Raw genomic sequence first — 57,671 nt, forward strand, 5'->3', positions numbered from 1 at the left:
TTTGTGTGAGAACTTAAAGATTAACCGTTCGCTATTTTTTTTGCCAGAAATTTATATCCAATGTTCAACACGCCCTAACCTGAACAATCCTGCCAAGATTCTTGCTAATTATCAAAAAATTACTTTAACTGCTGCCCGTGACTTGGTATCTTGCTCTCCTTCTTTGCGTTACTACGACGTATCTTTGCCATATTATTAAGCTAATGAGTGATTGTTAAGTCACTTTGCTGTATTAGCGCCTTCTTTATTTGTGTTGAACTTTATGAAACCGACCCTTGAGGTGAGCGCAAATACTCGCCGCACTCAGTATTTCCAAGTATTTTTAATGGGCGTCAGCGCCTTTATTATGAATACCACCGAATTTGTCCCCGTTGCCCTATTAAGTGACATTGCTCAAGATTTTTCCATCACTACAGCAGAAACTGGCTGGATGTTGACACTGTATGCGTGGATTGTCGCGGCCATGTCATTGCCATTGATGCTGCTCACCAGCCGATTTGAGCGTAAAAGCTTACTTTTGGGCTTGTTTGTGGTTTTTATTGCCAGTCATGTATTGTCCGTATTTGCTTGGAGCTTTGATGTATTGCTGATTAGCCGTGTTGGTATTGCGCTATCACACGCGATATTTTGGTCCATCACCGCAGCGATTGCGATACGCGTAGCACCAGAAGGCAAAAAAGCACTGGCACTTAGTGTACTTGCGACCGGTACTTCATTGGCGATGGTGCTAGGCGTGCCACTAGGGCGCTTAGTCGGTCAATGGTTTGGTTGGCGGGCGACCTTTGGCGGTATTGGCGTGATTGCTTTTATCGTCTTTATCCTACAAGCAAGGCTATTGCCAACGCTACCAAGTATGTTTGAAGGCTCGTTTAGAAAAATTCCAGAATTGCTCAAAAACCCCTTATTGGTCTGTTTGTATCTACTCATTTTACTGGTCTTTACCGCGCACTATACCGCTTATTCTTATATCGAACCCTTTATGCGACAGGTTGGCGCTATTAGTGAAAACGCCGCGACGGTTGTCTTGCTATTATTTGGGGTGGCAGGGATTGCCGGCAGTGTGATATTCAGTCGCTGGGGTGATCGTTTTAATACCAGATTGATGCTGATATCGATCATATTAATGCTGATATCTATGCTGGTGCTATTGTTTGCCGTGACCTCTATCTGGGCGCTGAGTTTCATTGCGTTACTGTGGGGCGCGGCGCTGATGCTGCTGATTATCTCTATGCAAGCCAAAGTCATTATGGTTGATGTCACTGCCCAAGACATGCTGATGTCGATGTTCTCAGGGATTATTAACTTAGGGATTGGTGCCGGTGCGCTATTCGGTGGTTATGCAGTGACGCATATTTCCATATCAAGCGTCGGCTATGTTGGCGCCGCTATCGCTGGTGTGTCGCTGCTGTTGATGTTATTTATGATAAAGCGCTTTCCCGAATTAAGCAGAAGACTTGGTTAATTAGAAGGCTTGGATAGCTAAAAACTTGATAATAAATAAGCCTATAAAAAATGCCAGCCACTTAAATGTGCTGGCATTTTGCTGTTTGGTTTATTTAAAAAGTAAGCCGTTTATTTAATAATCTACTTTACCGCGTAACGCTTTGGTTTTGCCGCGCTGGGTTTTTTCATCAACGCGTTTACGTTTGGCATTTCTACTCGGTTTGGTCGGCCTGCGAGTTTTATTGACATGAGTAACTTGAATAATAAAGCTTTGCAGCCGCTCAAGCGCATCAATTCGATTACGTTCTTGGGTACGAAACTGCTGCGCCTTAATAATAAGTACGCCTTCTTTGGTCATTCGGCTGTCTTTACTGTCCAATAAGCGCTGCTTGATCACATCGCTTAAGCTTGACGCGGGAATATCAAAACGCAGATGAATCGCAGAAGAGACTTTATTGACGTTTTGCCCGCCTGCCCCTTGCGCACGTATAGCGCTAATGTCTACTTCGCTGTCATTCAGGCTAATGGTATTGCTGATAAAAATCATAAAACACTTTTATAAATGATTGATAGATAAGGTTAATGATAAAGCATTCCCAGTTAACGCGCTACTTGCCCGCTTAATAGAGGTCAAAACGCCATATTTCTTAACCTCTATAATCCGCAATTTATCGGGTAAACCTTATCAATGTTATCGTTTGGCGTTGCTGTGTCGACCCTCTGTCTATAAAGCGTAAGCCTACGCAGTGACTTTATTTTAAGGTGGTAGGATGACGTTAAGCAGATACGATATTAAACGAACACCGTATTAAACAGACACGGTATTGTTAAACCAAAGCGTTAACGAGCCGATTTTAGTCAAAGGAATAGCGTTGTATGACGAACAATCATAAGAAATCTAATCATAAAAAATCTAACACTTCTCCCAAAAAACACAACCTTGCCGCTGATGAAAGCATTCAAGTCAGGGGCGCACGGGTGCATAATCTCAAAAATGTCAATGTAGATTTACCGCGTAATGCGTTGGTTGTTTTTACCGGCATATCAGGCTCAGGCAAGTCGTCACTGGCATTTGGCACCTTGTTTGCTGAGTCGCAACGCCGCTACCTTGATTCGGTATCGCCTTATGCGCGGCGCTTGATTGACCAAGTTGGCGAGCCTGATGTCGATTCGATAGAAGGCTTACCGCCCGCCGTCGCCCTGCAACAGCAGCGCGGTACGCCGTCGGTACGTTCATCGGTTGGTAGCGTGACGACGATTTCAAATGGTCTGCGCATGCTGTACTCGCGAGCGGGTGAATACCCTGTTGGGCAAGACATGCTATATGCCGATGCCTTTTCGCCAAATACGCCAGAAGGTGCTTGTCCTACTTGCTCAGGTATTGGTCGCGTGTTTGAGGTCACAGAAGATTTGCTTGTGCCTGACAAGACAAAAACCATTCGAGAACGCGCCATTGCTGCTTGGCCACCAGCATGGCAAGGGCAAAATCTGAGCCGGATATTGACCACACTGGGCTACGATATCGACAAACCTTGGGATACCTTGTCCAAGGAAACCCGCGATTGGATTTTATTTACCGATGAGACCCCAGAAGTGCCCGTTTACCCAGAGTACAATCTCGAGCAAGTACGCGAGGCGATTAAAAAAGGCGAAAAACCCAATTATAAAGGCACCTATGCCAGCGCAAAAAATTTCGTCTTACATTCTTTTGCTACGACCCAAAGTTCACGTACCAAAAAACGCGTGGCGCAGTTCATGCAAATTTCAGAATGCCCAAGCTGCCATGGCAAAAAGTTAAAGCAAGAATCGCTGTCGGTTAAATTTGCAGGGCTTGATATTGGTGAATTGTCACAATTAACCTTGACTGAACTGGCGCTTAAACTTCACGACGCTGCCAATAAAAAACTCAGCGATGATATGCCCGATCGTGAAAAAGCCATCGTCGCCAAGCGTATTGCTAGCGATGTTTTATCGCGTGTAGAGGCGTTAACCAGACTTGGGCTAGGTTACTTATCGCTTGAGCGCACCACGCCTACCTTATCGCCCGGTGAGCTACAGCGCCTAAGACTTGGCACCCAAATTCGCTCTAAGCTATTTGGCGTGGTTTATGTACTCGATGAACCGTCCGCTGGCCTGCATCCTGCCGATACTCAGGCGCTATTATGTGCTCTAGATGAACTGGTAGCGGCGGGTAATTCATTATTCATTGTCGAGCATGATGTCAGCGTCATTCGCCACGCCGATTGGATCGTCAATGTCGGACCAAAAGCGGGCAGTCATGGCGGTGAAATCATCTATAGCGGCCCTGTTGCAGGCTTGCGTGATATCTCTGATTCCTATACTGGACAATATCTCTTTAGTAAAGACACAGCAACTCAAAAGTTAAAAACCGAGCAACCAAGACGACCTACTCATTGGCTAAAACTTGCTAATATCGAGCGTAATAATTTACAAGGGCTAGATGTGGCATTTCCTTTAGGGGTATTAACCACAGTAACGGGCGTTTCAGGTTCGGGAAAATCGAGTTTGGTCAGTCAAGCGTTTGTTGAACTGGTCTACAATGCGCTTGGGCAAAAAACTGTGATTGAAGCGCCCACCGATGAAGCGGCTTTACTGGAGCAAGAACAAGAAACGCCAATAGGTGGAGAGATAGTCAGTGGTATGGAATATATAAAACGCTTAGTCACCGTTGACCAAAAAGCCATCGGGCGCACACCGCGCTCAAATCTGGCCACTTATACTGGACTGTTTGACCATGTGCGCAAATTATTTGCCACCACCAAAGAAGCAAAAGCAAGGCACTATGATGCCGGACGTTTTTCATTTAACGTAAAAAAAGGACGTTGCCCAAATTGCGAAGGCGTCGGTTTTGTCAGCGTTGAGCTGCTATTTCTGCCGAGTGTTTACTCGCCTTGCCAAGTGTGCCACGGTCAGCGCTACAATGATGAAACCTTAGAAATTACTTATCAAGGTAAAAACATCGCTGAAGTGCTTGATTTAACAGTCGAAGCGGCGGCTGAATTTTTCATTGATAATGCCCCAATCATGCGCGCCTTAGATGCCTTGCTAAAAGTTGGGCTTGGCTATCTAAGACTTGGGCAACCAGCGACCGAGTTATCTGGTGGCGAAGCACAGCGTATCAAGCTTGCTACCGAACTGCAGCGTACCCAGCGCGGCGATACGCTGTATGTGCTCGATGAACCAACGACTGGCCTCCATCCTTCTGATGTCGCGCTGCTGATGGCACAGTTAAACGGGCTGGTCGCAACTGGTAATACGGTGATTATGGTTGAGCACGATATGCAAGTTGCTAGCAACAGCGATTGGATTATCGATATGGGCCCCGGTGCTGGCGATGAAGGTGGGCTTATTATCGCAGAAGGCACGCCTAAAGAGGTGGCTAAGTCAAAAGAGAGTCGTACCGCGCCTTTTTTATTGACTTAGTCTTGATATAGAATATAAAAATAACTTAATAAGAACATCGGTATAAAAAAACCGCATCACTATTAAAGTCATGCGGTTTTCTATTTTTAAATATCGGTTTTTTAAACATGCATTGCTAACTAAGCAAGCATACCGCCATCGACGACCACGGTCGCACCCGTGGTATAACTTGAGGCATCAGAGACTAGGTACAATACCGTGCCAGCCATCTCGTCAGGGTTAGCCACACGCCCTAACGGAATGGCATGTAACGCCATTTTTAAGACTTTATCATTGGTGGTTAAGGCCGAGGCAAACTTGGTATCGGTCAGACCCGGCAATAACGCATTAACGCGAATGTTTAATGGACCACATTCTTTGGCAAAGGCTTTGGTCATGCTAATCACCGCAGCTTTAGTGATTGAGTAGATACCTTGCTTGTCACCTGCGACCAAGCCATTGACCGATGCCGTATTTAAAATAACACCGCCGCCCTGCTCGCGCATCATCTTACCGGCAGCCGTCGACATAAAGAAATAACCGCGAATATTGACTTCAACGGTCTTATCAAAAGCCGCTAGATCCGTATCTAAGATATGCCCATAATAAGGGTTTGCCGCGGCGTTATTGACCAAGATATCAATTTGACCAAATTCGCTTTTGATATGCTCAAAAACTGCCTCAATCTGATCCATATCGCCCACATGACAAGCAAAGGCGCTGGCTTTGTGACCATCAGCGACAATGCTATCCGCGACCGCTTGGCAAGCATCAATCTTACGGCTAGAGACAATCACATGCGCGCCTCTAGATGCCAATAAACGGGCGATAGACTCACCAATACCGCGGCTCGCACCTGTCACTAAAGCAATCTTACCTGTTAAATCAAATAAATCTTTCATCATTATTCCTTATATTTTTGAATATTTTAATAAATACTTTTGATGTTAAGCCAACATGCCGCCATCAAGGGTAAAGGCATGACCATTCATAAAGCTACTTTCATCGCTCGCCAGCCACGCAATGGCGCCAGACACTTCATCAACGTCACCCAATCGCCGCATTGGACTGGCTTTTATGGTGGCTTGCTGGGCGCGCTCGTCCATTTTTGCCATGGTATTACGCACCATCGGCGTATCGATAAAGCTCGGGCAAACGGCATTAAAGCGGATATTAACGCGCGCATATTCATGAGCAGCAGATTTGGTCAGCCCCATGACGCCATGTTTCGCAGCGCTATAAGCTGTCAGCAGTGGCGCTGAACGTAAACCGGCAATCGAGGCCACATTAATGACATGACCACCGCCATTAGGTGCCATACATGCAACCGCAGCGCGCATACAATGCCAGACGCCTTTTAGATTAACCGCAATATTACGGTCAAAATCATCGTCACTTAGCTCATGCATCGGTGCCGGTTTATGGTCGATACCGGCATTATTTATCACCACATCAAGACCGCCAAGCGTTTCCATAGCAAAAGCAAATAGCGCTCGCACTTCATCGCCGTTAGTCACATCGACCTTTTTAAAAACAATGCTATTACCAGCATCTTGCCCTTGCTGAGCAACAGTAGCGCCCATCTCTTCCGCCAAATCGCCAATGACAACTTTCGCATCGCGACTGGCTAACAATAACGCACTTGCCGCACCGATACCAGACGCGCCGCCGGTGATTAAAATACGTTTACCAGTGACGTCTGATGCAATTCCATTTGTATTCAATGTCATAATTTATCCCTCTACCTTAAGTACCAGTTTACCGAAGTTCTCACCTTTAAAGAGCATCATCAGGGTATCTGGGAACGTCTCGATGCCTTCAACGATATGGTCTTTTACTTTAATGTCGCCTGACCCAATCCAGCCAGCAATATCTTTCATCGCCGTCGGATACTCTTTGATATTATCAAAGACGACGATGCCTTCCATACGTGCACGATTGACCAATAATGACAGATAATTTGATGGCCCTTTGACCTCTGTGGTGTTGTTATATTGGCTAATCGCACCGCAAATTACGATACGGGCATGCAGATTAATTTGCGTCAGCACATCATTTAAAATATCGCCACCGACATTGTCAAAAAAGACATCGACGCCGTTTGGACAGGCCTGCTTTAAGCCTTTTTTCACATTTTCGTTTTTATAATCTATAGCAGCATCAAAACCTAGCTCATCGACTAAGAACTTACATTTTTCACTACCACCAGCGATACCAACAACGCGGCAGCCTTTGAGTTTGGCAATTTGCCCAACTAAGCTACCAACCGCGCCCGCAGCGCCAGAAATAACCACAGTCTCGCCAGCTTTTGGTGCGCCGGTTTTTAATAAGCCAAAATAGCCCGTCATACCCGGCATACCGAGCACGCCCAAGTAATAAGACAATGGCGCAAGGCTTGGATCGACTTTATGTAGACCTGTACCATCGCTGACTGCATACGACTGCACGCCGTTATGACCTACGACATAATCGCCAACAGCAAACTTCTCATGCTTACTTTCAATAACTTTACCCACCGTTCCTGCACGCATTACCTCGCCAATCTGTACGGGCGGTATATAAGATTTTGCATCGTTTAGCCAACCACGCATTGCAGGATCCATCGAAATATATTCAATTTTTATCAGCAGCTCACCATCTGAGATAGTCGGCAGTTCTGTCTCGGTATATTCCCACGTATCAGCGTCTGGTGCGCCCACAGGTCTTGCTTTTAAGCGCCACTGCTTATTGATCTGTTTGTTATCAGCTGTCATTATTTATTCCTTTAACGTTGTATTTATTATTCATACCAAACACGATGTAAAATTGATTAAAACCATTCTACTTGCATATCGGTACAGACCGCATTGTCATTATTTAATAGCTCAATATCGCGCTTGATTAACGGCAATTCCCAATCAATAAAGTATTTTGCTGCTTGGATTTTTCCATGATAGAAGTTTTGCTTATCGACGTCGGCCGTATTATTTAATAATTGCTCAGCTTTGCTGGCTTGGCGAATCCAAATCCAACTGACCACGATGGAGGCAAAGATATTCATCAAGGCCTGCGCATTACCCGTCAGCGTCATGGCTTTTTCCGTTTGTAGAATTTTGCTTAAATGCACGAGCACTTCATGTAAATGACCCATATAAGGCATCAACTTACCTGCCAGTTTTGCGCTCTCTGGCGTACTAATGCTTTCTAAGTCTTGGGTGATTTCACGCTTGATAATTTGAATACCCAGACCACCTTTTTGCCACAACTTACGAAATGACAAATCTAATGCCTGTACGCCATTTGTGCCTTCATGAATAGGATTGAGACGGTTATCACGCCAAAACTGCTCGGCCTGATATTCACGTGTATAGCCTGCGCCGCCCAATACTTGGATACCTAAATCATTGGCTTTTGGACCGTATTCAGACGGCCATGCTTTTAGTACTGGCGTCAGCAGGTCTAGCAACTCTGTCAATTCATTTTTTAACGTGGCATCTTCACAGGTATTGATACGGTCAATCAGATTTGAGCCATATAGACAGAGTGAAATACCGCCCTCGCTATAGGCTTTTTGCGCCAGCAGCATGCGCTTAACGTCACCATGCTGAATGATTGCCGTTGCCGCATCTTCAGGCTTATTATTCGGTGCGATTCTGCCCTGCGTTCTGTCTTTGGCATAATCGAGCGAATACTGATAACCGCGATAGCCAATCATCGCTGCACCAAAGCCAACTGCGATACGCGCTTCGTTCATCATTTTGAACATATAGCGCAGGCCAAAATGCTCTTCACCGATAAGATAGCCGTGACAATCGCCTGCATCACCAAAACTTAACGCCGTAGAAGTTGCGCCGCGATAGCCAAGTTTATGAATAAGTCCAGTTAAATGGACGTCATTACGCTCGCCGACTGATAAATCATCGTTTAAACGATACTTGGGTACGGCAAATAACGAAATACCTTTGACGCCAGCGGGTCCACCCGGCACTTTGGCTAATACCAAATGCACGATATTGTCAGACAGTTCGTGATCGCCTGCTGAGATATAAATCTTGCTGCCTTTGATACGGTATGATCCGTCTTCTTGTTTCACGGCAGTGGTTTTGATATCGGCAAGCGACGAGCCTGCATGTGGTTCTGTTAATGCCATGGTGCCAGTGAATTCACCGGTTAGCATACGCGGCATAAAGGCATTTTTAATCTCATCACTGGCGAAATGAGAAATGACATTAATCGCCGCCGTGGTTAAAAACGGATAAGCGGTCGTTGATGGATTAGCCGCCATAAAGTAGCCTGCCACAGCGGTCATGACGGTTTCGGGTAATTGCATGCCGCCATCGTCAAAACTATAACGACCCGCGATAAAGCCCGACTCGCGAAAGGCATCAAAAGCAACCTTTACGTCGTCTATCATGCTGACTTTTTTGCCGTCAAACTGGGGCTCGTTTTTATCCGCGACATGGTTGTGCGGTAAGAATAGCTGAGTGGCGATTTTATTGGCGGTGCCCAATACCGCATCAAAAGTTTCGCGGCTGTGTTCTGCAAACTTTGCATGCTCGGTTAAATGCTCAACCCCCAATACATCGTAGAGTTGAAACGGTAATTCAAAGTCATTGATCAGTGTATCTGCGGCCATAGTCATTTCCCTATTATGATAATGATAAATAAGCGGTGATGGACAAGTGATGCATTGATATTAATCTAATTTAACGCCTTACCGTATTGTCATTTATGACATAATTATGGTCAAATACGACAAAACTCATGTGTTAAATTAGAAAAACCTCGTCAAGAAACGTCATTTTTAATAAGTATTTTGAAAGGAAATTACGTAGCCATGCCCTACTTCAAACCCTTTAACGTCATCATTGTCGGTTTCGATGGCGTGCTTGGCAGCGCTTTGACAGGCGCATTAGATTTATTTTCTTTTACCGGAGTGAGTTGGCAGCGGTTTTTGAATGAAGAAGTAGAACCAAGGTTTAACGTACAAATTGCCAGTCTTGGCGGCGTTGATATCAGATGTAGCAACCGCTTAATCATGCAAGCGCATAGCGATATTCAGGAAGTCACAGAGTGCGACTTACTATTAATTCCAACCATTGGCGATTCCATCGATAAAGTCTTGAGCCAAAATAACGCTCTAATTCCGCATTTGCAGCGACTGGCAAATACCAAAGCCGATATCGCTAGTAACTGTAGCGGCGCGTTCTTTTTAGCAAAAGCAGGCTTGCTCGATGGCAAAGTAGCTACCACCCATTGGGGTTATGCCAGTAAGTTTAAGGCAGATTTTCCACTGGTTGATTTGCAAGAAAACCAATTTGTCACTCAATCAAAAAGCCAGTCAAAAGAACAATCGGGCAATATATTTTGTGCGGCAGGCGGTAGCGCCTTTTATGACTTGGGATTATTGTTAATCGAGCGTTATTGCGGGCGTGAAATTTCTACCCAAGTGGCAAAAACTCAGATTATTGATAGTAAACGCGGTAATCAAAACAGCTATACTAATGTGACATTGCATAAACCGCATGCAGACCAGCTGGTTCAGCAAGTACAAGAGTTTATTGAGGAAAACTTCAAACAACCCATTCAAGTTAGCGGTTTGGCAGCGATGGTCAATATCACCCCGCGCACACTGAATAGACGCTTTCAATCCTGCGTGGCGATGCGCCCGATTGAGTATATTCAAGCAGTGCGCATTGAGCAGGCAAAGCGTTTATTAGAATTGAGCGATGTGACGATTAAATCACTCGCGGAGCAAGTTGGCTACGATGATATCTCCTCATTTACGCGGCTGTTTAAACGCGCGACTGAGCTGACCCCAAAAGAATATCAGGATAAATTTTCACGACTGGCGATTTAACTTGATAGTAGACTTTTTAGAAGTCATACGTGGCTGCAATAAATTTATCACAGCAACAATTTTTATATCATTCATTGGATATAAAAACGATACAGCGAGATGAAACGTTGTTTTTCGCAGCCTCTGTCGGCGTAGGCACAGCACGCAAGAAAAACAACGTTTCATTGAGCGACTTGATAGCTACGTATCTGATTTATTTGGATTTGACTATAGGCTTAAACTTTTTTGCCACAAGCCTTCGACATGAATGGCATCTGCTTTAATCGTTGGGTAACCGCTAAATGCCAATTGATAGCCGCCCGCAGTATTTGTGCTTATCTGACACTTCGTGCCCAGTGGAAAGCTGTGTTTTTGGGCAATATGACCAAAGCGCATGCCGCTATAAATCGGCAATCCTGTTAGCTGATGCAATTGACGAATCACGGTGGCGACATCATAACGCTTATCATAACTGTCCTCACCACTACCCGATAACGCTCCAAACACGATGGCTTGCTGACCTTTAAACACCCTTGCCAAATACAAATCATATAGCATGCGCTCGATGCGGTAAGCTTGCTCGCCGACGTCTTCTAAAAATACGATACCATCTTTGATCCGTGGTAAGTACTCACTCCCTGCCAGTGCCGATACTACGCTGAGATTGCCGCCCCAAATGGTGCCGGTTAGCGTTTTAGGTTCAGTGTTTGTCAAAATACTGGGTAAATTTACACTGGTTAAAGACGCATCTGCTATATTAATCGTCAAATTAGAATTGGTTAATGCTTCTACGAATTGGCGACAGCTGACTTGATCCGGTTTGGTTTTGCCAAACTCGCTATAAAGCATTGGCGCTGCAAGCGAGCTCATACTGCCTTTTGCCAGTAGCGCACACTGGATCGCCGTCACATCGCTAAAGCCCGCCAGTATCGTACCGCGCTCCTTCATAATACGCCCAAGCGTTGACCAATCCACCATTGGTAATACTCGCACTGCACCGTAGCCTCCACGTACGCCAAGTAGCAGTTTAGGTGCTTTTATCGCACCCGTAGCGATGTTTTGCAAATCACTGGCACGCTGCGAATCCGTACCCGCAAAGCGCAAATACTGCCGTTTGGTAATTGCCGGATTATCCACTTTAAAACCCGCGCAGGCTAAACGCTCTAACGCCAACTCATTACGTTCGTCACTACCACCGACATTAGAGCTAGCAAAAAGCCGCGTTTCAATCGTTGGGACGATACATCTTGCTGGCGCTGGTTGTGCCTCACCTTTAAAAGACAAATGCTCATCTGAAAACGCTGTTGGTAAATCATCCTTGGTAAGCTGCGTACCGCTATCTTGCTCAATAGCATTTGTAGCCAACGCCCGAGTGATATTTTGCGTCGCTAGAAGCCCTGCTCCGGCACCAATACCAACGTGACATAAAAACTGGCGACGATTGAGCTCGGATGAAATCTTAGTCATGATGCTACCTTTTTTACCGTTAAATCGCTGCTTATCCTAGCAACCATTACTGAAACAAAGCGCGTATTATAACGCAGGTTGGGATACTATTTAGTACTCGAGCAGTATAGAACGCTTAAGTCATGAGCATTTGGCATTTTAATAGACAACAAAACGATACAGAGTTACTTACCGTCTTATTTGGCTACAGACCCGACTCTTGCTATAGTAAAAAGCGCTGAACAACAAACAATAATGATAGATACAAAAGGATTATAAAGATGGCTGAGCAAGAAAGTGCAAAAGAGAAAGACAATAAAAGTCTGATCGATAGTATTAAAATCATCTTAGGTAAAGAAGATAAGCTGAAGGATCAACTCGAAAAAGAAAAAGGTCTTGAGAGTTATGCTAAGGATTTGCTGTTGCTGATGAGCTTAGTCAAAGACTACTATAAAGGCAACTATCGCAATATCCCTTATAAAACCATTTCAGCAGCCGTGGTTGGACTGCTTTACGTGATCAACCCTATCGATATCATTCCTGACTTTATCCCCTTTATCGGTCATATCGATGACGTCTTGGTACTCAGATTTTGTCTGAAACTTGTAGAAAAGGATTTGGCAAAATACAAAAGCTGGAAAGATAAGCAAACAGAAGCTAAAGACGACAACTCAAAGCCTAACGATAAAAAACTTGAAGATAAAAGTAAAAGCTTAAAAAAAGCAGATAAATAACCTGATAAGCAATCCCATAAAAAACACGGTCAATGACGCCTGCACTGACCGTGTTTTTATAGGCTTAAAATAGAAAATTTTAAATATATTTAAGCACTCAGCCTTTTAATTTTTTATTAATCAGGCACATCATAGCTTGGCTTTTCTGGATTTAGACCAAACGAGTAGACAAAGGTGCCTATAAGGCTATTAATGATAATAAATGGCAAGTCAATAGCCACATGGCCGAGTAAATAGCGACCGATGAGCCATGACACAATCAGCATAATTACGAAAAATGCGCCGAGATAGCCCAAGATAGTGGGATGTTTGAGATGATAAGGCTGCTCAGGTTTTGGCTGTTTATCGAGGATATAGGTTCTTACTGCCCAACCGGCCGCGTAACAAAATCCGCCTAACACCACATAACTAAAAAAATTCATATTGCCCGACTCTGATTAGAGGGTTGTTTATCATAAATACTGCTTTATAAAGGCCAATTACATACTGTCATTGACGTTATCAATAACGATATTGGCGTGAGGATTGGCTAAAATATCGGTATTAACGTCATCACATTCGACGCGATAAATGGTATTGGCACCGCGATAAATGTAAGACAAGTACTCACTATCTAGTAGCGGATCGATATTGGCATAAACAGGCTTCACATGCGCCAACACCAGCACTCTGTCTGGACGACCAATCACCGCATCGACATTATCAGGGTCGATAGAAAAATACGTCGGGATATCACTTTTTGCAAGCACTTCTAACGGTTCAGCGTCATCCCAAACGCGCTTAGCGCTAGCAGGCTCTTTCATTTGCATGACCCAACCGCCGCCCTGTTGGCTAACTTTTATTTGCGCCGGCTCATCACGACTGACTGTGTAGCAGCCTGCAAATATGGATAAATCCGCTGGCGCCTCAGCTTTTTTGGCATCAGCTGGCGTATTACTGTCATTACAGGCACTCAAAAACAGCGCGCTACTTGCGACCAGAGCAACCATTAAGGGCGTTAATTCTTTATTCAAAACATTCGAGCTTACGGACATCATCGATTTATCCTGCATTGGTACATAAAAGCTTATATTGTGCTTATTGTGCTAAGGCATGTCCGCACAATCAAAGCTATTTTAACAGAAAACGGCAGCGTTACCGCTATGATATGTGCTTTTGCCCTTTTATGGTTTTTATTCCTAGCAGTCACTGATAGATAAGCGACCATAAACAAGCAAGATTTGCTATACTCAACCCTAAAATAGATGGTGCTAGCCTGTGCAAAAATAACGCTAGAAACCCTCTTTGCTCGATGTTTATTACTTATTAGGCTCATACTTTTTTATGTCAGAAAACTCTACTTCAGCGCGTTCATTTAATACGAGCAATCCGCTTGCTGCCAAAGCAAATACGACGGTTGCCTATACCGACGGCGCTTGTAAAGGCAATCCAGGTGCTGGCGGCTGGGGCGCGCACTTAATATTTAGCGATGGGCAGACGCAGGATTTGTATGGCGGTGAACAAGTAACCACCAATAATCGTATGGAGCTGATGGGTGCGATACAAGCATTGACCCATAGCCCGCGTGAGCAAATCCTTGAGATTTGGACAGACTCAAGCTATGTCAAAAAAGGCATCACCGAATGGATTGAAGGCTGGAAAAAACGCGGCTGGAAAACGGCCAGCAAAAAACCGGTCGCCAATCAAGACCTTTGGCAGCAATTAGATGCGCTATGCCAGCAGCGCGATGTCGCTTGGCACTGGGTGAAAGGTCACGCCGGACACGCGGGCAATGAAAAAGCTGACGAGCTAGCAAACTTGGGCGTGACGTCTAGCAGTGAAGATTTGAAAACCGCTAGCTTGCAAGATTCTGCTAAAAAAAAAGACCGACTGATGACTGATAACAAGCAGAGTCCGAGCAATGATTGGTTAAAATTTGACCCATTAGGCTTTGATATGATGGATGATGAGCTTGATGAGTCGCTATTAGATGGTCAAAATCTTACTGACGATATGGTAAATACAATAACAAATACAATGGCAAACACAGATATGTTAGTGGAAGAGAATCACAATCCGTACAATGCTAGCGAACCCATGAGACACACCGATATGCCAGATATAAATACCAATATGGATACTGAAGTAGAAACTAAAACGGAAGCTCGCATAGACACGGACACACCGACATTCGATGGTGACACTAGCCGAGCCAATCCGCATTTTATACCCCTGCTACCCAAACCTATCCACCGCCATGAATCTGACCGCCAGCTCATTATGGATACGGAGACCACCGGTCTTGATCCCATGAAGGGCGACCGCATTATTGAGGTCGGTATCGTAGAGTTAGTCGGGCGTAAATTTACCGGCGAGAAACTGCACGTCTACATCAATCCGCAGCGCGGAATGGATGAGGAGGTGATTCGTATTCACGGAATCTCTGAAGCGTTTTTAACCGATAAACCGACCTTTGATCAAGTGGCTCAAGCGCTTTATGACTTTATGGACGGTGCCGAAATCATCGCTCATAACGCTACCTTTGATATGAACTTCTTAAATATGGAGTTTGCCAAAGTTGGCATGCACGACTTTGCCGAGCGCGTACGAGTGACCGACTCTTTGATGATGGCAAAACAGCAATATCCGGGGCAAAAAAATACCCTAGATGCTCTGGTTCGTCGCTTAGATGTCGGTAAACAAGACCGTACTTTCCACGGCGCATTACTTGACTCGGAGATTTTGGCGGAAGTTTATCTGGCGATGACCGGTGGGCAAGTCACGCTGGCGATTGAGGAAGATACCCAAGCCGATGGCGGACATACTGCCCATGCAAACTTTGCCGATTTGGCGGCTTTATTGCTCGAGTCAAGCAGTAATGAGAGCGCCAATCAAGGCTGGTATGCGTCGCTTGCGGACGATTATCCTGCGCTTAAAGATAAAATGTAACCCGTGAAGCATAAGTCATTAAAACGGTTTTTTATATGAACATAACGCCTTATACTGACCGTTAAGTAAGTAAATCTTGATTGTTATGCCGATAAGCGTTAAAACCTTATTTATAGACATTTTCAAATGCTCATCTAAACCTTTGCTATTTTCATCAGTACGTCATGGAAAAAAACAACTATGAATCCTTCTACACAAATGAAATTAACCGCCCCGACCTTGAGTGTGACTGATTTTAACCTACCATCGCTGCATTTATTGCACGATGAAATTAAGGTCATTTTAAAAGATACTGAAATTCATTTGGGCGAATTTAATGATGATGATAGCCAAGCGCCTTTATTGTTAGACTCTATTATTGTCCTAAAACAGCTGTCTTGTATTTTTCAGCTGATATCTTCGGTCGGGGCAGAAGTGCTCAATAACGCCATCGTCAATGGCTTGCAAAAACTTTATGACAGCCGTGATAATAATGATAATGCTTTGATTATGGATTTATCAGAAGCCATTATGACGCTTGATCGTTATATTGAGTTTATTTTGCTGACCGAATCGGTAGAGCCGACTTTACTCCTGCCTATCATCAATAGACTCAACGCTCATGGGCAAGCAGCACCGATCGATGCCGATTATTTTGCCGCGTTTGGTCATAGCAGCGTCATTATCGCTAATCCTGAAAACAACTTTCAACCGCTTAACGAGCTCAATCTTGATAGCGAATTATTAACTTATGCTTATCGTAGTGGACTTGGCGTTGCCTTATTAAATCAAGACGGTAAGGTAAGTGAGGATGAGCAGCAAAAGCTCGATGCGATGTCGGCAGCGTGCGCCTTGATAGCAGCAAATACCAACAGCCTGTTTTGGCAAGCAGCCACCGCTGCCGTTACGGATATTGCCAGCATTTTGCCGCTAAGCTTAAGCCAAAAACACACGCTTATTTATTTAGAGCAGCAGTTTCAAAGCTATCTGCCAGTAATGGACACGCGCTTTGCGCACTTGGTCAGCTTTGCCTGCCAGCGCGATACCAAAGAGGCACAAACGCTGCGTGAACTATATGCCGCCAATCAATTAGAAGACTCACAGCGCAAACAAATGGCGCAGTTCTTATTTGGACCCAATCGTGCTTTAACCGATACCTTAAACACCATTATTCAAGCGCAAATCAACACCATCAAAGAAAATGTCGATAGCTACGCACGCGGTGATTCTATCAACCCTGTTGATATGCAAACCTCGCAAATCACCGAGCAACTGACTGAGCTGCGTTCAGCTTTTCAGTTATTGGGTCTGGCAAATGCTGCAAACAGTCTCAATGCGGCCGCAGAAGCGGTGAAAAAATGGCGCGCGCCTACGCCAGAAGATTTTGACCATTTATTACTCGCTTTGATGCACGCAGAAAACGCCACTATCGCCATGGCAGAGATGCATACCCCTGGGGCAATCTATTTACCTTTGAATAATCCGCATATATCATTGCATCAGCTGAATACTGCCTATGATACGCTGATACAAGAAAGTCGTACGGCGATTGCCAGCGCCGAACAAGCCATCACCGATTATTTGGCTGAGCCTGAGCGCGATGTATTAAATATTCAAAATATTCCTGAAATGCTGCGCCAAGTGTCAGGTGCAGTGCGCTTTTTACAGCTGCCAACGCCCGCCAGTATGCTTAGCCAATTGGCAAGTTATTTGCAGCAGCGTATCGGCAACGGCGCCCGCTTAGATGATGGTACTTTGGCTTATATTGCTGATGTCATTATGGCCGTTGACCATCATTTAGATGGCTTTGAAAACAATCGCCCAGTCAGTAAGCAAGCGTTAGATGTTGGGCAACAAAGCTTAAGCCAACTGCTTGCGGCATAATTTTAGCGTACTAAATAAGTAGATTAGATAGCTTACTTATTTAGTTATCATCTAACTGCTTATTTTAAACAGACTCCTACCCAAACGGATAAGAGTCTGTCTTTGATTGTTTGGAAACTGAACCTATGAGCCACGCCTTTATACTTCGTGACGAGACGATTTTATGTCGTCAAACGCCTCATGGCTGGTGGCCTATGCAGGTTGAGTTACCACAGTCTGATATCGATAACCCAGCGTTAAACACTCATGACACTCATAGCACGCAGCGAGCCTATCAAGTTGGCCGAGTGACACTATTTGAAAGCCTAGCGCCGACTCATTGGCTACCTAATGATGATAGCCGTCAAAACAAAAACAGCTTGACTGCTTTTGAAAGCGAAACTGCTAATACATTTACTACTAATGCTTTTACGTCAAAAGCTACCTTAGCAATGACTTATGATTATGCGATAGCAAATCATGTTACGTTGCCTAAAATTTTAGAAAATGCTGAGTTAGAAAGTCGCGGTTTAACAAGCAATAATAAAGAAAAAAATACTTTAGGTAATGACGAGTGTGCTTTTATTGCGTATCGCCTGCTTATTACACAGCTGCCATTTGCCTTATCTGACCAACTTAGCCAAGCCATACAGTTGTTACGCTGGCAAGCAGACACGCAGTTTTGTAGTCGCTGCGCAGCTCCTGTTGTCCATGCCAACCACGGTGAGCGCGCGATGGTCTGTCCTGTTTGCCGCTTACGCCAATATCCACGCGTGCAGCCGTGTATCATCACCGCTATTACCCGACCCAATCCGCAAACGGGTACCATGCAAATTTTATTGGCGCACCATCATCGTTATGGGCAACAAAAAACTCCTCAACAAGCGCTACAATATGGTTTGATTGCCGGTTTTGTAGAGGTCGGTGAAAGTTTAGAGCATGCGGTGGTACGCGAAGTGGCAGAAGAGGTAAATATTAGTCTCAAAGACATTCGCTATGTCAGCAGTCAACCTTGGCCATTTCCGTCCAATTTGATGCTCGGCTTTCGGGCGGCGTATGCGGGTGGAGATATCGTCATACAAGAAGACGAGCTGTCACATGCCGATTTTTTTGACCTGACAAATTTACCAAAAATACCGTTTAAAGGTAGTATTGCCTATGCACTGATTGCACAAATTGCTCATGAACAAGGCATCTCGCTCTAATCGATATTTAATTTATAAGACCAAGATGTCTTTTATTAAATATCAATGCTCTTGATAAATAACGCTATTACCCTATTTGTTCATATTAGCACTTAGTACTAATATAAAGGTTTTACATTAAATGCAAAGCACTACCAGTAACAACAGCAATCTTATCCGTCTCGCCAATTTGCCTATCTTGTTCGATAGCTTGGACCTAGAGCGCTTACCTGTCGCAACCCAAGCAAAGATTGCGCGTATTGACGCCTGCTTACCGCAAACCCAATGCGGTCTTTGTGACCATGCCGATGGCTGCTTGCCGTATGCGGTGGCAATTGTTATCGACAGTGAGCCTTATAATAAATGTGTGCCCGGCGGTCAGCCGGTGACTGATGCGATTGCGCAAATCATCAATCAAGATAGCAGCGATACACAACCACTTAACGCTGAGCCGTCAAAATGGCCGATAGATGTAAGCTCGCAGCGTCCAGTAGAAGTGCGCGCGGTGATTCGAGAAGATGATTGTATTGGCTGTACCAAGTGTATCCCCGCCTGCCCTGTTGACGCCATCGTCGGGACTGGCAAGCATATGCATACTATTTTTACGGACTTATGCACGGGCTGTGAGCTATGTATCGCGCCCTGCCCAGTTGATTGCATAGACTTAGTCACCGTTGAGCGTACCCAATCGACAGCTGAACGCACGCTTGAACAAGAGGATTTGCGCCAACGTTATCATACGCATTTAAGACGCGTTAGTAAGCAGCTAGCGGATAGCAGCAATAGCAAGCCGGTGGTCAGCATGGTAGAAGCCAAGCTAAATAATGCCGCCAGTCAATCGTTAAATATCAGCGAAGAAGAAGCAAAAAATACCATTGCCGCAGCTAAACTACGCAGTAAAATCAAGAAGTTAGAAAAGCAGCTGAGCGTACGGCCTAATGAGAGCAAACAGACGGAGCTTGAAGCATTACAAACTGAGCTTGTCCACCTTTAATAACCCATCTCTAATTTTGAATAACCAATGAATAAAATAATGAATAAAACAGTGCTAACAATGCCATGAGTAAAACCGTTAAACATAAAACTGCCGATACGCCGCCATCGAGGCGCATGCCCAATCGTGATGTGCGGCCGTTTTTTGAGAAACTGGCGGCGACGATTGATGAGCCAGTGACTGAGCTCAATTATAACAGCAACTTTGAGCTGCTTATCGCCGTCATATTATCGGCGCAGGCGACCGATGTCAGCGTCAATATCGCCACCAACCAGCTTTATCCGGTTGCCAATACGCCTGAGTCTATTTTGGCATTAGGCGAAGAAGGACTGAAAGCGTATATTAAGAATATCGGTTTATATAACGCCAAAGCCAAAAACGTCATCAAAACTTGCCGTGACTTGATTGAGAAGTTTGATAGCACCGTTCCTGATAACCGTAAAGATTTAGAGTCTCTAGCAGGCGTTGGGCGTAAGACGGCAAACGTGGTGTTAAATACCGCTTTTGGACAGCCGACGATGGCGGTCGATACCCATATCTTTCGCGTCGGCAATCGTACTGGCCTTGCTACGGGTAAAAACGTCTTAATCGTTGAGAAAAAACTGCTCGAACGTATTCCCGATGACTTTATCGTAGATGCGCATCATTATTTGATTTTGCATGGGCGCTATACTTGTCAAGCTCGCACGCCAAAATGCGGCGCTTGTCCTGTTTATGAAGAATGTATGTTTAAAGACAAAGCCAAGTTTTTAGAGCTTTAAAGACTTTTAAAGATTTTCTTTCTAAGTACTTCAGCTTTAACTTAAGGGAGCAGGATGCAGACCCTGACCGCACTCGTATTTGACGACTTTGAAACCTTGGACTTATTTGGACCTATTGAGCTATTTGGTAGCTTACCTAACGATTTTCGCATTCAGTTTGCGTCAATAAAAGGTGGTATCATCCATAACCATCATGGTGTTGCCTTACAAACTGTCGCAGTAGCAGAGTTAGCCCAGCAAACGAATATATTATTGGTCGTCGGCGGTAAAGGTACACGTCCACTGATTAATGATAGTAAGTTTTTGCAGACCCTGACTACGCTCGCTGATAACGCCGACTGGGTGCTTAGCGTCTGTACGGGTAGTGCTTTATTGGCGAAGGCAGGTATTTTAGACCATAAACGAGCCACGTCAAATAAGCGTGCTTGGCAATGGGTAACCGAACAATCAGATCAGGTTGATTGGATAAAGCAGGCGCGCTGGGTCGTAGATGGCAAGTTTTATACTTCTTCAGGTGTCACGGCTGGCATGGATATGGCGCTTGGTTTTATTGCTGATAGACAAGGTCGCGATAGCGCAAAAGAAGTCGCTGACTATACAGAATACCGCTGGCAAGAAGACAGCCGCCTCGATGATTTCTACAATTGTTAGCCGTCATGGCTGACACTAGAGTTTTACCTCGATTCACGGTAAAATATCATAATTTTTTGATTCACTTTTACTTTCTATTTTCCGTTAACATTTAATAATGACTGATTTTATATATTACAGTCCCTGCAATTAAGCGATCCCACTATGCGCGAATACAACTTATTTACCTCAGAGTCTGTGAGCGAAGGCCATCCAGATAAAATGGCTGACCAAATCTCAGATGCTATCCTTGATGCCATTTTACGTGAAGACCTTCATGCCCGCGTTGCCTGCGAAACCTTGGTTAAAACAGGTGCGGTGATCTTGGCAGGCGAAGTGACCACGACTGCCAATATCGACGTTGAGCGTATCGTCCGTGATACGGTAAATGGCATTGGCTATCATCACTCAGACTTGGGTTTTGATGGTGAGACGTGTGCCGTTATTAATATGCTCGGTAAGCAGTCGCCAGAAATCGCTCAAGGGGTCGATCGTAGCAGCCCTGAAGAACAAGGTGCAGGCGACCAAGGCTTGATGTTTGGTTATGCCAGCAATGAGACTGAAGTATTGATGCCCGCGCCTATCGAATATGCGCATCGCTTGATGGAGCGTCAATCTGAGCTGCGCCGCGCTGGTGAATTGCCTTGGCTACGTCCCGATGCCAAAGCACAAGTGACCCTCAAATACGACGGTAATAAACCGATTGCCATTGATGCCGTGGTGTTATCAACGCAGCATGATCCAAGCATCTCACAAACAGATTTGCAAGAAGCGGTCATGGAATCGATTATCAAACAAGTACTGCCAGCAGACTTATTGCATGCTGGTACGCGCTATCATATCAACCCAACTGGCAAATTTGTCATCGGTGGTCCTGTCGGCGATGCTGGTTTGACTGGTCGTAAAATTATCGTCGATACTTACGGCGGTATGGCGCGTCATGGTGGCGGTGCCTTTAGTGGCAAAGATCCTTCAAAAGTCGATCGCAGTGCAGCATACGCGGTGCGATACGTGGCCAAAAATATTGTCGCCGCCGGTATTGCTGATCGCTGTGAAGTACAAGTCAGCTACGCGATTGGCGTTGCTGAACCGACTTCGATTTCAATTAATACTTTTGGCACTAATAAAATCAGCAACGATGAAATTATCAGCTTGATTCGTAAACATTTTGACCTACGTCCTTATGGTATTACACGTATGCTCAATTTATTGCAGCCAATGTATCAGCAAACTTCAACCTTTGGACATTTCGGTCGTCAAGGTTCTGAAACTGCCTTTACGTGGGAAAAAACGGACAAAGCAGAAACTTTAAAAGCCGATGCAGGTTTATAAGACTGTTTCCATTTTTTAGATGTATTCGGTCTTTATACTTATCAATTTTAAAGACCGCTATGATATATTCAAATTTACTTACCATTCTTAGGAGTCGCTTATGTCTCAAGACAATATGCCAGACAATGCTCAAAATGACGCGCTAAATGACGCTTTAAATGACGCTTTAAATAATAGCCAAAATGACGAAATTGATACCGCTCTTGAAATCACTCCTGAAATGCAAGCGTTCTATCAACGTGCTGACGAAATCATTGGCGTCGCCAATAGTCAACTGGGCCCTAACGCTCACTCAGGCCAAGTTGGCGCGTCATTGCTGTATGCAGCAGCGCGTTATAGTGCGTCAGTTGCCTCGATTGGCTTTGTAAAAGGCGATGATTTTGCTAAAGAAAAAGACGATATCGTTGAGTTTTATACCAAACAATATCGCCAAATGTTAAGCGACAACTTGACTGATTACGCACAAAACTTTGATAAATATGTGCAGCTTAATAAAGAGGATAAACCTGCGCAGTAAGTTTATAAAAGCTCTAAGTTTATAAAAGCTCAGTCAAGAAACGTATAAGAATTAATATCAAAAGCCCAAGCCTTCGTAGCTTGGGTTTTTTGTTACTCTAATAATATGCTTATTAAATATCAGCGACGAATTAAAAAACGAATAGCACATTTGCTTTTTGTTTGAAACTGGCGTTTAATGCAAAAATAAATGATAAAACGATATAAGGATATTTATTATGCGCGCGCTCTCTACTTTCAAACTTACAGTCACCATAAGCTTTATGCTAGCTTTAGCAGGTTGTAACAATATTAGTTCTAACTCAAACCCGATGCCTGATAGCACGCCCATTCAGCCGCCCGCCTCTAACACCAGTCAACCCCCAAAAGGCCTTGTAGCACAGTGTCCAACCTTTGACCCTGCAAAAACCATGTGTACAGCGCAATACGATCCGGTCTGCGTAAAAACGCAAGTCGGCTCAGTGATAAGCTATCGTACGGCGGGCAATGCTTGCTCAGCTTGTAGCACTCCTGAAGCCGTCAGCTATGTCAAAGGTGAATGTTTATAGTGACAGTGTGGCTGTAAAATTGTCGTTGTGAAAATTACCAGTTTAAAACCTATAAATGATTAAATGTCCATAAAAAATCCTAAGACAACGATGCATCTTAAGATTTTAAATGACAATTATTATATTGTGTTTTTAAGTAAAACCAACGGCAGCTAACTACATGATTGGTTTAATAAAAACGATTTTAAAGCCGATATTTTTAGAACCGCTAACAGTAGGTTCGCTCTAAATCAATCAGTGCGACTGGGATGAGTTTTGCGTAGCCTCTGTGATAGCGGCAAGCAAGGAAAATTTATACCAGTTGCACGTGCTAACTCACGTATCTATTGATTTTACACCGACTATACGCAGCTTAATTAATCACCTTTAACAATTTTAGGCGGACCTTTTAATAAGTCCTCATCGACAAACTCACTGGCCGAATTATGGTCAGCTGACTCATCGGTAATATAACGCTGCTGATTGCGATATAAGATAAGTCGGTCGCGGCTCATACCGCGCAGTAACGCATACATCATCACAAAGATGACCAACGCAAAAGGTAGACCTGCCACAATAGCCGCCGCTTGCAGGGCATCTAAACCGCCCGCTGCCAATAATATGGCGGCAATCAAACCTTGCATCAGCGCCCAAAACAAACGCTGGATTTTGGGTGGATTGGTATCACCGCCCGCCGTCAGCATATCGATGACAAAACTGGCTGAGTCTGATGAGGTCACAAACCAAAGGACAATCATCACCACAATTAATAAGGTAATCGGTTTGGTCAATGGATAATATTCAACCAGCTTAAAGATGGCACTACCGTAATCGACTTGCACTGCCGCGACCAATCCTGGGCTAACTACCTCAGGATTCATGCCGGCGAGCAGCTCCATCTGTATCGCCACACCGCCAAAAGTCGTAAACCAAAAAAACAAAATCGTCATCGGAATCAGCAGCACGCCAAATACAAACTCACGAATGGTACGTCCACGGCTGATACGCGCAATAAAAACACCGACAAATGGCGACCAGCTGACCCACCATGCCCAATAAAATATCGTCCAAGCTTTTTGCCAATCAGTATTACTATAGGCTTCGCTCCACGTCGATAACGTGACGATGTTTGCCAAGTAGTTGCCTACGTTTTCTATAAAACTGTCAAAGATAAATAGCGTCGGGCCTAAAATTACCATAAACGCCAATAAAATACCGGTCAGCCCCATATTAATATCACTAAGACGTTTTATGCCTTTATCAAGACCGAGCATCAGTGAACCACAAGCTAATGAGGTCACAAAAGCAATGATAATAAACTGTATCGTTAAAGTAGAGGGAATACCAAATAATCCCTCAAGGCCCGCGTTAATTTGCATAACGCCAAGACCTAAAGAGGTCACCACCCCAAACATCGTCCCAAACACGGCTAAGACATCGACCGTATGCCCCCATTTACCATAAATCCTTTGTCCAAGAATAGGATAAAGGGTTGAGCGTATCGATAATGGCAGGCCACGGCGAAAATGGAAATACGCGAGCGACAGCGCAACAATAGTATAAATCGCCCATGCATGCAGCCCCCAATGCAAAAACGACAGATTCATCGCTTGTTTTGCCGACTCAAGGGTTTCTGCTTCCCCAAGCGGCGGTGCCATAAAATGATATAAAGGCTCAGCCGTCCCCCAATACACCAGTCCAATCCCGATGCCCGCCGAAAACAACATTGCAATCCATGAAAATAAGCTATATTGCGGTCGCTCCGTCTGTTTGCCTAGACGTATATCACCGTAGCGACTGGCAGTCAGATAAATACAGAATACCAATGCCATATTGAATAAGATGATAAACAACCAGCGGAATTTTTCGGCGATAAAGGCCTGTAAGAAGCTAAAAAGTGTTGCTGCCGTTTCAGAAAATAACGAACCAAAGATAATAAAACCGACGATTAAGACACTTGAGGTAAGAAACACCGGTTTATTTACCTTTGGAAAGGGTCCAAGTCTACTTACTTTTACTTCGTTCATTGGCTAAAACCTTAAATTTAAGAAAGGCTACCTTAACAAACTGCGCCCTAATTATCAATTTACTACAAGATAAGGGCGACTAGACTCTTTTATTAGTAATATGACTCGCAGTCTAATTAGTTATTTAAATGGCTATCGAGGTAGTAATTGCAGCAGCCTACCTTTATCGCCATCTTCTAATAACCACACTTGCCCATCGACAGTTAAGACACTACGAATTCGTTCACCCATATCATAGCGGTAGCGTTCTGCAGCGCCGTTATTGTCATCAAGCGTGACCACGATAAGCGCTTTTGAGGATAAACCACTGATAAGCGCATTACCTTGCCACGCTGGAAAATCATTATATTTACCAGTCTGATAAATGCTCATCGACGACGGTGATATTACAGGCGTCCACGATATTTTTGGTGCAGCAAAATCAGGACGCGTATCATGATCAGGGATATCCGTCCCCGAATAATTGCGTCCGTTCGAGACCACGGGCCAGCCGTAATTATTGCCTTTTTCTATCAGATTAAATTCGTCACCACCGCGCGGCCCCATTTCATGTGCCCACAACCTACCTTTATCATCGAATGCCATACCAAGTACGTTACGATGACCAATCGTCCAAAATTGGGCGGCAATGTCACTACCATTTTGTGCAAATGGATTATCGGCTGGCACTGAACCATCGCCATGTAATCTGATAATTTTGCCCAGATTCACACTCATATCTTGGGCTGGTGTTTTTTCTTGACGCTCACCTGAGCTGATATATAAATACTGCCCGTCAGGTGAAAAAAGCAAGCGATGGCTATAATGCCCTTGTCCTTTTAGTTTCGGGGTTTGCTCCCAGATGGGCGTTACGGCTTGCAAGCGTGGCGCGTCAGTATCTAAGCCCGTTAATGTGGCTTTGATAACTTTTGCCCCAAATTTATTACTGTCGCTTCCTGTGCCCGCCTCGACATAGCTGATATAGATATTATTAGAAGTAGCAAAATCCGGCGCAAGAATGATATCGCCAAATCCGCCCTGCCCGCCATACGCTACTTTTGGTATGCCAGTCACCGCTGTCTTGATACCTGTTGCCGTATCAACAATCAAAAGCTCGCCTGCTTTTTGGGTTATGAGCAGTTTGAGTGGCTGATTATGAATGCGAGGTAATGCGGTCATTGCCCAAGGTTCATCGAAGCTAGCGACCGTCTTGGTTGTAAAGGTAGGTTTTTCAGTATTGGCTAGGGACTCTTCGACAGAGGCTTGCCCTTCTTTATACTCGGTCAAATCGTTATTGGTATTGACGGCGGCAGGATTGGAGCACGCAGAAGCACTAAACATCAGTGATGTCATGACTAATGATAATAGTAATGGCGTATTTGTTGATTTTTCATAGGTTATCATCCTGATTTATCTCCTTAGTTTTGCCGTCTTTTTATGTGCCTTATCATTATTTATACCACAATCAAAGCGCGCAAACGGTAAATAATATTGGCACAAAAAAAACCCCTTACCTGCCTATATAAGATATAGAGAAGTAAAGGGTTTTTAGGTTTATACCATTCAGCAAATGATATTTAACCAATGTATGTTAAAACGAACGTTTATTTTAGCTCATTCTAAGCTTATCAAAGGTCAACTCATCATCAGCGCCGACATCGATTTTGATGATATCGCCTGGGACGAAATCACCGGCCAACAGTTTCAATGATAATGGGTTTTCGATCTCTTGCTGAATAGCACGTTTTAGTGGACGCGCACCATACACGGGATCATAACCCACTGCGACCAATTTATTCATCGCATCTGCCGACAGCTCGATATCCATCTCACGCTCTTGAATACGTTGACGTAAACGATCCAATTGAATATCGGCAATACCTGCCATCTGCGACATACCAAGCGGATGGAAAACCACAATTTCATCAATACGGTTGACGAATTCTGGGCGGAAATGCTGCCCGACCGACTCCATGACTTCCGCTTTGATATCCTCGTAGCTCTCACCGACCATTTCTTGAATTTTATGCGAACCCAAGTTACTGGTCATAATAATAACGGTATTTTTAAAGTCGACCACGCGGCCTTGCGAATCAGTCAAGTGACCATCGTCTAGCACTTGTAGCAAGATATTAAACACGTCAGGATGCGCTTTTTCGACCTCATCAAACAATATCACGCTATAAGGCTTACGGCGTACCGCTTCGGTCAACGTACCGCCCTCTTCATAACCGACATAACCTGGAGGCGCGCCCACCAAACGGCTAACGCTATGTTTCTCCATGTACTCACTCATGTCGATACGAACAATTGCATCCTCACTATCAAACAAGAAGTTCGCCAGTGATTTGGTCAATTCCGTTTTACCGACACCCGTTGGCCCAAGGAACAAGAACGAACCTGAAGGACGATTCGGGTCGGACAAACCAGCTCGGCTACGACGCACCGCATTGGCGACAGCTTCGACAGCTTCATCTTGACCGATAACGCGCTCGTGGAGTTTTTCTTCCATCGCCAGCATTTTGTCACGCTCGCCTTGCATCATCTTGCTGACTGGAATACCAGTCGCCGCCGCTACGACTTCGGCGATTTCGTTATCAGTGACTTTAGTACGTAATAACTTGCCGCCCAATGCGTCCTCTGCCTGCTCTTTTTGCTCAGCCAAATCAGACTCGTGAATACGGCGCTCAAGCTGCGGAATGGTTTCATACTGCAGCTTACTCATGGTCTCGTAGTCGCCTTCACGACTGGCTTTGTCATAAGCAATACGCGCTTTATCCAGCTCGTCTTTTAGCTGCTGACTGCCTTTAACCAGCGCTTTTTCCGCTTGCCAAATCTCATTAAGATCCGCGTATTCTTTTTCTAGCTCTTCGATTTGACTATCAAGTACTTTGCGCTCTGCTTGCGCGCCCGCATCTTCTTCGTTTTTGAGTACTTCACGCTGCATTTTTAACTGAATCAAACGGCTATCAAGCTTACCGAGTGCTTCAGGTTTGCTGTCCATCTCCATACGTAGGCGACTTGCCGCTTCATCGATTAAATCAATCGCCTTATCTGGCAATTTGCGATCGGTAATATAACGATGGCTCATGCGCGCTGCCGCAATAATCGCGCTGTCTTGGATATCGACACCGTGATGCAACTCATAACGCTCTTTTAGACCACGCAAAATCGCGATGGTATCTTCGACCGTTGGCTCATCGACCAATACTTTTTGGAAACGGCGCTCAAGGGCGGCATCTTTTTCGATAAATTGACGATACTCGTCCAAGGTCGTCGCACCGACACAGTGCAGCTCACCGCGAGCAAGCGCAGGTTTTAGCATGTTGCCTGCATCCATCGCGCCTTCTGACTTACCAGCGCCGACCATGGTGTGCAGCTCATCAATAAATAAGATGACATTACCTTCTTGCTTGGCTAAATCACTAAGAACCGCTTTGAGACGCTCTTCAAACTCACCGCGGAATTTTGCCCCCGCAATAAGCGCCCCTAAGTCTAACGACAACACTTCTTTACGGCGCAGTCCTTCTGGCACATCACCATTGATAATTTTTTGCGCTAAGCCTTCAACGATGGCGGTTTTACCAACACCTGGTTCACCGATGAGCACAGGGTTGTTTTTGGTACGACGCGATAGCACCTGAATGGTACGGCGAATCTCTTCGTCACGACCAATCACCGGATCGAGCTTACCAAGCTCCGCTTGCTCAGTTAAATTAATGGTATATTTATTCAACGCATCACGCTGATCTTCGGCATTTTGATTATTCACCGTTTCATCACCTCGCAGTTGCTCTATGACCGCTTTTAGCTTACTTGCCGTCACCCCAGCACTTTCAAATATCTTTTTGGTGTCGCCTTGCTCAGCAAGTGCCAACATCACCCATTCAGTGGCGATAAAATCATCGCCCTCTTTTTGCGCTTGGCGATCGGCCAAGTTCAAAATCTTCACCGAATTTGGGTTTAGATTAACGTCACCAGTTGGCTCGCTAATTGTCGCCTGATTGTCGAGCGCTTTTGCCACGCCATTTTTTAATGCTGGAATAGACGCGCCGGCTTGCTGACAGATAGATAAGTTAGACTCATCTTGTAGCAATACGGCCAGCAAATGCACAGGGTCAATCCCAGTGTGGTCGCGACCTAGCGCCAAACTTTGGGCTTCTTGAATCGCTGATTGTAATTTTTGGGTAAATTTCTCGAATCTCATAGTGTGTCCTTTAATAATTAATAGTCGTTTATATCTGCTAGTCGCTGCGGCTTTTTATAAGTATTAAGATGCCGCAAGCTTTTCGTTGTTATCTATATAAGGTTTGTTGAGTAATATTTCAATGTCATTTTAACTATTGTCAATAGTATTTATTGACTTGTTGGTATCGACCTATGCAGCACATATATGAGCAAAGGTAAAATCTGCAAAAAAAATTAAACCTTATTCATAACAATGATATAACGTTAAAGTATTAATAGGCACATTTATAAGAGATTTCAAGAGAGATTAGTAAAGAAAAATTAGGAAGCCTTGAGGCCGTACAAACACAGAGAAATGTATTTTAGCGGACGACTAAAACAGTTAAATGCGGGAGATTAACAAACTATTTATTCTACGATTTCGATCGGTGTGCCAACCTTTACCGCAGCCATGATTTCATCCATCTCATCATTGGTCACGGCTATACAGCCTTCCGTCCAATCGCGTTGCTGGTTCAGTAGACCCAATGCACCAAAACCATTTTTTTGCCCATGAATCATGATATCACCGCCAGCACTGACACCTCGCGATTTGGCTCGGGCTTTATCGGTAGTATTGGGGTAGCTTACGTGAATAGAGCGATAGAATTTAGATTTTTCATTTTTATAATCGAGTGTATAGCTGCCAACAGGGGTACGCTGGTCGCCTTGTTGTTGCTTATGTCCAATAGGATTACCACCGAGCGCAATATGATAAGATTTAATCACCTTATCATCACTTAGTAGCTGCAGGGTACGAGCAGATTTATCGACGAAAACCTTATCAATAATAACGTCACTAGGAATGGTCTGCGGTTGATTGGCAGTATTCTTAGTAGTAGCGATGGCACTTGTGCTAAAAATGGCAAGGCCAAGCACTATCGCAATAGAACACCAATTTGAATATTCCCTAAAATTTGGACGAAAAAATAACATAGGCTTTAATCCATATAACTAATATTTAATAGCAATGAGTCATAATATATCAAAGCACTATGCCATTTTTTGGCGCTAAACGCTGTGCAAAAATAATGAATAAGATAAAAACACCTTCTGACAGTCGTTATACCATACGAATCGCGCCATCGAGGCGAATCACTTCACCATTTAAATAAGCGTTATCGATAATATGTGTGACCAATTTGGCAAACTCACTAGGGTTGCCCAAACGCTTAGGATAAGGCACGCCTGCTTCCAACTGCTCGCGCGCTTTTTCAGGGATACTCTGCATCATCGGCGTGGCAAAAACACCAGGAGCAATCGTCATGACGCGAATACCATGACGCGCCAGCTCACGCGCTAGCGGTAAAGTCAGGCCAACGACGCCCGCTTTTGATGATGAATAGCTGGCTTGCCCTACTTGCCCATCAAAAGCTGCGATAGAGGCAGTATTGATAATGATGCCATTATCAGCATTCTTCTCATTAGCGCTTTCTGTATTGTCAATATTAGCAACCCGCTTAGCAATACTGGCCGCCACCAAACGCGCGACGTTAAAAGAACCCACGAGGTTGATATTAACCCCGCGACTAAAAGCATCAAGATCCGCTGGGTTATTTTCACGGTCAAGCAACTTTTGTACCACAGCAACACCTGCACAGTTAATAGAACCTTGCAGACCGCCAAATTCTTTTTCCGCCACTTCAACAGCCGCTTGCACCTCATCGCCACTGGTCACATCACAACGTGCAAAGCGTACATTATCACCCAGCTCATTAACCAAAGCTTGCCCAGTTGACTCGTTCAAATCAGCAATGATGACCTTGCCGCCTTGACTCACAATAGCGCGAACCACTGACTCACCTAAACCTGACGCACCGCCAGTAACCAAAAAGCTGTGTTGTTCAATTTGCATAATTATTCCTTTAATCGAGGTTTTTACTGGTATTTTTTAAGCTAACCATAATGAATTCACTGTAAAATAGATACAGTGCGACTGGGATGAATTTTTCGTAGCCTCTGCGGTAGTAGCAAGCAAGGAAAATTTATACCAGTCGCACATAACTATTAGCGTAACGATGTTATCTTGAATGGACTATACTTTATTGTCTTAAACGGCTATCGAAATCTCCAATAATCTATGCCGCAGACAAACTGCGCAGCAAGAAACGCTGGATTTTACCGCTTGGCGTTTTTGGTAATTCCGCGACAAATTCAACCTCACGCGGATACGCATGCGTCGATAGGCGTCTGCGCACTAAGTCTTGAATTTCCTTAGCAATCTCATCCGTCCCTTCGATGCCATCTTTTAGCACCACATAAGACTTAATCGTATGACCGCGCACCTCATCTGGCACGCCAACGGCGGCGGATTCTGCCACTGCCTCATGCTCGAGCACGGTATTCTCCACATCTGTCGGCCCTACGCGGTAGCCTGCCGTAATGATAATGTCATCATCACGCCCAGAAAACCAATAGCTGCCATCGCTATGGCGCTCGACCACATCGCCAGTCAAATAGTAATCATCCACAAAGGCGTCTTTTTCATTCCAACTATAACCGCGGAAATAAAACGCTGGCGATTGGCTAACCACTACGGCAAGCTGTCCTTGTTCACCATCAGGCAATACTTGCATGTCATCATCTAATACGACAAGTGTGTGACCCGGTAGCGCCATACCCATCGAACCAGTAGGACATTCATGTGCTAATGCATGGTGCGCACAGCAGGTCATGCCCGTCTCTGTTTGACCGTATTGGTCCTTCACTTGGCAGTTTAGATAAGTTTCCACCCAATTAACCACTTCGGTATTTAAAGTTTCTCCTGCTGAATTAGCACAGCGCAGTGCTAAATGGGCACTAGCATCGTCATGTAATTTCTCAAACACACCGCTCGATTTCATCATCCGAAACGCCGTTGGCGAAGAAGCTAAATTGGTAATTTTATGGCGAACCATAAAGTCGCGGGTATTGGCAGCATCAAAGCCCGCCTCGTTAAAGTAAATCGTGACGCCCATCAGTAAAGGCCCCGTAATCGCGTAATATAATCCATATGCCCAGCCGGGATCGGCCATATTCCAGTAGTTATCATCGGCGCGCAAGTCAATCGCATAGCGCATATACAGATAAAAAGCAGATAACGCTGATAACGGCACACTGACGCCCTTTGATTTACCGACCGTACCTGAGGTAAACATTTGCAAAAACGGCGCATCTTCATTGAGAAAAACAGCCTCTAGCGTTTGCGGCTGGGTCGCCATCATCTGAGCATAATTATCATCAGCCCATTTGCTTTCATTATCAGCTTGCGCATCATTCTTACTGCCAACCATGACCATTTTGGTTTGCTCGGCTAAGTCTTCAAATTTACTACGATTTTCAATATTGGTAAAAACCACTTTGGTATTGGCTTTATCCATGCGGTATTTAATCGAATCATAGCCAAAAGCGGTAAATAGCGGTTGATAGACTGCGCCAATCCGCCAAGTCGCTAGTACAATGGTGAGCAGCTCAGGGGTACGCGGTAGCATGGTCGCTACTTGGTCGCCAACTTGTACGCCGTAGGATGTTAATAAATTGGCCACTTGCGCACTGGCTTTATCAAGCTCAGCAAAAGTCATGCGCGTCACATTGCCAGCGGTATCTTCATGCACTAAGGCTAGATTATCGCCGCGTCCATCACGCACATGACGACCGCAGCAGGCCATATAAGCATTTAAACGGTCATCTAAATGCTCGCCATAGATTTCTGCCAATAACGCATTCATATCAAAATTATGATAGTAATCGCTGTAGCTCGTTGGTGTGTGGGTAGTATCTTTAGTAGAGTTTGCGGACGAATGATTGGAAGATGTGGTGTTCATAAGCTAATCCTTTAGCAATAGAGAGTCGCTGACGATAGACGATATCAGCACTTTATTAGAAGTCAAACAGTCCTATCCTAGTCACTATTTGCTCTTATGTTTTGCGCATATAAAAATACGTATACTCTATTAGTAACGCATTTTAATATTTATATCAATACATAACGTATCATTTTCAGAAATTAATAGGAGTTTTGCTAAAAATAGATTTATTGGATAGCATTTAAAAAGCCTAGCAGCGCTTTCTCTTCACAGCTTTGATATTGTTTGGTACGGCCACAGCGTGCTTGTTTATAACACTCAAAAAACTGCCCTGCTAAAAAGCGCTCGATAATAATAGGATTGATATAAGACGCTCGGCAAACAGCAGGCGTATTGCCAAGCTCTTCTGCGACTTCTTTGACCATATCAACGACCAGCTGCTGGCGCTCATTGCTATTAGGCTCACTGGCTAATATTTCTCTGCCATTCGAGCTCTGCAGCTCATCGTACAAATAACTGGCCGCAAGGACGCTTGCCATCCAAGTACGAAAATCCTTGGCGCTATATACATTGCTGCTGTATGTCTTGCCCTCACTATAATGACCGCCTGTATGATGACCGCCAGTATGCGACCGTATATAGTCATTGATATCGCTACTATCAACGACTTGCTTATCACCATTATCATCCAAATATTTAAAAATCTGATAACCTGGCAGCTCAGAGCAGGCTTGTACAATCTCAATTAAGCGCTCGTCTTGCAGTTCAATATGATGCTCTTTGGCACTTTTCCCGACAAAATCAAACGCCAAGCCATTATCCGTTTCGCTGACGTGCTTGCTGCGTAACGTACTAAGGCCATAGCTCTTATTGAGCTTAGCATAGCGGCTATTACCGATACGAATTAACGTAGTTTCCAGCAATTTAACCACGGCAGCTAGTACATTGGCGCGTGATAACGACTGCGCTTCTAAATCTTTTTCTACTTGCGCACGTAGGTTTGGCAACGCCTCAGCGAAACCTATCATGGCATTAAACTTAGCTTGGTCACGCACGCGATCCCACTCGGGATGATACAAGTACTGCTTGCGCGCTTTGTCATCGCGGCCTGTCGATTGCAGATGCCCTTTATCATCTTGGCATATCCAAACCTCTGACCACATTGGCGGTATCACCAATGCATCAAAACGCTGACGCAACGCTTTATCTTTGACCGTTTTGCCGGTGGCGTCTTTATAAGTAAAGCCGCGGCCCCAACGCCTACGCGTAAACCCTGGCTCATCATCGCTGACGTAGCGTAAGTTGGCCAAGCGCGCCAAATGTTCATAATCATGGCGCACATCTTGCGTGGTCGTTTGGTCATCTAGCTTCGCCATAAAAAATACTCAATTAATCAAATAGTCGTTTTAGGATAATGAATTGCGACTATTTTTGCTGTTTATTTGCCACAAGCAAAGTGTAATCGATGTGTAAAAGCACTCCTTCAAAAGGTTCTAACCCATGAGGTTTTAAGTCATAATTTGCTGAACACCACAACTTAAGTCAAATAAATATAATGACAAATACTTCGATAAAAATAGCCCCGTTATTTATAGCCCCATTGTCTAAAGCGGATTACGACGCTTGGTTGAAATTGTGGCAAAATTATTTAACCTTTTATGAAACTCGTCTGCCGCCAAGTACCACAGAAAAGACATGGCACAACCTACTTGAAAGCGATGTGCCGATTTATGGCTTTGGTGCGTAGCAGGACGACATACTAGTAGGTATCACGCATGTGATACTACATCCCAATACTTGGAATACCACAGAATGCTGTTACTTAGAAGATTTATACGTTAGTGAGGTGGTTCGCGGGCGAGGCGTTGGGCGCGCACTGATCGAACAGGTGTATGAATTTGCCAATGAGAAAAACTGCAACCGTGTTTATTGGACGACGCAAGAAGACAATGCGACGGCACGCAATCTCTATGATGTAATCGCTACTCAAACTGACATGGTGCAATATCGCAAAGACTTATAACTTTGATTGGCTCTATGTTGTCAGTCTACTATCTTTAAATTTATTCAGAATAATACGCACAAAAAAACGCCAAGCGTTAAGCACTTGGCGTTTTTTTACGACACAAATCTAAACTAAAAATGATTATTTACCATAAGTACATAAATAAGCACTTTCAACGTCTACTTTTACTTGAAACTTCTGGTTGGCTTCAACGGTAAATTGCTCGCCCGCATTAAAGGTTTGCCACTCATCACTTTCTGGCAGTTTTACCGTCAATGCTCCACTGACTACGCTCATGGTTTCAAAATCGCTAGTACCAAACTCATACTCGCCAATTTCCATCACGCCAACAGTAGCTGGCAGGGTTGCCGTTTGAAAGGCGATAGAAGTCACTTTATTATCAAAATAGTTATTAACGCTTGGCATAATTTTCCTTAAGTCGTTTCGTTTAAAGTCTGATTAGTGATTAAATAGCAGTAATAGGCTATCTATAACAGCATAGCAATTTAATAAAGAACACTCGGCTCTGTTGTTCGTAAACTCTCAAAGTCGCTCGTTTATCTTTATTAAATCGCCTTTATAATAGGCTATTGCTGTTCCTTTTATGTATAGCAGTCGATAGTATTTATGGACTAAATTTACAGCCCAGCTTTTAAGCTTGCTACGATAAATTGATCGAGGTCACCATCGAGTACCGCGCCAGTATTAAAGGTTTCAACACCAGTACGCAAGTCTTTGATACGCGAGTCATCGAGTACATAAGAGCGGATTTGACTGCCCCAACCGACATCAGATTTATTATCCTCGACCGCTTGCTGGCTCTCCATACGTTTTTGCATCTCAAGCTCATACAACTTGGCGCGGAGCATTTTCATCGCCGTCGCTCTGTTTCCATGTTGGCTACGCTCGTTCTGACACGTGACCACCACGCCACTTGGCTCGTGAGTAATACGCACCGCAGAATCGGTGGTGTTCACGTGCTGACCACCCGCGCCTGATGAGCGGTAAGTATCGATACGCAAATCGGCTGGATTGATATCAATTTCAACGTTGTCATCGATTTCAGGCGATACAAAAACGGCGGCAAAGGAAGTATGACGACCATTATTACTATCAAATGGTGACTTACGCACTAAGCGATGCACGCCAATTTCGGTACGTAACCAACCAAAGGCATAATCGCCTTTAATCTCAATCGTCGCTGACTTAATGCCAGCGACACTACCTGACGATACTTCGATAACTTCGACTTTAAAGCCATGAGATTCGGCCCAGCGCGTGTACATCCGCAGCAGCATTTCTGCCCAATCTTGCGCTTCGGTGCCACCACTACCCGACTGGATATCCAAGTAGCAATTGTTCGGATCCATCTCACCGCTAAACATCCGGCGGAACTCTAAATCCGCAACGCGTTTCTCCGCATTGTCGAGCTCTGCTTGCACATCAGCAAGCAAGGATTCGTCTTCTGCTTCTACTGCTAAATCAAGCATGGCAGCGGCATCTGCTAAAGTCATTTCAAGCGAAACCACAACGTCGATGACGCCATCAAGCTGACTTTTTTCTTTATTAATCTTGGTCGCGCGCTCTGGATCATTCCACAGCTCAGGGTTTTCCAATTCTAAATTGACTTCCTCTAAGCGTTCTTGCTTACCGTCGAAGTCAAAGATACCTCCGCAAATCCTGCCCACGCTCAGATAAATCTTTGATACGTTCTTGATACGGATTGATTTCCATAAAGTTTCCTGTCTTTTTAAATAAATATCTTACTGATGTGGCGCTATTTTAAATGAGATTGATGCTAAATAGTTGGCTAATTAATACTGCCTTTATATTAAATAGCTATAGACTAGCTAAATCGACCAATCTTCTACTGCCCAGCGATGGGCCAGCGCGTGCGCATGCAGGGCATCGTCGGGTGACACACAGATAGCCACATCCGCCCATTCGAGTAATGGAATGTCATTTTTGGAATCTGAATAGGCATAAGTTTTATCAAAAGTGATACCCGCTAATTGCTTTTTATTAAGCCACTTGTCTAGATGGTAGATTTTACCTTCTTTAAAATTGGGCTTATCGGTTAATTTACCGGTATAACGCTCGTTTTGTATCTCAAGTGGCGTCGATAGTACATTACTCTCTTCAATACCAAAACGCTTAGCAATCGCCGACACTACAAAATCATTGGTGGCAGAAATAATCACCACGTCGTGACCCTGCTCGACGTGATGACAGAGCGCCTCCATGGCTTTTGGGCGAATATGCGGCTCGATTTCCGTCTTAATATAATCTTCGCGTAGCTCATGCAGTCTGTCCATCGGTAAGCTACTTAAAAATTGCGCGACAAATTCATTGTATTCGGTCGCATCGAGCGTACCTTCGATATAATCTTGATAAAACTTTTGATTGGCGGTGCGATATTCAGCTTCGTCAACCAGATTATGCTTGACGATATACTCGCCCCAAAGATAGTCGCTATCGACATCGAGTAACGTATGGTCTAAATCAAAAAGTGCCAACTCTTTCGGCGCTTGTCCTGCTTGTGTTGCCTGCATAATGGAGCCTTGTTTTTATTAATTAAAGGAATGATTTTTTGACTATAAAATATGTTAAAAAATTATTGGATATAAAACATGCTGCGTAAATTTTTAGAAGCCTACTGTTTACCAAACATAATTATGCTAACTTGTTTACTTTAATATCTCATTACCTTATCTTTAATCTGCTTGATAATAACAATAGAGAACTGTATGAAAGCGCCTGATGATAAAACTGCTTTGTCCAACCGACCGCGACGTCCTGCCCGCTCCATCAGAGAAATCAGGCGACGGCAGTTAGGCAAAAGCTATCAATCGCCTTTAGAGCGTCTACTTTATGCGCTGTTAAACGCTCTGTTATATGGTTTTGGCGGCTTACTTATCGACCTTGCCATCGTTGTTATTCGCTCCATCGCCGGTATGGGCAATGGCGAGATATTCTGGCTATTCACGCCGTTTATGCTAGTTTTGGGGGCGTTAACGGGTTTTATCGTCGGTAAAAGCGCCGGCGCTGAAAGCGTCAATGCTTTAAATATCGATGATACGAGTAATAATCATTACCTTAATGACCATTCTATACGCCATGATATCTTCCGCGGACTGATTATCGGTATTATCATTTTTGCCGTTATTTGGCTTATCATGATGCTAATGGCATAAAATTCCGCTTTCTGATGCCTCAATCAGGCATCGCTATTTCTGTTAGGCCGGTTTTAAATTTCTGACAGCGCTCCGCATAATGCATAGCTGATAGCTTTAACATTGCCGCTTGCTCATCGCTTAAGGTTTTGACCACTTTTGCCGGCGCGCCCATCACCAGCGAATTATCCGGTATCTCTTTACCTTCAGTAACCAAAGCTTTGGCACCAATGATACAGTTTTTACCGATTTTGGCATTATTCAATACCACCGCGCCAATACCAATCAAGCTATTATCACCAACTTCGCAGCCATGCAGCATCGCTAAATGGCCAATGGTGACGTAATCGCCGATTTTAACCTCAATCCCTGCATCGGTATGAATGACGCTGTTTTCTTGCACATTACTATAATCACCGATATGAATGCGCTCGTTGTCACCGCGAATCACCGCGCCAAACCAGACGTTGGCTTGATGACCCAAATACACATCGCCTATCACCCGTGCTGTATCAGCAACCCAACCATTAAATGGTACGGCAAACTCTGGCGTTTTGTCTAAATATTGATAAATCATCATCCATCCTTAGTGGTTATTTTTATACAAGTTTATATATGGTAAAAAGCGTGCCACAAATAAATGTGACTTAAAGCATGATAGTTGTAAAGAAAGATAAAAACTTTATAGTATAATGCTGCCGCCAATCAATAGAGCAATTAGAATTTAGAATAAAGCCGTATGCCATTTATCCCTATAAAATAACTATAGAATTTTATAGAGACAATCAACGCTCACCAACCTTTTTTAGGATCGCAGTGATGATCAGCAAAAAATACGCCCCTATCGTTTTATTATCGACCAGCTTGATGGCTGCCATCCCTGCCCACGCTGACAGTAGCACTACTAGTAAGGTAGGCGATGTACTGGCCTTTGCCATTCCAGCTGCTGCTTACGGTAGCACTTATTATATGGATGATAAAGAGGGTCGTCAGCAATTTTACTATTCATTTGCGACCAACGTTGCTACGACGCAAGTCCTAAAGTCGGTGATAGACAAAGAGCGACCCAATGGCCGTGATGAGGATTCCTTCCTTTCTGGCCATACCTCGATGGCGTTTCAGGGTGCCAGCTTTATCCATAAACGCTATGGCTTAGAATATAGCATTCCTGCGTATATTGGCGCAGGTTTCGTGGCTTATAGTCGTGTTGAAGCCGATGAGCATGATGTGGCCGACGTGGTGGCAGGGGCAGCATTAGGAATTGCCAGTAGTATGTATTTAACCAAAAGCTATTATGACGACCAAGTGCACATCGCCACCAATTTAGCACCCGACTATTATGGGGTATCGGTGCATTATAGTTTTTAATAGCACTTATTTATCCCATTTGAAAGCACTAAATACAGACATTAGAAATAACAGAAGAGATAAGATGCTAGCCCTTAACGCAAAACTCTAGTATAATGCGCAAAATCTGTGCCAAAGCGAGCGGACATGATGCAAGTTACTCATTCACCCTTAGTGAATCCTGTACCTTTTCATCTATGATGTCTTCTCGCTTTTTTGTGGGAAAAATTTGGCTTCAGCCCTTTTTTATGTGTATTTAGCAGTATTTAAATACCTCTAAAAAACCATTTTAGCGCAACATTTTTACCATAAAACATCACGGCACTCACCCATAACAGCGGAGGCAACCCTTGAATTCATCGGCAGAAATACAAGCAATTTTGGCACTAGCAGACGGTACTATTTTTCGCGGTTTGAGTATCGGTAGTCTTGGTCATCGTGTCGGTGAGGTGGTATTTAATACAGCCATGACAGGGTACCAAGAAATCCTAACTGACCCAAGTTACGCGCGCCAGCTGGTCACGCTTACCTATCCGCACATCGGCAATACCGGCACCAACGCTGAAGATGTCGAATCTGGTAATGGCCATCAAGTATGGGCTGAAGGGCTTATCATTCGTGACGCGACGATGGTCACTTCAAACTTCCGTAACTCAGAGTCATTGACGGATTATTTACAGAACCATGATACGGTCGCCATTGCTGATATCGATACCCGCCAGTTGACGCGCTTATTACGTGATAAAGGTGCACAAAACGGTTGTATCATGACCGCTTCTAACGGCGCAACGATTAGCAGCGAAGATGAGCAGCAAGCGATTAAATTGGCGCAAGAATTCGCTGGTATCGAAGGCATGGACTTGGCAAAAGAATGCTGTACGCCGAAGACGTTTGAATGGACAGCAGGCAGCTGGGATTTATCAGATACACTACTCAACCGCGATATACCGGGCAGCCATGATAGCGGTACGGGCGGCTTTTTTAAACAGCTTGGCACCCATGTTGACTCAAAATACAACGTTGTCGCCTACGATTTTGGTAGCAAAACCAATATCCTGCGTATGCTCGTAGACCGCGGTTGTCATGTGACGGTCGTACCCGCCCAAACGCCTATTGCAGATGTGTTAGCAATGAATCCAGACGGTATCTTCTTATCAAATGGTCCTGGCGATCCTGCGGCTTGTGATTACGCTATCGATGCGGTCCGTCATATCATTGAAGAAACCGACATTCCAACCTTTGGTATCTGCTTAGGTCATCAGCTCATTGGTCTTGCCAGCGGTGCCAACACTATCAAAATGAAAACCGGTCATCACGGTGCCAACCATCCTGTCCAAGACTTAGCCACTGGTACGGTGATGATTACCAGTCAAAACCATGGTTTTGCCGTTGATGAAGACACCTTGCCTGATAACGTTAAATCTACCCATCGCTCATTATTTGATGGTACCAACCAAGGCATTGAACTGACCAATAAGCCGGTCTTTAGTTTTCAAGGTCACCCAGAAGCCAGCCCTGGTCCACATGATGCTGCGCCACTGTTTGATAGGTTTGCGGATATGATGGCAGCGGCAAAAGCGTAACTTATCAATAGTTAACCGCAAACAGAGAATAAATATAAGTATAAAGCTTGAAGCACAGATGGTGGTTCAAGCTGCACCCTAGCAGACACGATAAGTATTATCGAACATATCGTTAAAATACAGATTACTCAAAATATCACCCAAACGAAGGTAGCCCTAACTATGCCAAAACGTACCGACATAAAAAGCATTCTTATCATTGGCGCAGGCCCCATCGTCATCGGCCAAGCATGTGAGTTTGACTACTCAGGCGCGCAGGCTTGTAAAGCGCTAAAAGAAGAAGGCTACCGCGTCATCTTGGTCAACTCAAACCCTGCAACCATCATGACCGACCCTGTCATGGCTGATGCGACTTATATCGAGCCGATTACCTGGCAGACGGTTGAGCAAATCATTGCTAAAGAGCGTCCGGATGCTATCCTGCCAACGATGGGCGGACAGACAGCGCTAAACTGTGCTTTAGACCTAGACAAACATGGCGTCTTGACCAAATACAACTGTGAATTGATTGGCGCGACCAAAGACTCAATCGAGATGGCAGAAGACCGCAACTTATTTGATAAAGCCATGAAGCGTATCGGCCTTGAGTGCCCGCGCGCTGAAACCGCTGAGACCATGGAAGAAGCCTTTGCAACCCAAGAAAAAATGGGCTATCCGTGCATCATTCGTCCGTCATTTACCATGGGCGGTTCAGGCGGCGGTATTGCGTACAATCGTGACGAATTTATCGAGATTTGTGAGCGCGGTTTTGACTTATCACCGAACCATCAATTGCTTATTGATGAGTCACTAATCGGCTGGAAAGAATATGAGATGGAAGTGGTTCGTGATAAAAACGACAACTGCATCATCATTTGTGCGATTGAGAACTTTGACCCAATGGGCGTGCATACCGGCGACTCAATCACAGTCGCCCCAGCACAAACTTTGACCGACAAAGAATACCAAATCATGCGTAATGCTTCATTAGCCGTACTGCGTGAAATCGGTGTGGAAACAGGCGGCTCAAACGTCCAGTTCGGTATCAACCCTGACACGGGTCGTATGGTCGTCATCGAGATGAACCCGCGTGTCTCACGCTCATCGGCATTGGCATCAAAAGCAACCGGCTTCCCGATTGCTAAAATCGCTGCCAAATTGGCGATTGGTTATACCCTAGATGAATTGCAAAATGACATCACAGGCGGCAAAACGCCAGCGAGCTTTGAGCCGGCGCTCGATTATGTTGTGACCAAAATACCTCGCTTTAACTTTGAGAAATTCCCACAAGCCGACAGTGTGTTATCAACCCAGATGAAATCGGTTGGTGAAGTGATGGCAATCGGTCGCAACTTCCAAGAATCGATGCAAAAAGCCCTGCGCGGCATGGAAACCGGCAATGATGGTTTTGATGAGCAAATCGACTTAGCAAAAGTCAGTATTGAAAAAGCCCGTAGCGAGATTAACAATCGCTTAACCATTCCAACGCCTGAACGCATTTATTATATTGCCGATGCTTTCCGTATCGGCATGAGTGTCGATGAAGTGTTTAATTTAACCAAAATCGATCCATGGTTTTTGGTACAAATTGAAGACATTGTCAAAACCGAAGTACAAGTTAAAGCCCTAGGCTTTGGCGGTTTAACTGAGCAAAACCTGCGTAGCTTTAAGCGTAAAGGCTTATCGGATTTACGTTTGGCAAAACTGCTTGGCGTCTCACAAAAGCAGCTACGCAAAAAGCGTTGGGATTTAAACGTTTATCCTGTCTATAAACGCGTCGATACCTGTGCGGCAGAGTTTGCCACCAGCACCGCTTATATGTACTCAACGTACGATAGCGAATGTGAAGCCAATCCAACGGATAACAAGAAAATCATGGTTATCGGTGGTGGTCCTAACCGTATCGGTCAAGGTATCGAGTTTGACTATTGCTGTGTTCACGCAGCCCTTGCCATGCGCGAAGACGGCTACGAGACCATCATGGTTAACTGTAACCCTGAAACGGTTTCAACCGATTATGACACCTCAGACCGTCTGTATTTTGAGCCAATCACCTTAGAAGATGTACTTGAAATCGTCCGTATCGAAAATCCAGACGGCGTGATTGTGCAATTTGGCGGTCAAACCCCATTAAAACTGGCGCGTGCGCTTGAAGCTGCTGGCGTCAAAATCATCGGTACCAGTCCTGATGCGATCGACCGCGCTGAAGACCGCGAACGCTTTCAGCATATGATTCAGCAATTGAACCTTGTGCAACCAACCAATGCGTTAGCGACAAGCTTAGAAGATGGTTTGGTCAAAGCCAAAGACGTTGGCTACCCACTAGTAGTCCGCCCATCTTATGTACTCGGTGGTCGCGCGATGGAAATCGTCTATAATGAAGATGAGCTCAAACATTACTTGCGTACGGCTGTTCAAGCGTCAAACGAAGCGCCTGTACTCCTTGACCGCTTCTTAGATGATGCCATCGAAGTCGATGTTGACTGTGTCTGCGACGGCACTGACGTGGTGATTGGCGGTATCATGCAGCATATCGAACAAGCTGGCGTGCACTCTGGTGACTCGGCTTGCTCATTGCCGCCTTACTCATTATCAGATGAGCTTTGCGATAAAATGCGCGCGCAAACCGTGGCGATGGCAAAAGAGCTTGGCGTCGTCGGTTTGATGAACGTTCAGTTCGCGGTAAAAGGCGAAACGGTTTACATTCTAGAGGTGAACCCACGTGCAGCCCGTACCGTACCTTTCGTATCTAAATGTATCGGTACGTCATTAGCACAAGTCGCGGCGCGCTGTATGGCTGGTACGTCATTGAAAGATCAAGGTTTTACCACTGAAATCGTCCCAGCATTTTATGCGGTCAAAGAAGCGGTATTCCCATTTGCTAAATTTCCGGGTGTTGACCCAATCTTGAGCCCCGAGATGAAATCAACTGGTGAAGTGATGGGTGTGGGTAAAACCTTTGGCGAAGCATTCTACAAAGCGGTTATCGGTAGTAATGAGCGCCTGCCAGGTCTACCAACTGAGGGCGAAACCAAAACTGTCTTTATCTCGGTGCGTGATAGCGATAAAGAGCAAGTCACTCCTATCGCTCGCCAGCTTATCGACTATGGCTTTAAAATCGTCGCCACCACGGGTACGCAAAAAGTACTGGCGGAAAACGGTATTGAATGTAAGCAAATTAACAAAGTCACCGAAGGTCGCCCACATATCGTCGATGCCTTGAAAAATGGCAAAATTGACCTTATTATCAATACTACTGAAGGCAAACAAGCGCAAGAGGATTCATTCTCTATCCGCCGCAGTGCCCTACAAGGTAAAGTATTCTACGTCACGACATTAGGCGCGGCAGATGCAGTTTGTAAATCTTATGCGATTGACCTACCGTTTGATGTGTATAAGCTACAAGATTTGCATGAACAAGCAAAGACTATCGCTTAGTACTATTGACTTGGTGGTATAATTTCAGTAGATTAAGCATCATAGTGACGTTTATTTAAAAGCGTTGGCAAAAATTATGTCTGGTTTTTATACGACTATAGTACTTAAAAAAATTGTACTTTAGAAAAATAAAGTTTTTAAAAGATAAACCTAAAAAGCATAGTGGCTGAACTGCGACTATGCTTTTTATTACGTAAGGTTAAGGCGTCTTTTCGGTAAGTGTATCCGTACTGATAGTTAATCGCTAAGTGTGCAGTTACTTACGACGCAGCCTCAACCTCATTCTTTTTATATTACATACTCATTGCAACAACACTGACACCATCTCACTATTCACTAGGAGATGGTGTGGTGTTATTGGTTTAAGGAAAAAACATGCAACGTTATCCCATGACTCCACAAGGACATGCGGCGCTAGAAGCCGAACTAAAACAGTTAAAAAGTGTCGACCGTCCACGTATTACAGCGGCCATCGCTGAGGCGCGCGAACACGGCGACTTAAAAGAAAACGCTGAATACCATGCCGCTCGCGAACAACAAGGTTTTTGCGAAGCGCGTATACGTGATATCGAAGCCAAGCTTGGCGCTGCACAGGTCATCGACCCTGCTACGCTACCAAATGATGGCCGAGTGGTATTTGGCGTGAGTGTGGTCATTGAAAATATGGATACCGAAGAAGAAAAACAATACAAAATCGTTGGTGATGACGAAGCTGACTTTAAAGCTGGCAAAATCTCAGTCAACTCGCCGATTGCGCGTGGTTTGATTGGCAAGTCTGAAGGCGACGAAGTCCGTATCGAAACGCCCAAAGGCATAGTCGAGTATGAAATCATGAAAGTGATTTACGATTAATCTTGCTTATTTTGTAGATAAATAGATCACCTTTAAGAAAAAGCTTTCGATAACAAAAGCTTTTTTTGTAGATAGGTATAGTTAATTAGATATAAAAACGATACAACTTTTCATTGAACGATTTGATAGCGACGTATCTAATTTATTTGTATTCAACTATATATTTTTAGTGCAACTTATAGATGCAAAAAATAGTACACAACGTCATTATTAGTAAAATATTAGTTACACAATGCAGCTTTTTTACTCAATTCTTTTTAGCGCATAATTGTTCACACATTAAGTGCTAAGCATTTGACTAAAATAATGATGGAATGATAGCAAGTGTTGGCTATCATAAGTACCTTTGCCCTCGTTATTTGACATGGTTTACATGCTCATTTGACGAGGGTTTTTTCTTATATAAGCGTTGTTTTTCTCAACCTTGTTTTTTTAAATTTTATTTTTTTGCTACTTCATTAGCGGCTTTATTTACTGCTACTTTAAAGGAATCTATTATGACCACGCCAATCAATACGCCAGCATTTCAGGCTACGAATAAAAAAGCGCTTAAACATGCCTTCATTAAAAAAAACACTATTCCTACAGCCATATCAATGGTCTTAGCGGGTAGTTTTCTGTCGCTAGCTGCTGCCCATGCCGCACCTGAAGTAACGGTTGTACCATCTGTGAGCAGCAGTACCACAGTGGTCGAAAGTTACTCAGACGGCAAAACAGCGGTTATCACTGCAACGCCAAATGGCATTACCATGCAAGATGGCATGCCGTTTTACAGTACACAAGTGAGCAATGTGCCTCGTTATATGGTTCGCTCAGGCGTTAATACTGTTGTTACTCAAGGCAATGCCACGGTCACGAGCGTACCTGTGACCAACCAAGTCACCAATCAAACCAGCAGAGTTGACGTCATAGCTGTTCCAACGACCAGCGTGACCGAAGTCTTGCCGGTGACGCCGGTGACCCAGTTGCCCGTCATCAATGCCCCAACGACTACTATCGTCACTAACCAACCGGCAACGACGCAAATCGTTTCTACCTCTTTAGATACTCTGCAATTGACCCCAACTTTTAGCACGCCTGGTGTGGTTAATGCTCAAACCAAAGTCATGAAAATATTAAAAAATAAAGATGGTCGTGAAGTGGCCGTACCCGCCAATCATATCGCGCCTGGTGACGTCATCGAATATCACACCACTTATACCAATACCACCGCGCAGCCTGTTACCGATATCAATGCCATGGTTTCTCTGCCAAATGGCGTGCAATTATTGTCACTAAACAGTCCGTTACCAACGCTTGCCACCACTGGCGGCGATAGCTATCAAACCATCCAACAAGTGGGCAATACCGTGGTTGTAAAAGAAAATTATTCGGGTCTAAAATGGAACTTGGTTGACCTTAGCCCAAATGCTGCTCAGACCGTCGTTATACGAGCTAAAGTTCAGTAATGACGACCTTATAAAATGTCATATTTTACTAAATAATTACTTTAAAGCCTTGCAAACGCGGGGCTTTTTTTATTTTAAAGAAGTATGAATACCAACTATTCTTGTTAATATTTTTAGTGTTCTAGCGACACTAGTTGTCGTCTTGTTTATATAATTATCCTACCTTTACAATGACTTAAGCTTAATTTTGCTAAAATACATACCTATAAATGATTTGGTAAATAGCGCTTATGGCAACCGTCAATTATGAACGCCTGCAAGGTAAGCTCAATATCTTAGCAGACGCTGCTAAGTATGATGTTTCGTGCTCATCCTCCGCTGGTACGCGCAAAAACCAAGGCGATGGTCTTGGTGATGCCTCCGCAACGGGTATTTGCCACAGCTATACCGAAGATGGTCGCTGCGTCAGCCTCCTTAAAATCCTTTTGACTAATCACTGCATCTACGATTGCGCTTATTGTACCTCGCGTAAGAGCAATGACACGCCGCGCGCTGCTTTTAGTGTTGAAGAAGTCGTTGATTTGACCATGCAGTTTTATCGGCGTAATTATATCGAAGGGCTTTTTCTCAGCTCAGGTATTTTTAAAAGTGGCGATTATACGATGGAGCGCTTGGTCGAGGTCGCCAAGATACTGCGTACCCGCGAGCGCTTTAATGGCTATATTCACCTTAAGACTATTCCGGGCGCGTCAAAAGAATTGCTACTAGAAGCGGGATTGTATGCCGATCGCCTTAGCGTCAATATTGAGATTCCAACCAAATCAGGACTGGCTTTGCTCGCTCCAGAGAAGTCGCATGATGAATTAAAAGCGCCAATGGAAACGGTTAAAACTGAAATTATCACCATCAAAGAGAGCCGTAAAACCCATAAAAAAGCACCAAAATTTACCCCAGCGGGTCAAACTAGCCAGATGATTGTTGGCGCCAGTAATGAAACTGATTTACAAGTCATACAGCTATCGAGTCATTTTTATAAGCAGTATGATTTGAAACGCGTCTATTACTCTGGCTATGTGCCGATGTTGGCAGATAGTCGCTTGCCAGCGATTGGAACGCCTGTGCCGATGATACGTGAAAACCGTCTGTATCAAGCCGATTGGCTAATGCGCTTTTATGGTTTTGGCGCGCACGAAATCGTTGAGCCAGACTCGCCATTTCTAGACTTGGATTGCGACCCTAAATTGGCGTGGGCGATTCGCCATCGTGAGCATTTTCCCGTTAATATTCAAACCGCCACTTACGAGATGATTGTGCGTATTCCCGGTATCGGTACCAAGACGGCTAAAAAGATAGTAAAAGCACGCAAGTTTAATCAGTTGACGCTTTATCATTTAAAAAAGATGGGTGCGGCGGTCAATCGTGCCAAATACTTTATCGCTACGACGGGTAAAAACGAACATCTCGCGCATTTAACGCGCGACAACTTTCGTCAATACGTACTGGCACAAACACAAACCAAATATAAAGATCAACGTAATGGGCAGTTGGCGCTGTTTTAATGAGTACGGTTTTGATTAGTATGGTGTTAATGAGTATGGTGTTAATGAGTATGGTTTTAATTGCCACTATTATAAATAGGAACATAAATGTCACAACTGATGCAAAGTCATGACTATATTGTCGGTCACTTAACGCCCAGTATTGTGCTTTATGAGCCAAGTTTTGAAGGTTGGCTGAGTGCGGTATTTTATGTCTATGCCAATCGCTTACAAGATGATGAATCCTTACAGTTAATTGCTCAAGACTGCTATGTCCCCTCGTTAATCGCTCAGGCAGACAGCGTTACCATTAATGAAGACTATGCCGAACGCGTACTAACAAAACTGCATAAATTATTAGGTCGTTCAGGTATGCGTAATATTCTGTGGGGATTTTTATCAGAAAAAGACCATATCGGCACCACTTTATTTCAGGTGGTTAAATATGCCATCGACTACCCTAGCCGCGCTATTATGGAAGATTTGGGTAACCTGAATGTCTTGGATCTGGTACAAACCGTCAAGTCTGTCGGTAGAGAAAAGCACCGCATGGAAGCCTTTGTGCGCTTTGAGCATACTACTGATGACATTTACTTTGCCCGCGTTGAGCCTGATTTTAATGTACTGCCTTTGATTGGTGAGCATTTTCGGCAGCGCTACCAAGACCAGCATTGGGCGATTTATGATGTGGCGCGCGGCTATGGCATTTATTATGATAAAAGTAAAAGTACGCCGTCGCGCCCTGCTGCCTTGCAAACCATCACTGACCTAGACGATGCCGTACTGCGTAATCCTGCTAGTATCCATAGTCAAGATGAGCAGCGCTATCAAAAGTTTTGGCAAGGTTACTTTACCAACGTCAATATCAAGGAGCGTAAAAATCCGCGGCTGCATAAGCAATATTTGCCGCAGCGCTATTGGAAATATCTCAGTGAGAAGCAAGTGCTGCCAAATGCTGAGCATCTACAAAAACGCCGCTAGTTTATTAAGATTGAGAATAAGGTTAACAGTCATTAAATGATTAATCTTAGCTAAAAAAAGTATAGCAAATCCGACCTTATCTTTTTATCTTGGTAGTTGAGTTTTCAGCACTTTTAACTGACAATAGCAGCTTGATATCTTATTTGGTGACCGACGCTATTATGAAAGTTATGCGCTTACTGTCGTCCTTAAAGCATGATGAATCCGAGCGCGGCATTTTTCATCTGGGTCGCGCTTTGGTTAAAAATGGCCATACGTCTATCATTATCGCCAGCGCCGATGAAGAAAATGACTTGGTCAAACGCCTAAAGCGCGATGGTGATATTTACCATCAGCTGTATATGAATAAGAAATCTTGGCTGTCGCTGCTACAAGTCGCCCCGCTGCGCCGCCTGATTGAGAAATATGACCCTGATGTCATTCATGTGCATTCGCGCACCCCTGCATGGATATTGCATTTGGCCTTGCGCCGCGCCCGCCTCAAGCGTCGTCCCAAACTGGTCTCGACCATGTACGGTTTTTATCCGATTAATAAGTACTCGCAAGCGCTGCTCGATGTCGATACCATCATCACGGTCTCTGATAGCGTCACCAATTATTTAAAAAAAGGCTTACGCCGTGAGGAGCTAGAACCTAAAGTTATTAAGCGCATCTACCGCGGTGTCGATACCCGTCGCTATCCGTATCGACACAACCCTTCTGTGTATTGGCTGCGACATACGTTCGCCGAATACCCTGAACTTGAACATAAAAAATGGCTGGTTTTTCCGACCATTATTGGCAATGAATATGGGCAAGAATGGCTGATTGATATCTTGGGTAATCTGCAAGAACAATTTCCCAATATTCACGTCATTATTATGGACGATGATTACCGCGAAGGTGATGTGGCGCATGAAGATTTCCGCCAGCGCAGCAATACGCTTGGACTGTCTGAGCGCATAACTTACGTCGGCAGCAAACGTAATGACATGCGCGAATGGCTGTCGGCGGCCAATATCGTCATGGCGTTGGCCAACGAGCCAGAATCGATTGGCATCAATGCCCTGCAAGCAATTCACTTAGGTACGCCAGTCATTGGCTGGGATCAAGCGGCCTTTAGCGAGATACTACAGCCACTTTATCCGCAAGGATTGGTCAAAAAATACAACGCCAAAGCGCTCTGTAAAGCGGTGCGCAACCAGCTAGAGAGTGTCACCCGTCCTGAGATGACCAATAAATTCACCATGCGTGAGATGATTGAACAAACCCTACTTGTCTATCAAGGGTTATATGACCAATCGCTTGCAGAAGAACAAGCGCAGGCGGATGCAGCGGCGGTTAAAAAAATTAAGAAAGGCCTTAGTAAGGCATCTAAATCTATTCCTGAATCTCCTTATGTAAAAATCGAGCCCGCGGATAAAATCAGCAAAGTCAGGTTGTTTAAAGACTCTACTAAAACGACAGATGCTAAAGCAGAGACTAATACTGCAACCGTTAAAGTAGAAAATGCTAAGGCAATACAAACGATAGAAACAGTAAAACCAGCCGATAAACAAAAAGCAAGCCAAGACCAAAGCAATACCTAATAGCTTATTTATGACCCCTTATTTTTAGCGAAAAAAAGCACTGCTTCTATTGCTAGATACAGTGCTTGAGATAGTGGCTAATAAACTCTAAACTCTTTATAAATAATAGGCTTTTGCAAAACAGTTTTTAACGCCAATTGAACTTTAATATAAACTTAGTAAGTCGTCGGCGTATGCGCGCTTACGATACGAGTTATGCCATCAGTAGGATTGATAAAGGTGTGCGGTTTAATGGTATCAATCACATAACTGTCACCTTCATTCAACAAATAAGTCGTCTCTTCGATACGAATTAAGACTTTGCCTTCAATAACGGTGCCAATCTCTTCGCCTTCGTGAGCGATTTTTTCTTCGGTCGAGCTATTGGGCTGATAGGTCTCAATCAAAAACCCCAGATTTTTGGTGGTGCTACAGTTATATACCTGTTTGAGCGACACTCTACTGCTTGACTCGCTAAGCTCTATCAAATCCTTTGGTGTGACCACCACACGTGCTTTGGGCTCTTTCCACTCATCACTGAAAAAAGTCGTCAAATCAGACCCTAGCACCTGTAAGATGGCTTTAAGTGTATTGACCGCTGGGCTGACTTTATTACGCTCAATCGCACTGATTGAAGTATTGGTTACCCCTGCCATCCTTGCCAGCTTGCGTTGCGAGTAGCCTTTTGCAAGGCGCAGTTGATTGATTTTTTTACCGATATCCTCTTCAGGCTGGCTGTCCATTTCGAGTTCAGATTCTGACGCATCTTCTTCAGCGCTGTTAACGTCATCAGCATCGTCTTCGTCTTGTTTTTCAGCCTCGTCTTCGAGTAAGTCCATTTCATTTTCAGGCGCAATGTCCTGTTTTTCAATATCGTTTTCTGCACTATTATGAACCGTGTTTTTTGCTGGCATAGTGGATAAATTCCTTGAATAGAAATTTTGACAAATCGTCTTGTGCATAATTTAACTCAGGATGCCATTGTACACCAATCATAAATGGATGTTTTATTAAGCTGATGGCTTCTACCAATCCATCCGGTGCACGTGCTTCGACAAATAAATCTCGACCTACTGTATTGATGGCTTGTTTGTGCAACGAATTGACGTGCCATTTTTCGCCAAACGCTGCCAGTCGCCCCTCAGGCTGAATAATCACGTCATGCACCGGCTGGTATTGCACCTCAAGCGGCTGGGTATTGTCTTCCAAATGCGGCTCATAAAACCCTTCTACTTCACGCCAATCTGGATGCAGGCTGCCATCAAAATAGACATTCATCTCTTGCAAGCCTCGGCATACTGCCAATAAAGGCGTACCCGCCTTCTCTGCATGAGCAAGCAGTTTAAAGCTCAGCTCATCACGACCTAAGTCCTGCTTTTCTTCAATATGCGAAGCGCCATAACGTGCAGGCGCGACGTTACTGTAACTGCCCGTCAATAAAATACCGTCAGCAATGGCAATCAAAGCCGCGAAGTTCTCACTCTCAGCGGCAGTATTGGGCAGCAAGATAGGATTGCCACCATAAAAATGTACCGCATCGATATATTTTTGGTACACCGCTTGCGCAGGTTGACCGTCGACCATTTTATGACAGGAGACGATGGCAATAATGGGGCGATAAGTTTGCATTTTATTCTTCCTTGAATGTGATATCTGAGCCTCAAAACTTCAATATACCGAGATTTCTTTGATTAAAATCTAACACAAAATTTCGGACATTGTAAACTATAAACTTCATTTTTAGATAATTAAAACCAATATGAATATAATTAATTACTTTTTAATAGTTTTAAATATCATTTGACAACTATAAATTTCAGTCATATATTGAAGGACATCAGTAAGACAAAAGGTGAATTACCGTCTCTACACCCCAATGTCATTACCGATAAAAACAAGGCTAAGAACAATGCTAAGTGATTCATTTTGCAGTAAAAACATCAAGCAATGATAGGAAGGAAATACTTAGTAAAGTAAACCATGTGGTATCAGCCACGGCAGTTATAAGTGCTGTTTTATTTAGCAATACTGTTTTATTTAACGTCATTCACCATCAGGATTTGTCAATTATGAATGACAGCGGCCATAAACGGCGCAACTATAATCAGAGTAAAAATCAACATCAATAGGGATAATAGACATGACGACAACCAAGGGAATGGTCGAATCTGCAAATAATACGGAATATGTGTATGTTGCAGCGGGGGATATTAATGGCTTACTTCGTGGTAAGCGCATCCCCTTTAATCAGATGGAAAAAGCAGAAAATGGTGCCATACGCTTACCTTTATCAATTTTAGGCGTCGACATCTGGGGCGCTGACGTTATCGAATCCTCTCAGTGCAATGGCGATATCGATGCCATTGCTCGTCCTACCGGCCGCGCTGCCTATCCGCTCCTCAATACCAGCGCGCCCTCATCGCTATTGCCCGTTTGGCTTTATACCGAAGACAACGAGCCTTATTACGGTGACGCACGCCACGTCTTAGATTATGTCAGTAAAAAATTCAAAGCACTCGGATTAACGCCAGTCATGGCAACAGAGCTTGAATTTTATTTGATTGATTACACCGAAGGTGAAAGCCCAAAACCGCCTATCCGTCCAAAGAGCGGCTTAAGGCTAAATAAGACTTCTATTTTAAGTATCAATGACTTATTGCAGTTTGATGAGTTTTTAGACGAAGTTTATGAGCAATGCAAAAAACTTGATATTCCGGTTGATGCCGCTTTAGCTGAGAACGGCTGTGGTCAGTTTGAAATTAACTTATTACACGTCGATGACCCGTTAAAGGCTGCTGACGATGCCATTTTATTCAAACAAGTAGTTAAGTCCGTCGCAGCACGCCGCAAGCTAACGGCTACTTTTATGGCAAAACCCTTTGGATTGCAATCCGGCAACGGCTTTCATGTACACTGCAGCCTGCTCGATAAAGATGGCAATAATGTCTTTGATGATGGCTCAGAAGAAGGGTCAGACATCTTGCGTCATGCGGTCGCAGGTTTATTAAAAACCATGTCGGATTGCACCTTATTATTTGCCCCCCATGTCAACTCTTATCGCCGCTTTACCCCAGGTACACTGGCACCAAACAATGTGTCATGGGGCTATGAAAACCGCACCGCTGCTGTGCGCATCCCAGGCGGCGACTCACAAGCACGCCGTATCGAGCACCGCGTTTCTGGCGCCGATGCCAACCCTTATCTGGTCTGTAGTGCGGTATTGGCAGGCATGCTTTATGGCATCGAAAACAAGCTTGAAGCGCCAGAGCCGGTCAATAGCATCACTTATAACGAAGCCGAGCTTAAAACTTTGCCATTAGACTGGCTGTCCGCTATCCGCAAATTTGAAAGCAGCGACATCATCGATTCTTTATTTCCAAGCGAGATGATTGAGCTATTAATTGCAGTCAAAAAACAAGAAGCCAAACGCTTTGCTCAGCAAGTGACCAACCTTGAATACCTCACCTATTTACAGGATGTTTGATATGTCAAATAACTCAAATAGCAACTTAAATGGCAATGCAGCAATGAACCAAAATCCGCCTTCGAATAACACGCGCAACATTCCGCATTATTCAGACAATGGGCAATATCCTGATAGCTATTATGCAGCCAGCCGTAATCCTAAGCCCGACAGACCGACGCTAAAAAATGATATTCAAGTGGAAATCTGTGTAGTCGGTGGCGGTTATAGCGGCTTATCAACGGCGCTGCATCTCATTGAAACCGATCACGAAGTGGTGGTTTTAGAAGGTGCGCAAATTGGTTGGGGCGCATCAGGGCGTAATGGCGGTCAAATCGTCAACGGTCTTAACGCCAGCCTGCAAAAAATCAAAAAGTCTTATGGTCAAGAAAACGCAGATTTCGTCGGTCAGCTTGTGACCCGTGGCGGCAAAATCATTCGGCGCTTTGTCGCTGATTATAATATCGACTGCGATCTTAAAGAGAAAAATATCTTTGCGGCGTTAAATAATGGTCAGTTAAAAGACTTACAAGAGACGCATGCCCTATGGGAAAGTCATGGGATGCATGATCGAGAAATGCTCGACAAAAATGGCATCCAAGAACATATCAAAACAGACGCTTATGTGGGCGGTATTATTGACCATTCAGGTGGTCATATCCATCCGCTAAACCTCGCGCTTGGTGAAGCCGCTGCCATCGAAAAATCTGGCGGTACTATCTATGAAAACACTTTAGTCGTTGATATTGAATATGCCGATGACCACATCAAAGTTATTACTGAATTTGGTAGCGTCACTTGTAAGCAAGCGGTGCTGTGCGGCAATGCCTATCTCAATAAAGTCATACCTAAATTAACTGACCGCGTCATGCCGGTATCGACACAGATTATCGCCACCGAGCCCTTAGGTGATTTAGCAGACCAGCTGCTACCAACCGACGTCTGCGTCGAAGATGTGCGCTATATCCTTGATTACTATCGCCTGTCAGCGGATAAGCGCATGTTATTTGGCGGCGGTACTGTCTACGGTGGTCAAGACCCAGCCGATATCACCGCCAAAATACGACCAAATATGAATAAGATTTTCCCAGAGCTACGTGATGTCAAAATTGACTATGCGTGGAGTGGTAACTTTGCCTTGTCTTTTTCTCGCGTACCGCAAATGGGCAAACTGCATGACCGTGTTTATTTCGCTCATGGCTATAGCGGTCATGGGGTGACAGGCTCGCATTTATTTGGGCAGATATTAGCTAATGCCATCAATGGTCGCACCAAAGAGTTTGATACCTTTGCCAAGATTCCTTGGATTCCTTTCCCAGGTGGCCGCGCCCTACGCGTGCCGTATTCTGTCATGGGCTCATGGTGGTACGCACTAAAAGACACCACTGGCATGTAACGACGTCAAAATCTAACCATCATTATCTGTCATAACAATGGATTGTTGTGATGGCGCTCGATAGAAAGAAGATGCACTGGTGCGCTACTGACTATCGAGCAACAACCATAAAACAGAGTTTTAAAAAATTAGGTTTTACAGGGAGCGTAAATATGAACATGAAACTCAGCGAAGCTGTCGAGGGGCAGTTTCATAACAAGCGAGTATTTTTGACGGTATTAGCAGGGATTGCCATATATATCGCTTTTGCTTGGCTATCGACCACCCGTGCGCCAAACGAATCTTGGGGTGCTTTATCGCTATTACCTACATTATTAGTATTGGTCACTGCCATTGTTTCTAGGCGTCCATTTGAATCTATGATTGCAGGCTGTGTCGCGGGTCTTGTGATGCTCAATCCGTTTGATTTGGTTTCGCCTTTTGCTGAAAATATATCCCTCGTACTCGGTAATGAAACCATTGTCTGGGTAGTACTGGTTTGTGGTTTGATGGGCGGTCTGATTCAGCTGCTTGAGATCAGCGGTTGTCTCGATGGCTTTAGTGAATGGCTACAAAAAATCATCAAATCACGCCGGCAATCATTACTAGCGACTGCAGGACTGGGCGTGGTGGTCTTTATTGATGATTATTTAAACTGTCTTGCTGTATCGACGTCTGTTAAGAAATTGACCGATTTTTATGGGGTATCGCGAGAAAAACTTGCCTACATCGTCGATTCAACGGCGGCGCCGATGTGCGTTATTGTGCCTATTTCGACTTGGGCGGTCTACTTTGCCGGACTTTTAGAAGAAAATGGCGTCGCAAAAGACGGTGGTGGAATGGCACTTTATATGAGTGCCATTCCTTTTATGGCGTATGCTTGGTTTGCACTGGTGATTGTGTTTTTGGTGGCATATGGCATTTTGGGCGATTGGGGCCCGATGAAAAAAGCGGAAGCTCGCGCCAAAGGTGGCAACCCTGTACCTGAAGCTTTTGTCGATGAGCAATTGGTTTCAAACGTCAAGGCCAAACGCAAGCTATCGTTTAAAGCCAATATCATGAACTTTGCTTTCCCCATGATTTTATTGATTGTTTCAACCATTTATTTTGAAATTGATTTATTAAGAGGGGCGTTACTGACCTGTTTCGTTACCGTTCTTATCTATTGGGCGCAAGGTATCTTAAGTTTCGAGACCCAAATGGAAGCCATTTTTAAAGGTTTCCAAGTCATGCTCTATCCATTATCAACGGTAGTCGGTGGCTTCTTCTTAAAAGCCATCAATGATGAGCTTGGCATGACGACGTACGTAATCGAGGCCATCACGCCTTATATGACGATTGTCATCTTTCCTGCTGTCATCTTTGCCGTCATGGCGTTCTTAACCTTTGCCACCTCATCAAGTTGG

Annotated in this window: 49 protein-coding genes (1 of these 49 running past the window's edge); 28 read left to right on the top strand and 21 right to left on the bottom strand. The window is 44.3% G+C overall.

Going from position 1 to position 57,671, the window contains the following annotated elements:
* A partial coding sequence (locus H9653_RS12485; protein WP_225211640.1) for a hypothetical protein occupies positions 1-199 on the top strand: 199 nt, incomplete at its 5' end.
* Between the two features lie 63 nt (positions 200-262).
* A complete protein-coding gene (locus H9653_RS06490; RefSeq protein ID WP_225211641.1) occupies positions 263-1,462 on the top strand; it encodes a sugar transporter in 1,200 nt (399 codons plus the stop codon).
* Between the two features lie 114 nt (positions 1,463-1,576).
* Here H9653_RS06490 and arfB read toward each other — a convergent pair whose 3' ends face one another.
* Entirely contained in the window at positions 1,577-1,990 is a 414-nt protein-coding gene (gene arfB, locus H9653_RS06495; protein ID WP_191691336.1) for an alternative ribosome rescue aminoacyl-tRNA hydrolase ArfB, read from the bottom strand.
* Positions 1,991-2,319: 329 nt separating this feature from the next.
* On the opposite strand from arfB, the gene uvrA reads away from it, so the two are divergent.
* Positions 2,320-4,887 (top strand): excinuclease ABC subunit UvrA, encoded by a 2,568-nt coding sequence (uvrA, locus tag H9653_RS06500; protein WP_191691339.1) that lies wholly within the window; start codon positions 2,320-2,322, stop codon positions 4,885-4,887.
* Positions 4,888-5,006: 119 nt separating this feature from the next.
* Here uvrA and H9653_RS06505 read toward each other — a convergent pair whose 3' ends face one another.
* Genes H9653_RS06505 through H9653_RS06520 form a run of 4 tightly spaced genes read right to left on the bottom strand, consistent with a single transcriptional unit; the run spans position 5,007 to position 9,481 of the window.
* Positions 5,007-5,771, bottom strand: coding sequence for an SDR family oxidoreductase (locus H9653_RS06505; protein ID WP_225211642.1), 765 nt, complete (start codon positions 5,769-5,771; stop codon positions 5,007-5,009).
* A gap of 42 nt (positions 5,772-5,813) precedes the next feature.
* Positions 5,814-6,596, bottom strand: coding sequence for an SDR family NAD(P)-dependent oxidoreductase (locus H9653_RS06510; protein WP_191691343.1), 783 nt, complete (start codon positions 6,594-6,596; stop codon positions 5,814-5,816).
* A gap of 3 nt (positions 6,597-6,599) precedes the next feature.
* The gene (locus tag H9653_RS06515; RefSeq protein ID WP_191691345.1) at positions 6,600-7,619 is read right to left on the bottom strand and encodes an NADP-dependent oxidoreductase; all 1,020 of its coding nucleotides are present in this window, start codon (positions 7,617-7,619) and stop codon (positions 6,600-6,602) included.
* A gap of 56 nt (positions 7,620-7,675) precedes the next feature.
* Positions 7,676-9,481 (bottom strand): acyl-CoA dehydrogenase, encoded by a 1,806-nt coding sequence (locus tag H9653_RS06520; RefSeq protein WP_191691347.1) that lies wholly within the window; start codon positions 9,479-9,481, stop codon positions 7,676-7,678.
* A gap of 201 nt (positions 9,482-9,682) precedes the next feature.
* Here H9653_RS06520 and H9653_RS06525 point away from each other — a divergent pair, with 201 nt between their 5' ends.
* A complete protein-coding gene (locus H9653_RS06525; RefSeq protein ID WP_191691349.1) occupies positions 9,683-10,705 on the top strand; it encodes a GlxA family transcriptional regulator in 1,023 nt (340 codons plus the stop codon).
* A 207-nt stretch (positions 10,706-10,912) separates the two neighbouring features.
* Here H9653_RS06525 and H9653_RS06530 read toward each other — a convergent pair whose 3' ends face one another.
* Positions 10,913-12,151, bottom strand: a complete 1,239-nt coding sequence (locus H9653_RS06530; protein WP_191691351.1) for an LD-carboxypeptidase — start codon at positions 12,149-12,151, stop codon at positions 10,913-10,915.
* 260 nt (positions 12,152-12,411) lie between these two features.
* Between H9653_RS06530 and H9653_RS06535 the strand changes: the two genes are divergently transcribed.
* Entirely contained in the window at positions 12,412-12,864 is a 453-nt protein-coding gene (locus tag H9653_RS06535) for a YkvA family protein (RefSeq protein WP_191691353.1), read from the top strand.
* A 116-nt stretch (positions 12,865-12,980) separates the two neighbouring features.
* Here the strand turns inward: H9653_RS06535 and H9653_RS06540 are convergent, their stop codons facing one another.
* Both H9653_RS06540 and H9653_RS06545 read right to left on the bottom strand, forming a co-directional pair.
* Positions 12,981-13,286, bottom strand: coding sequence for a hypothetical protein (locus H9653_RS06540; protein WP_191691355.1), 306 nt, complete (start codon positions 13,284-13,286; stop codon positions 12,981-12,983).
* Positions 13,287-13,343: 57 nt separating this feature from the next.
* Positions 13,344-13,901, bottom strand: a complete 558-nt coding sequence (locus H9653_RS06545; protein ID WP_191691357.1) for a hypothetical protein — start codon at positions 13,899-13,901, stop codon at positions 13,344-13,346.
* A 286-nt stretch (positions 13,902-14,187) separates the two neighbouring features.
* On the opposite strand from H9653_RS06545, the gene dnaQ reads away from it, so the two are divergent.
* The 9 genes from dnaQ to H9653_RS06590 all read left to right on the top strand — a co-directional run bounded on the left by dnaQ (position 14,188) and on the right by H9653_RS06590 (position 23,599).
* Positions 14,188-15,792, top strand: a complete 1,605-nt coding sequence (gene dnaQ / locus H9653_RS06550) for a DNA polymerase III subunit epsilon (protein ID WP_191691359.1) — start codon at positions 14,188-14,190, stop codon at positions 15,790-15,792.
* A gap of 180 nt (positions 15,793-15,972) precedes the next feature.
* Entirely contained in the window at positions 15,973-17,655 is a 1,683-nt protein-coding gene (locus H9653_RS06555) for a hypothetical protein (RefSeq protein ID WP_191691361.1), read from the top strand.
* Positions 17,656-17,780: 125 nt separating this feature from the next.
* Positions 17,781-18,839, top strand: coding sequence for an NAD(+) diphosphatase (gene nudC, locus H9653_RS06560; RefSeq protein WP_191691363.1), 1,059 nt, complete (start codon positions 17,781-17,783; stop codon positions 18,837-18,839).
* Between the two features lie 121 nt (positions 18,840-18,960).
* Positions 18,961-19,812 carry an RnfABCDGE type electron transport complex subunit B gene (locus H9653_RS06565; protein WP_191691365.1) on the top strand — a complete coding sequence of 284 codons (852 nt, stop codon included), beginning with the start codon at positions 18,961-18,963 and terminating at the stop codon, positions 19,810-19,812.
* Between the two features lie 65 nt (positions 19,813-19,877).
* Positions 19,878-20,573: an endonuclease III gene (nth, locus tag H9653_RS06570; protein ID WP_102077140.1), complete on the top strand. Its 696-nt coding sequence runs from the start codon at positions 19,878-19,880 to the stop codon at positions 20,571-20,573.
* Positions 20,574-20,627: 54 nt separating this feature from the next.
* Complete coding sequence (locus H9653_RS06575) at positions 20,628-21,224, top strand: DJ-1/PfpI family protein (RefSeq protein WP_191691367.1); 597 nt, start codon at positions 20,628-20,630, stop codon at positions 21,222-21,224.
* A 144-nt stretch (positions 21,225-21,368) separates the two neighbouring features.
* On the top strand, positions 21,369-22,535 hold the full coding sequence (gene metK / locus H9653_RS06580; RefSeq protein WP_191691369.1) for a methionine adenosyltransferase: 1,167 nt from the start codon (positions 21,369-21,371) through the stop codon (positions 22,533-22,535).
* A 220-nt stretch (positions 22,536-22,755) separates the two neighbouring features.
* Positions 22,756-23,052: a DUF3144 domain-containing protein gene (locus tag H9653_RS06585; RefSeq protein WP_102077162.1), complete on the top strand. Its 297-nt coding sequence runs from the start codon at positions 22,756-22,758 to the stop codon at positions 23,050-23,052.
* 217 nt (positions 23,053-23,269) lie between these two features.
* The gene (locus H9653_RS06590; protein WP_144297078.1) at positions 23,270-23,599 is read left to right on the top strand and encodes a hypothetical protein; all 330 of its coding nucleotides are present in this window, start codon (positions 23,270-23,272) and stop codon (positions 23,597-23,599) included.
* A 356-nt stretch (positions 23,600-23,955) separates the two neighbouring features.
* On the opposite strand, the gene H9653_RS06595 is transcribed toward H9653_RS06590, so the two are convergent.
* The 7 genes from H9653_RS06595 to H9653_RS06625 all read right to left on the bottom strand — a co-directional run bounded on the left by H9653_RS06595 (position 23,956) and on the right by H9653_RS06625 (position 34,972).
* On the bottom strand, positions 23,956-25,605 hold the full coding sequence (locus tag H9653_RS06595; RefSeq protein WP_191691371.1) for a BCCT family transporter: 1,650 nt from the start codon (positions 25,603-25,605) through the stop codon (positions 23,956-23,958).
* Positions 25,606-25,737: 132 nt separating this feature from the next.
* A complete protein-coding gene (locus H9653_RS06600; protein ID WP_191691373.1) occupies positions 25,738-26,988 on the bottom strand; it encodes a PQQ-dependent sugar dehydrogenase in 1,251 nt (416 codons plus the stop codon).
* A gap of 205 nt (positions 26,989-27,193) precedes the next feature.
* Positions 27,194-29,791: an ATP-dependent chaperone ClpB gene (clpB, locus tag H9653_RS06605; protein WP_191691375.1), complete on the bottom strand. Its 2,598-nt coding sequence runs from the start codon at positions 29,789-29,791 to the stop codon at positions 27,194-27,196.
* A gap of 389 nt (positions 29,792-30,180) precedes the next feature.
* A complete protein-coding gene (locus H9653_RS06610; protein WP_191691377.1) occupies positions 30,181-30,747 on the bottom strand; it encodes a L,D-transpeptidase family protein in 567 nt (188 codons plus the stop codon).
* A 127-nt stretch (positions 30,748-30,874) separates the two neighbouring features.
* The gene (locus H9653_RS06615) at positions 30,875-31,666 is read right to left on the bottom strand and encodes an SDR family NAD(P)-dependent oxidoreductase (RefSeq protein WP_191691379.1); all 792 of its coding nucleotides are present in this window, start codon (positions 31,664-31,666) and stop codon (positions 30,875-30,877) included.
* Positions 31,667-31,889: 223 nt separating this feature from the next.
* On the bottom strand, positions 31,890-33,614 hold the full coding sequence (locus H9653_RS06620) for an AMP-binding protein (protein ID WP_191691381.1): 1,725 nt from the start codon (positions 33,612-33,614) through the stop codon (positions 31,890-31,892).
* A gap of 209 nt (positions 33,615-33,823) precedes the next feature.
* Positions 33,824-34,972: a DNA topoisomerase IB gene (locus tag H9653_RS06625; protein WP_191691382.1), complete on the bottom strand. Its 1,149-nt coding sequence runs from the start codon at positions 34,970-34,972 to the stop codon at positions 33,824-33,826.
* Positions 34,973-35,151: 179 nt separating this feature from the next.
* Between H9653_RS06625 and H9653_RS12490 the strand changes: the two genes are divergently transcribed.
* Together H9653_RS12490 and H9653_RS12495 are read left to right on the top strand one after the other, a co-directional pair.
* Positions 35,152-35,343 (top strand): hypothetical protein, encoded by a 192-nt coding sequence (locus tag H9653_RS12490; RefSeq protein WP_225211643.1) that lies wholly within the window; start codon positions 35,152-35,154, stop codon positions 35,341-35,343.
* A gap of 21 nt (positions 35,344-35,364) precedes the next feature.
* Positions 35,365-35,619 carry a GNAT family N-acetyltransferase gene (locus H9653_RS12495; protein WP_404814805.1) on the top strand — a complete coding sequence of 85 codons (255 nt, stop codon included), beginning with the start codon at positions 35,365-35,367 and terminating at the stop codon, positions 35,617-35,619.
* Positions 35,620-35,742: 123 nt separating this feature from the next.
* Here H9653_RS12495 and ppnP read toward each other — a convergent pair whose 3' ends face one another.
* The 3 genes from ppnP to H9653_RS06645 all read right to left on the bottom strand — a co-directional run bounded on the left by ppnP (position 35,743) and on the right by H9653_RS06645 (position 38,153).
* Positions 35,743-36,027 carry a pyrimidine/purine nucleoside phosphorylase gene (gene ppnP, locus H9653_RS06635; RefSeq protein WP_191691384.1) on the bottom strand — a complete coding sequence of 95 codons (285 nt, stop codon included), beginning with the start codon at positions 36,025-36,027 and terminating at the stop codon, positions 35,743-35,745.
* A 212-nt stretch (positions 36,028-36,239) separates the two neighbouring features.
* Positions 36,240-37,335 (bottom strand): peptide chain release factor 2 gene (prfB, locus tag H9653_RS06640; protein WP_191691386.1). Its coding sequence is split into 2 segments (ribosomal slippage): positions 36,240-37,262 and positions 37,264-37,335, totalling 1,095 coding nucleotides; the frame shifts between segments, so codons are not numbered across the junction.
* 116 nt (positions 37,336-37,451) lie between these two features.
* Entirely contained in the window at positions 37,452-38,153 is a 702-nt protein-coding gene (locus tag H9653_RS06645; protein WP_191691388.1) for an HAD family hydrolase, read from the bottom strand.
* 195 nt (positions 38,154-38,348) lie between these two features.
* Here H9653_RS06645 and H9653_RS06650 point away from each other — a divergent pair, with 195 nt between their 5' ends.
* On the top strand, positions 38,349-38,795 hold the full coding sequence (locus tag H9653_RS06650) for a hypothetical protein (RefSeq protein WP_191691390.1): 447 nt from the start codon (positions 38,349-38,351) through the stop codon (positions 38,793-38,795).
* Between the two features lie 19 nt (positions 38,796-38,814).
* Here the strand turns inward: H9653_RS06650 and H9653_RS06655 are convergent, their stop codons facing one another.
* A complete protein-coding gene (locus H9653_RS06655; RefSeq protein ID WP_191691413.1) occupies positions 38,815-39,351 on the bottom strand; it encodes a gamma carbonic anhydrase family protein in 537 nt (178 codons plus the stop codon).
* A gap of 242 nt (positions 39,352-39,593) precedes the next feature.
* On the opposite strand from H9653_RS06655, the gene H9653_RS06660 reads away from it, so the two are divergent.
* From H9653_RS06660 to H9653_RS06695, 8 genes are all read left to right on the top strand, one after another.
* Positions 39,594-40,142 (top strand): phosphatase PAP2 family protein, encoded by a 549-nt coding sequence (locus H9653_RS06660; RefSeq protein ID WP_191691392.1) that lies wholly within the window; start codon positions 39,594-39,596, stop codon positions 40,140-40,142.
* A gap of 329 nt (positions 40,143-40,471) precedes the next feature.
* A complete protein-coding gene (carA, locus tag H9653_RS06665) occupies positions 40,472-41,704 on the top strand; it encodes a glutamine-hydrolyzing carbamoyl-phosphate synthase small subunit (RefSeq protein ID WP_191691396.1) in 1,233 nt (410 codons plus the stop codon).
* A gap of 162 nt (positions 41,705-41,866) precedes the next feature.
* Positions 41,867-45,121, top strand: a complete 3,255-nt coding sequence (carB, locus tag H9653_RS06670) for a carbamoyl-phosphate synthase large subunit (RefSeq protein WP_191691398.1) — start codon at positions 41,867-41,869, stop codon at positions 45,119-45,121.
* Between the two features lie 375 nt (positions 45,122-45,496).
* On the top strand, positions 45,497-45,973 hold the full coding sequence (gene greA / locus H9653_RS06675; protein ID WP_191691401.1) for a transcription elongation factor GreA: 477 nt from the start codon (positions 45,497-45,499) through the stop codon (positions 45,971-45,973).
* Positions 45,974-46,470: 497 nt separating this feature from the next.
* Positions 46,471-47,421, top strand: a complete 951-nt coding sequence (locus H9653_RS06680) for a hypothetical protein (RefSeq protein WP_225211644.1) — start codon at positions 46,471-46,473, stop codon at positions 47,419-47,421.
* 230 nt (positions 47,422-47,651) lie between these two features.
* Positions 47,652-48,920 (top strand): putative DNA modification/repair radical SAM protein, encoded by a 1,269-nt coding sequence (locus H9653_RS06685; RefSeq protein WP_191691403.1) that lies wholly within the window; start codon positions 47,652-47,654, stop codon positions 48,918-48,920.
* Positions 48,921-49,007: 87 nt separating this feature from the next.
* On the top strand, positions 49,008-49,880 hold the full coding sequence (locus tag H9653_RS06690) for a TIGR03915 family putative DNA repair protein (protein WP_191691405.1): 873 nt from the start codon (positions 49,008-49,010) through the stop codon (positions 49,878-49,880).
* 170 nt (positions 49,881-50,050) lie between these two features.
* Positions 50,051-51,448 (top strand): glycosyltransferase, encoded by a 1,398-nt coding sequence (locus tag H9653_RS06695; protein ID WP_191691417.1) that lies wholly within the window; start codon positions 50,051-50,053, stop codon positions 51,446-51,448.
* Between the two features lie 155 nt (positions 51,449-51,603).
* Here the strand turns inward: H9653_RS06695 and H9653_RS06700 are convergent, their stop codons facing one another.
* A complete protein-coding gene (locus H9653_RS06700; protein WP_082894245.1) occupies positions 51,604-52,341 on the bottom strand; it encodes a cupin domain-containing protein in 738 nt (245 codons plus the stop codon).
* Entirely contained in the window at positions 52,316-53,056 is a 741-nt protein-coding gene (locus H9653_RS06705; protein WP_068404036.1) for a gamma-glutamyl-gamma-aminobutyrate hydrolase family protein, read from the bottom strand. Before H9653_RS06705 ends, H9653_RS06700 begins: the two co-directional genes overlap by 26 nt.
* A gap of 511 nt (positions 53,057-53,567) precedes the next feature.
* Here H9653_RS06705 and H9653_RS06710 point away from each other — a divergent pair.
* The 3 genes from H9653_RS06710 to H9653_RS06720 form a co-directional block, all read left to right on the top strand.
* Positions 53,568-54,911, top strand: coding sequence for a glutamine synthetase family protein (locus tag H9653_RS06710; protein WP_068404038.1), 1,344 nt, complete (start codon positions 53,568-53,570; stop codon positions 54,909-54,911).
* A gap of 1 nt (position 54,912) precedes the next feature.
* Positions 54,913-56,286: an NAD(P)/FAD-dependent oxidoreductase gene (locus tag H9653_RS06715; protein WP_225211645.1), complete on the top strand. Its 1,374-nt coding sequence runs from the start codon at positions 54,913-54,915 to the stop codon at positions 56,284-56,286.
* Between the two features lie 152 nt (positions 56,287-56,438).
* Positions 56,439-57,671: the 5' portion of a Na+/H+ antiporter NhaC family protein gene (locus H9653_RS06720; protein WP_068404040.1), read on the top strand. Its footprint extends 261 nt past the window's final position; the window shows 1,233 of its 1,494 coding nt (coding positions 1-1,233); it begins with the start codon at positions 56,439-56,441; the stop codon falls past the right edge of the window.

Origin of the sequence: Psychrobacter communis, from assembly GCF_014836505.1 — a bacterium.
Lineage (GTDB): Bacteria > Pseudomonadota > Gammaproteobacteria > Pseudomonadales > Moraxellaceae > Psychrobacter > Psychrobacter faecalis.

What these genes read in the sequence shown, in the direction of transcription:
- H9653_RS06490 (WP_225211641.1), top strand. Translation starts at nt 263, where the DNA reads ATGAAACCGACCCTTGAGGTGAGCGCAAATACTCGCCGCACTCAGTAT.
- arfB (WP_191691336.1), bottom strand. Translation starts at nt 1,990, where the DNA reads ATGATTTTTATCAGCAATACCATTAGCCTGAATGACAGCGAAGTAGAC.
- uvrA (WP_191691339.1), top strand. Translation starts at nt 2,320, where the DNA reads ATGACGAACAATCATAAGAAATCTAATCATAAAAAATCTAACACTTCT.
- H9653_RS06505 (WP_225211642.1), bottom strand. Translation starts at nt 5,771, where the DNA reads ATGATGAAAGATTTATTTGATTTAACAGGTAAGATTGCTTTAGTGACA.
- H9653_RS06510 (WP_191691343.1), bottom strand. Translation starts at nt 6,596, where the DNA reads ATGACATTGAATACAAATGGAATTGCATCAGACGTCACTGGTAAACGT.
- H9653_RS06515 (WP_191691345.1), bottom strand. Translation starts at nt 7,619, where the DNA reads ATGACAGCTGATAACAAACAGATCAATAAGCAGTGGCGCTTAAAAGCA.
- H9653_RS06520 (WP_191691347.1), bottom strand. Translation starts at nt 9,481, where the DNA reads ATGGCCGCAGATACACTGATCAATGACTTTGAATTACCGTTTCAACTC.
- H9653_RS06525 (WP_191691349.1), top strand. Translation starts at nt 9,683, where the DNA reads ATGCCCTACTTCAAACCCTTTAACGTCATCATTGTCGGTTTCGATGGC.
- H9653_RS06530 (WP_191691351.1), bottom strand. Translation starts at nt 12,151, where the DNA reads ATGACTAAGATTTCATCCGAGCTCAATCGTCGCCAGTTTTTATGTCAC.
- H9653_RS06535 (WP_191691353.1), top strand. Translation starts at nt 12,412, where the DNA reads ATGGCTGAGCAAGAAAGTGCAAAAGAGAAAGACAATAAAAGTCTGATC.
- H9653_RS06540 (WP_191691355.1), bottom strand. Translation starts at nt 13,286, where the DNA reads ATGAATTTTTTTAGTTATGTGGTGTTAGGCGGATTTTGTTACGCGGCC.
- H9653_RS06545 (WP_191691357.1), bottom strand. Translation starts at nt 13,901, where the DNA reads ATGATGTCCGTAAGCTCGAATGTTTTGAATAAAGAATTAACGCCCTTA.
- dnaQ (WP_191691359.1), top strand. Translation starts at nt 14,188, where the DNA reads ATGTCAGAAAACTCTACTTCAGCGCGTTCATTTAATACGAGCAATCCG.
- H9653_RS06555 (WP_191691361.1), top strand. Translation starts at nt 15,973, where the DNA reads ATGAATCCTTCTACACAAATGAAATTAACCGCCCCGACCTTGAGTGTG.
- nudC (WP_191691363.1), top strand. Translation starts at nt 17,781, where the DNA reads ATGAGCCACGCCTTTATACTTCGTGACGAGACGATTTTATGTCGTCAA.
- H9653_RS06565 (WP_191691365.1), top strand. Translation starts at nt 18,961, where the DNA reads ATGCAAAGCACTACCAGTAACAACAGCAATCTTATCCGTCTCGCCAAT.
- nth (WP_102077140.1), top strand. Translation starts at nt 19,878, where the DNA reads ATGAGTAAAACCGTTAAACATAAAACTGCCGATACGCCGCCATCGAGG.
- H9653_RS06575 (WP_191691367.1), top strand. Translation starts at nt 20,628, where the DNA reads ATGCAGACCCTGACCGCACTCGTATTTGACGACTTTGAAACCTTGGAC.
- metK (WP_191691369.1), top strand. Translation starts at nt 21,369, where the DNA reads ATGCGCGAATACAACTTATTTACCTCAGAGTCTGTGAGCGAAGGCCAT.
- H9653_RS06585 (WP_102077162.1), top strand. Translation starts at nt 22,756, where the DNA reads ATGCAAGCGTTCTATCAACGTGCTGACGAAATCATTGGCGTCGCCAAT.
- H9653_RS06590 (WP_144297078.1), top strand. Translation starts at nt 23,270, where the DNA reads ATGCGCGCGCTCTCTACTTTCAAACTTACAGTCACCATAAGCTTTATG.
- H9653_RS06595 (WP_191691371.1), bottom strand. Translation starts at nt 25,605, where the DNA reads ATGAACGAAGTAAAAGTAAGTAGACTTGGACCCTTTCCAAAGGTAAAT.
- H9653_RS06600 (WP_191691373.1), bottom strand. Translation starts at nt 26,988, where the DNA reads ATGATAACCTATGAAAAATCAACAAATACGCCATTACTATTATCATTA.
- clpB (WP_191691375.1), bottom strand. Translation starts at nt 29,791, where the DNA reads ATGAGATTCGAGAAATTTACCCAAAAATTACAATCAGCGATTCAAGAA.
- H9653_RS06610 (WP_191691377.1), bottom strand. Translation starts at nt 30,747, where the DNA reads ATGTTATTTTTTCGTCCAAATTTTAGGGAATATTCAAATTGGTGTTCT.
- H9653_RS06615 (WP_191691379.1), bottom strand. Translation starts at nt 31,666, where the DNA reads ATGCAAATTGAACAACACAGCTTTTTGGTTACTGGCGGTGCGTCAGGT.
- H9653_RS06620 (WP_191691381.1), bottom strand. Translation starts at nt 33,614, where the DNA reads ATGAACACCACATCTTCCAATCATTCGTCCGCAAACTCTACTAAAGAT.
- H9653_RS06625 (WP_191691382.1), bottom strand. Translation starts at nt 34,972, where the DNA reads ATGGCGAAGCTAGATGACCAAACGACCACGCAAGATGTGCGCCATGAT.
- H9653_RS12490 (WP_225211643.1), top strand. Translation starts at nt 35,152, where the DNA reads ATGACAAATACTTCGATAAAAATAGCCCCGTTATTTATAGCCCCATTG.
- ppnP (WP_191691384.1), bottom strand. Translation starts at nt 36,027, where the DNA reads ATGCCAAGCGTTAATAACTATTTTGATAATAAAGTGACTTCTATCGCC.
- H9653_RS06645 (WP_191691388.1), bottom strand. Translation starts at nt 38,153, where the DNA reads ATGCAGGCAACACAAGCAGGACAAGCGCCGAAAGAGTTGGCACTTTTT.
- H9653_RS06650 (WP_191691390.1), top strand. Translation starts at nt 38,349, where the DNA reads ATGAAAGCGCCTGATGATAAAACTGCTTTGTCCAACCGACCGCGACGT.
- H9653_RS06655 (WP_191691413.1), bottom strand. Translation starts at nt 39,351, where the DNA reads ATGATTTATCAATATTTAGACAAAACGCCAGAGTTTGCCGTACCATTT.
- H9653_RS06660 (WP_191691392.1), top strand. Translation starts at nt 39,594, where the DNA reads ATGATCAGCAAAAAATACGCCCCTATCGTTTTATTATCGACCAGCTTG.
- carB (WP_191691398.1), top strand. Translation starts at nt 41,867, where the DNA reads ATGCCAAAACGTACCGACATAAAAAGCATTCTTATCATTGGCGCAGGC.
- greA (WP_191691401.1), top strand. Translation starts at nt 45,497, where the DNA reads ATGCAACGTTATCCCATGACTCCACAAGGACATGCGGCGCTAGAAGCC.
- H9653_RS06680 (WP_225211644.1), top strand. Translation starts at nt 46,471, where the DNA reads ATGACCACGCCAATCAATACGCCAGCATTTCAGGCTACGAATAAAAAA.
- H9653_RS06685 (WP_191691403.1), top strand. Translation starts at nt 47,652, where the DNA reads ATGGCAACCGTCAATTATGAACGCCTGCAAGGTAAGCTCAATATCTTA.
- H9653_RS06690 (WP_191691405.1), top strand. Translation starts at nt 49,008, where the DNA reads ATGTCACAACTGATGCAAAGTCATGACTATATTGTCGGTCACTTAACG.
- H9653_RS06695 (WP_191691417.1), top strand. Translation starts at nt 50,051, where the DNA reads ATGCGCTTACTGTCGTCCTTAAAGCATGATGAATCCGAGCGCGGCATT.
- H9653_RS06700 (WP_082894245.1), bottom strand. Translation starts at nt 52,341, where the DNA reads ATGCCAGCAAAAAACACGGTTCATAATAGTGCAGAAAACGATATTGAA.
- H9653_RS06705 (WP_068404036.1), bottom strand. Translation starts at nt 53,056, where the DNA reads ATGCAAACTTATCGCCCCATTATTGCCATCGTCTCCTGTCATAAAATG.
- H9653_RS06710 (WP_068404038.1), top strand. Translation starts at nt 53,568, where the DNA reads ATGACGACAACCAAGGGAATGGTCGAATCTGCAAATAATACGGAATAT.
- H9653_RS06715 (WP_225211645.1), top strand. Translation starts at nt 54,913, where the DNA reads ATGTCAAATAACTCAAATAGCAACTTAAATGGCAATGCAGCAATGAAC.